The following is a 56998-nucleotide window of genomic DNA, read 5'->3' as shown; positions in this document are numbered from 1 at the left end:
ACCCGTTCGGCGACGCCCAGGTTTCCGGGTGTGGATCGGCGGGTGACCCGCAGGGGGTGCGGGGTTATGGATTCGGTCAAGTCGTCGCCGCTGAAGGGGTTCCGCCGGCCGCACCGCGCCGCTGCCGTGCCTGCGCGGACGTGCGGAACGCCCCGGCCGATGCTCGGCCGGGGCGTTGCGTGGGTCCCTCGGGTCAGGTGCGGGCGCCCGTCACCAGGGGGCGGGGCCCGGGGGCGCGACGACCGGGGGACGGTCGTCGCAGGTGATGGTGTTGGGCAGCTCCCACGCGCCCAGCCAGGGGCCCGTGGTGCCGCCGCCGTCGTTGCCGCCGAGGTCGGTCAGGGAGAACTCGGAGCCGGTGGCGGGGAAGTTGAAGGAGCCGCAGTTGTTGACGCCGACCGCGCCGACGTTGCGGGCGTCGACGTTCTCGAAGGACGCCGAGCCGGCGACCCTGGCGCTGACGACCGAGGTGCCGGTGCCGTCCACCCGGATGTCCTTGAAGTGCACGTTCGTGATCGAGTAGGTGTCCTTCACCGGCCAGTCGGCGACCAGCATGATCGCGTTGTAGGTGCTGTCGAGGAAGTGGTCGCCGGTCACGCGGATGTCGGCGTCGATGTTCCGCTCCAGGGCGTAGAACCAGATCGCGCCGAGGCCGATGTTCCAGTTCAGCTCGTACGTGCCGGCCCGCACCGTGGTGTTGCCGGTGATCCACAGGTGCCCGGTGAACGGCTGGGCGCCGAAGCGGGAGCCCACCTGGAGGGCGCTGCCCTCGCGGATGGGGTCGGCGATCAGGTTGCCGGAGACCGTGGTGTCGGTGCCGCCGTAGATCGCGATGCCGTTGGCGAGCACGGGCGTCTGCACGGTGTTGTGGTCGAAGGTGTTGCGGGCGTTGCCGGTCTTCTCCGACCACATCGCCAGCCCGTCGTCGCCGGAGTTGCGGACGAAGTTGTTGCGGACGATCGAATCCGTCACGCCGGTGTGGAAGTTGAGGCCGTCGGCGATCTGGTCGGTGATCACGTTGCCGGTGATCCGCAGGTTCGACATCGGGCCGTCGAACCACATGCCCACCTTGGTGTGGTGGATGTACAGGCCCTCGATGGTGGAGTCGCTCATCGCCCCGCCGACGCCGTTCACCTGGTCGGTGTCGATGCGTTCGCGGACGTCGCCCTCGATCGCGAAGCCCGACAGGTGGACGTCGCGGCTGCCGCCGTCCGCCGCGTCCTTGCCGTAGAAGCCGACGCCGGTGTGCACGGAGCCTCCCCCAGCCTCCGGCCGGGGGGACCCCCCTGGCGCCGGAGAGCCGAGCGCGACCTCCTTGCCCTTGATGATCGTGTACCAGCTGCCGGCGCCCTCGATCGTCACGTCGTCCACGACGATGTGCCGGTTGACCTGGTAGGTGCCCGGCGGGACGTAGACCTTCAGGTGCGCGCGGCGGGCGAAGGCGATCGCCTCGTCCAGGGCCTTGGCGGAGTCCCGGCGGCCGGTCGGGTCGGCGCCGAAGGCGAGGACGTTCGCCGCGAGGAGCGAGACGCGGGGCGGGGCGACCAGGTGGGAGTCGAGGAGGTCGACGGTCGTCGGGACGGCCCCGGAGCGCGCCGGGACGGTGAGCCGGATCCTGTCGCCCGCCTTGTACGTCCGGCCCAGCAGGAGGCGTTGCTCGTCGTAGAAGTGGTTCGGCCGGAAGGGCTTGGAGATCACCGGCGCCGGGGTGGTCGCGTTCGGCACGCAGCCGCACTCGGTGATCCACCAGTCGTCGTGGAGCAGCCCGGCCTGCGGGTCGTTGGAGAACGGGTACTGGTTGTAGAGCCAGGCGTACTGCGAGGTCAGGGTCATCGTCGTGCGGGCGTGGCCATTGACCGTCACGTCGAGCGGCGCGGTGATGCCGCCCCCGCCGGGCGCGTCCGGGACGCTGTACCGCACGGTGATCGCGTTGGCGGCGCTCGGCAGCGTGAACTCCACGTACTGGCCGCGCCGCAGGGTCACCGCCTTGCGCCCGGACGCCTCCGCGGGGAGCGTGTAGGCGGTCCGGTCCGGGCCGATGACCTCGCCGTCCGTGACGGCGTTCTCGGCCTCCTGCTCCACGAACCCGAGGTCCGCGCCACGGCCCTTGACCAGCGCCGGGTCCAGTGCCGCCCGCGTCACGACCGGCCGGGCCGCGTCCTTCGCCTTCGCGGTACCGGCCTGGGCCGCGGCACCGACCGGGCCGATGCCGACGCCGAGGCCGGCCGCCACCGCGACCACCGCCACGGCTCTTCGCCAGGCACTCCTGCTGCTCCGTGTCATCCCCAGCTCTTCTCTCGTAAGGCGCGACCGCCCGGGACGTTCGAGGCGGAGCGGACGTCGTGAGGTGAGGCGACAGTAAGGACCCGTCAGGCCGCTCCACAAGGCTCATGCGTGATGTTTTCGGCCTGATGATGGTCAAGTGCGTCTGTCTGTTTGTTTTTTGCGCTGCTTGCGCTACTCGTTGCGGAAGCGGACGACGTGGAGCGCCCCCCGGGCCGAGCGGTGCCAGGGGTTGGTGGGGGCGGCTTACCCGCCCGGCCAGGGCCGGGACAGGGGGACCCACTCCGGTCCGCGGTGGTGCAGCCACCACTCGCCGATGGTCCGGAACTTCTCCTCGAAGGCGGCGTCCTGGCTCATGAAGCCGGTGACGGGCGCCCGCAGGCGGGTGAGGCGGCCGTCCGCCTCGCGGATCACCACCCGCCGTACGCCCATGTTCGACTCGACCCAGATGCCCTGGACGTCCGCCCAACGGACCGTCCTGCGCCGCAGGTTGTGCACCACCGCGGCCGACGGGGTGAGCGTGACACCGAACCGCGCGGAACCGAGCAGACCCGCCGGCAGCGCGAGCCACACGCCCGCCGGGAACGCGAACCCGGCGCCGGACGAGTCGGGGAAGAGCAGCGGTTCGGCGATCGCCAGGGCCGTGACGAGGACGGCGGCGGGCACCAGCGGCATCACCCTCTGGTACCAGGTCAGCCGGAAACGGACGCGCTCCATCGAACTCCCCACCCCTTGTCGGCGCATGATCGCCGACGCAGCCTGGCCGAGCGCGGCGCCGCTGTCCACCCCGGCGGGGAGGTCAGTCCGCCGGGGCGGCCGCGGGGGGCGGTCCGGGCGCGTGGCGCAGCCCGTAGGCGATGAGGGGTTCGAGGGCGGCGAGGAGCTCGGTGCCCCGGTCGGAGGGGTGGTAGAGGATCTGCACGGGGGTGCTCGGGATGACCTCGCGGTCGATGAGGCCGAGGTGCTCCATCTCCTTGAGGCGTTGTGAGAGCAGCCGGTCGGAGATGCCCGGCACCATGCGGCGGTAGTCGGTGAAGCGCCGGGCGCCGCGGGCGGCGGCCAGCAGGACGGCGCCGGTCCAGCGGCGGCCGACCTGTTCGAGGACGGCCTGGAAGGCGGTGCAGGCCTCGGCGTCGATGTCGGGCTCGGTGGTCTCGCGGGAAGTCACTTACCCAAGATTAGCGGCTAACCCTCGCCTTTGCCGAAGGTCCCGGCCCCCCGACGCTGAAGCCATGGACACCATCGACCGTGCACAGCGGCTCCGCTTCGGGCTGAGCCTCGACCCGGACGCCGGCCGTCTGCCGGAGACGCTGGAGCTGGCCGCCGCCGCGGACGCCGCGGGGCTGGACCTGCTCGCCCTGCAGGACCACCCGTACCAGCCCGGGCACCTCGACGCGCTCACGCTGTCCGCCCTGGTCGCGGCCCGCACCTCGCGCATCTCCGTCTTCACCGACGTCGCGGACCTGCGGCTGCGGCCCCCGGTCATGCTGGCCAAGACCGCCGCGAGCCTGTCCGCGGCGTCCGGCGGCCGCTTCCAGCTCGGCGTGGGCGGCGGCGGCATACCGGAGGCGATCGGCTCGATGGGGGCGGCGCCGATGCCGCCCCGCGAGGTCGTGGCGTACACGGAGGAGTCGCTGCGGATCATGCGGACCGCGCTGGACGGCGGGCCCGTGCGGCACCGCGGCGACGTGCTGACGGTGCCCGGCTACCAGGCCGGCCCGGTGCCGCCGCGCCGGGTCGAGCTGTGGCTCGGCGGGCAGCGGCCGCGGATGCTGGCGGTCGCGGGCCGGGCGGCGGACGGCTGGATCTCGCCGCTGAACATCTACGTGCCGCCGCAGGAGGTGCCCGAGCGCCAGCACGCCGTCGACGAGGCGGCCCGCGCCGCCGGACGCGATCCCGCGCACGTCCGCCGCATCTACAACGTGATCGGTGTCATCGGCGGCTCCGGTGCCCCCGGCCTCAACGGGGACGTCGGCCGGTGGGCCGACACCCTCGCCGAGTGGGCGACCGTGCTGCGCTTCGACACCTTCGTCTTCTGGCCCGTCACAGCGCACCGGCAGCAACTGGAGGTCTTCGCCGGCGAGGTCGTGCCGGCCGTCCGCGAGCGGGTGGCCCGGTGACGCCCGGCCCCGGCCCCGGCACCGGCACCGACCCGGCCACCGCCTTCGCGGTGCCCGCCGCCCTGGCGGAGCGGACCGTGCTCCCCGGCGACCCCCGCTACCCGCTGCTGCGCTCCACTTACACCACCGTCGCCCGCCCCGCGGCCGTGGTCCTCGTCCGCGGGCCCGGCGACATCGCCGCCGCCCTTGCCGCGGCCCGTGCGCAGGGACTGCCCGTCGCCGTGCGCTCCGGCGGCCACGGGCTGTCCGGCCGGTCGTCCAACGACGGCGGGCTCGTCATCGACCTCTCCGGGCTCGACGAGGTCCGGGTCCTGGACCGGGCGGCCCGCCTGGTGCGGGTCGGTGCGGGCGCCCGCTGGGGCCGGGTGGCGTCCACGCTCGCGGCGCACGGGCTGGCCGTCAGCTCGGGCGACCACGGCAACGTGGCGGCCGGTGGCCTGGCCACCGCGGGCGGCATCGGCTGGCTCGCCCGTACGTACGGGCTGACCGTCGACCGGGTCCGCGCCGTCGAGCTCGTCCTGGCCGACGGGACCGCGCTGCGCGCCGACGCCACCCACCACCCGGACCTGTTCTGGGCGGTGCGGGGAGCGGGCGCGGGCGTGGGGATCGTGACCGCCTTCGAGATCGAGGCGATGGACCTGGGGGACATCGGCGTGGCCCAGCTGGTCTTCGAGGCCGACCGCGCGGGCGGCGCCCTCGCGCAGTGGGCGGCCGCGATGGCCGCCGCGCCGCGCGCGCTCACCTCCGCCGCCCACCTCCTGTCCAACGGTCCGGCCCTGGCGCTCTCCGTCACCGTCGCCGTGGCCGACGACGGCCCCGACCGCGTCCGTGAGGCACTCGGCCCCCTGGTGGCGGGGCGGTACCGCCCGCTCCAGGCGACCGCCCAGCTGGCCCCGTACACCGCGCTGGTCTCCACCGCCCACCAGCACGCCAACACCGGTCAGCAGCCCGTGGTGAGCACCAACTCGCTGCTGCCCGCGATGACCCGGGACGCCGCACGCGCCGTCATGGCGACCGCGGGCGACCGGCGCCGGCCGGCCTTCGTCCAGCTGCGCTCGCTCGGGGGCGCGATCAACGACGTCCCGGCCGACGCCACCGCCTACGCCCACCGCACCCAGCAGGTCCTGGCGCAGGGGAACCTCTTCCCGCCGCACGGGCCGGACGACCTGCACCGCCTGTGGACGCCGGTCCGTGAGCTCGGCAGCGGCAGTTACGTGAACTTCGAGAGCGGCACCGGCCCCGGCGTCTTCGACCGGGCCTACCCGGGCGCCACCGGCGCGCGGGTGCGCGAGCTGTGGCGGCGCCACGACCCGGACGGCGTCCTGCGCCCGCTCACCCCCGGCTGACCGGGCCCGGGCCGGACCGGCGGCGCTCCGCGAACGGCCCGCCCGGCCCGAAGGCCAGCGCCGCGAAGCGCCGGCCCATCCGCCGGTAGCCCGCGGCGTTGGGGTGCAGGTCGTCGGGCAGGTCGGCGACGTCGCCGGGCCCGAAGAGCCGGCGGCCGTCCAGGTAGTGCAGGTTGCGGTCGCCGGAGGCGGCCCGGGCGGCCACGATCCGGGCCAGCTCCGCGCGGATGACGGTGAGCGTGAGCGCGCCGCCGGGGACGTCCGCGGCAGAACCCATGGCCACCACCCGCGGGACGGGGGCCGACAGGTCGGGCGCGGTCGGGCCGGGGGTGGTCTCCACGACCGGGCAGCTGATGGGCGACACGACCAGCAGCGGGGTGTCCGGGTGCCCGTCGCGGACGGTGTCGAGGAAGCCGTGCACCGCCGGGCCGAAGGAGCGCAGCCGGAAAGCGTCCCGGTTCACGATGTTGATGCCCAGCTTGAGGCTGATCAGGTCGGCCGGCAGGTCCCGGATGGTCCGGGCGACGTACGGGTCGAGCATCGCGTTGCCGCCGAGCCCCAGGTTGAGCAGCTCGGCCCCGGCCAGGGCCGCGGCGAGCGCAGGCCAGGTGGCGGTCGGGGACTCCGCCGCGGCGCAGTGGCTGATGGAGCTGCCGTGGTGGACCCAGCGCCGCCGGCCGCTCGGGCGCGGCGGCAGCACCTCGGCGTCCGCCCACAGCCCGACCAGCTCGGTGCGGGTCTGCTGCGGCAGCCACAGCTCGACGTCCTTCTCGCCCCGGGGCAGGTCGTGGAACCGGACCCGCCCCGGCGCCCCCGGCTCGCGCCGGGAGGACTCGGCGAACAGGTCCGGCTTGTGGAGGACGTCCCCGGGCGGCGCGGGGGCGCTGCCGGTGCGCCTGCCGTCGACGACCAGGTCGACGACCCCGGCGGGCAGCGGCTCCGAGGTCCCCGCCAGCTGCCAGACCGAGGTCAGCAGTTCCAGCTCGACCACCCGGGCGGCGGTCCGGAACGCCAGCCGTACGCCGGAGGGCAGGGCGGTCATCTCGTCCATCAGGACGTCCGGGTACTGCGCCCGCGTCCACGCCGGGAGACGCCGCGGCAGCAGCCCGGCCCTCGTCCGTTCCAGGTCGAGCGCGCCGCGGATCTCCACCGGGCCCCCGGTCAGCGGGACCGCGTGCAGGGCGTGCGTCGCTGTTGTCACGTTTTCTCCCTGCCCGGGACCGGGCGTCGGCACACGGCCGCGCCATCGGATCCGGCATCCGGTGCCGCGCCCGTGCCGATGGGCGCGGGACGTCCAGGGGTGGCGCGAGCGGATCCCAGTCCCCGGCGGCCCCTACGGGACCAGGACGACCTTGCCCATCGTGCCGCGGCCTTCCAGGGCCGTGTGCGCCGCGGCGGCCTCGGCGAGCGGGAAGCGCTGCACGGCGGGGGTGAGCCGCCCGGCCGCCCATTCGGCGAGGGCCTCCTCCTCCAGCGTCCGCAGGCCGAACCGCAGCATCGCAGGACCGAGGACGACCTGGGAGGTGATGCCGCGCGCGGCCAGTTCGCCGGGTGCGAACTCCAGCGGGCCGCCGGACGCCCAGCCGTAGACCACGTGCCGTCCGCCCGGGCCCAGCAGGTCCACCGCCCCACGGCCGAGGTCGCCGCCGACCGCGTCGAGCACGACCGTGCCCGGCCGCCCGCCGAGGGCCGCCCGGGCCGCGTCGGTCCAGCCCTCGGCGGAGTAGTCGACGGCGGCGTCCGCGCCCAGCTCCAGGACGCGCGTGGTCTTGGCCGGCCCGCCCGCGAGCCCGACGACGGCGGCGCCCGCGGTGCGCGCGGCCTGTACCAGCAGGCTGCCCAGCCCGCCCGCCGCCGCGGTGACCAGGACCGTGTCGGCGGGGCCGAGCGGTGTCTGGCGCAGGATGCCCAGGGCCGTGCGGCCGGTGCCGATCATGGCGACGGCCTCGGCGGCGTCCTTGCCGTCCGGCAGCACGTGGAGCTTCCCGACGGCGGTGACGGCGAGTTCGGCGTAGCCGCCCGGCGCCATGCCCAGATGGGCCACGACACGCCGGCCGAGCCACTCGGGGCCGACACCCTCCCCGGCGGCCTCCACGGTGCCGGCCACCTCGCGGCCCGGGACCGTGGGCAGCTCGGGCAGCGGGTAGGGGCCCTTGGGGTCGCCGGAGCGGATGGCGGTGTCGATCACGTGGACGCCGGCGGCGGCGACGGCGATGCGCACCTGGCCCGGGCCGGGCTCCGGGTCCGCGGTCCTCTCGTAGCTCAGGTTCCCGGCCGGGCCGAACGCGTGGAGACGGATGGCGTGCACGGTGCTTCCCCCTGGACACGACGACAGTGGGCGGTCGGATGATCCGCACCGCCCACTGTCCGACCTCAACCGCGGTTGAGGTCAAGCGAGGAGCTTCGCCTTCGCCTTGGTGTACTCCTCGTCGGTGATGTGGCCCTGGCTCTTGAGCTCGGCGAGCTTGGACAGCTGGTCGACGTTGCCGCCCGCCGTTCCGCCCTCGCCCGCGGCGGCCTGCCGCACGTACTGCTTGAAGGCCGCGTCCATTTCCTTCGCCTGCTTCTGGTCCCGCTCGGCCATGCCCTTGCCCCGGGCGATGACGTAGATCAGCACGCCGATGAAGGGCAGGAAGATCAGCAGGATGATCCAGCCGGCCTTGGCCCAGCCGCCGACCGTGTGGTCGCGGAAGAGGTCACCGATGATCCTGAAGAGCAGGAAGAACCACAGCACCCAGCAGAAGATCAGGAGCATCGTCCAGAAGAGGTTCAGCAGAGGGTAGTCGTCCATGCCCCAAGTGGACGGCGGCCGAACGGGTCCCGCATCCGGGATTGCGCCGTTCGGGCTACAGGCGGGGGAAACGCGCCGTCAGGTCCCAGATCACGGGGTTGGCGTCCAGACCGTCGTGCATGTCCGTCAGGTCGGCGACCAGGTCGTGCAGGAAGTCGCGGGCCTCGCTGCGCAGCTCGGCGTGGGGGAAGGAGAGCGGCCGGTCGTCCGGCGCCCAGTCGGCGCCGACGTCGACGAAGCCGAAGCGGCGTTGGAAGCGGAGCCGGTCGGTGGACTCGGTGAAGTCCAGCTCGGCGTACTGGGGGCGCGCCGCGCGGCTGCCGAGCGGGTCGCGGTCCAGCTGCTCGACGATGTCGCACAGCGCCCACGCGAAGTCGAGGACCGGCACCCATCCCCAGGCTGTGGACAGTTCGCGGTCGGCCGTCACGTCCGCCAGGTAGACGTCCCCGCAGAACAGGTCGTGGCGTAGCGCCCGTACGTCGGCGGTGCGGTAGTCGGTCTGCGGGGGGTCGGGGAAGCGGCGGGAGAGCGAGTAGCCGAGGTCGATCACCCGCCGATGGTACGCGGCGGCCCCGGCGGCAGGTCCTTGTGGAGGACGGAGCAGGGGCGGCCCATCTGCCGGTCCTCGCGGTGGTCGATCACCCGGTAGCCGAGCGTCCGCCAGAACGCCAGCGCGCCGGGGTTGCCGTCGAGCACCGCCAGGCGCACGCCGTCCCGTCCTCGCGCGCGCAGCCGTTCCTCGACCAGCCCGGCGAGTTCGCGTCCCAGGCCCGAGCGGTGCCGGCCGCCGTGCACCATCAGCAGGCCGATCCAGGGGTAGGGGTCGAGAGGATCCGGGTGTTCGGCAAGGGTGACGGCGAGGCCTGCCAGGCTCCCGTCGGCGGCGTCGTGGGCGAGCAGCACTTCCGTGGCGGGGTGGGTCAGTTCGGCGTTGACACTGCTCGCGACCTGTTCCGCCGTGACGGACCCGGGGTCGGGGAAGTCACCGGTGGCGCGGTGGAAGGCGGGGTTGGAGGCGTACAGCTCCGTCAGCCCGGCGAGGACGCCGGGCGGGAGGGAGCCGTCCACCGGTACGAGGGGTTCGAGGACCAGCATGCCCCGCACGCTAGTCGCGTGCGGGGCACCGGGCGCCGCATTAAGTGAGGCTCGTGGGACCCGACGGGTGTCAGAGGCCGACGCCGAAGTCGGTGGCGATGCCGGCGAGGCCGGAGGCGTAGCCCTGGCCGACCGCGCGGAACTTCCACTCGGCACCGTTGCGGTAGAGCTCGCCGAAGACCATGGCGGTCTCGGTGGCGGCGTCCTCGCTGAGGTCGTAGCGGGCGATCTCGGCGCCGCCGGCCTGGTTGACGATGCGGATGTAGGCGTTGCGGACCTGGCCGAAGTTCTGGCTGCGGGTCTCGGCGTCGTAGATCGAGACGGGGAAGACGATGCGCTCGATGTCGGCGGGCAGCCCCGCCAGGTTGACGTTGATCGCCTCGTCGTCGCCCGCGCCCTCGCCGGTGCGGTTGTCGCCGGTGTGGACGATGCTCTGGTCCGGCGTCTGCTTGTTGTTGAAGAAGACGAAGTAGGCGTCCGCGTAGACCTTGCCGCTCGGGTTGAGCGCGATGGCGCTCGCGTCGAGGTCGAAGTCGGTGCCGGTGGTGGTGCGCACGTCCCAGCCAAGGCCCACCGTGATGGCCGCCAGGCCCGGTGCTTCCTTGGTGAGCGAGACGTTGCCGCCCTTCGACAGGCTTACAGCCATGGGAGTCCCCTCCGTGATGTCGGTCATTCGTGCCGACGACGACGCTACCTTCACAGGGGGGAACGTCGTGAGAGGCCGGCATGGTTCCTTTACGGCGAAAAACGCCTCCCGGGCCATGTCCCGGAAAATCCTGTGACTCCGGCGGCCGTCGGCGGGATCATGGGGGACATGTCCGGGCCGCCCCCTCTCGTCGTCCGCGGCTCGGTCTCCCTTCCGGAGGCCGAGCTGATGTGGCGTTTCTCCCGGTCGTCCGGACCGGGCGGCCAGCACGTGAACACCTCCGACAGCCAGGTCGAGCTGCGATTCGATCTCGCCAATTCCGAGTCGCTGCCCCCGGTGTGGAAGAAGCGTGCCCTGGAGCGGCTCGCCTCCCGCCTGGTGGGCGGCGTCCTGGTCGTACGGGCCTCCGAGCACCGCTCGCAGTGGCGCAACCGGGAGGCGGCGATGACGCGCCTGGCGGCGCTGCTCGCCGAGGCGACGGCGCCGCCGCCGAAGGTGCGCAGGCCCACGAAGATCCCGCGCGGCATCAACGAGCGGCGGCTGCGGGAGAAGAAGCGCCGCGGCGACACCAAGCGCGGCCGGGACCCGCGGGGCTGGTCCTGAGCCCTGGCGGCGTCCTCCGTGCCCGGCCCGGCCGGGCCCCTCAGCCGAGGTGCCGGTAGCGGCCCTTGAAGTACATCAGGGGCGCGCCGTCGGCGCTGGGGGTGCGCGCGGTCAGCACGCGGGCGATCACCAGGGTGTGGTCACCCGCCGGGACGCGCTGCTCGGTCTCGCACTCCAGCACGGCCAGGCCGCCGCCGAGTATCGGAGCCCCCGAGACCTCGCCGCGGTAGTAGGCGACGTCCTCGAAGAGCAGCCGGTCGCTGATGCGGCCGCGCATGGCGAAGCGGCCGGCGATGTGCCGCTGGCTCTCGCTCAGCACGGACACCGCCCAGCGCCGCCGGCGCTCCAGCAGTTCGTCCATGCGGGACCCCTCGCGCAGGCTCACGAGCACCATGGGCGGCTCCAGGGAGACCGAGACGAAGGCGGTCGCGGTCATGCCGACGTCCTCGCCCCGCGGGCCGTCCTCGGGGTCGTGGGCGGTCACCAGGACCACCCCCGCGGCGAGGCGGCTCATGGCGGCGCGGAAGGCATCGCTGTCCACGCCCGTCAGGGGTGGCTCGGAACCGTCGGGCACGGTCCCAGGATGCGGGATGCGGGGCGCGGAGGTGATTGACTGTGACACGCCCCGACGCTAGCCGGACTGCCGCACCACCCGCATCGGACTTCGGATCGAGCCAGGTCCTAGGACCTCCCGGCCACGCCCGCTTCCGGTCGTACGACCCCCGCTCACCTGCTCGATTGTGTTCAATGGGTGAAGGCGGAACACCGGCCTGCTCTACGCTGCGTGATCGGAACACGACAATCGGATGTGACTTGAGTCACAAGGGGCATGAATTGTTGACCCTGTGTACCGGTCGAACTGCTCGCTGTGATTCAGTTGCGGTGGGAATTGGACCACAACGGACCACAAGCAGTCTCAGGAGTTGTCGTCGAGGGCCCGGGGAGAGCGCATGGACACCGAGTCGGAGCCGTATGTCCGTCTCGCGACCCTGCGCCAGGTGCACCAGGTCGTGGCCGACCTCAACTGCGCGCGCAGCCTCGCCGACACCCTGCAGGCCGTGGCCGACGGCGTCGTCAAGGGCCTCGGCTTCGAACTGGCCGTGGTCAACCTCGTCCGCCCGGACGGTGACCTGGTGGTCGCCGCCGTCGCAGGGAGCGCCGCCGCGGAGGCCCTGATGGCCGGCCGGGTCGGCTCGCGCGCCTCCTGGGAGCGCCGGCTCACCATGGGGGAGCGCTGGGGCACCCTGCGCTTCATACCCCACCACGAGGGCTGGGTCCTGGACGGCGACGACGTCCCCAGCTGGCCCGGCGACGGCCCGCCGCCCCGCTTCCCCGACGAGTGGCACCCCGAGGACCGCCTCCTCGCCCCCATGTACGCCAACCCGGCCGGCGGGGGCGAACTGATCGGCGTCATCTCCGTCGACCGTCCCGTGGGCGGCCGCCGGCCCGGCCCCTGGGGCCGCGAGGCGTTGCAGATGTACGCCTTCCAGTCCGCCATCGCCATCAGCAACGCGCGTCTACGTGCAAACATGCAACGCGCCCTGGTCCGTCTGGAGCGCGAGCAGCAGGCGCTGCGGGCCAGCGAGGAGAGCTTCCGGCAGGCCTTCGAGTACGCGCCCAGCGGCATGGCCATCGCCGAGATGGGCGGAGACCAGCACGGCAAGCTGGTCCGCACCAACGACGCGCTGTGCCGGCTGCTCGGCCGTCCGGCCGCGGTGCTGCGCCGCCACTCCTTCTCCGACCTCGTCCACCCCGAGGACGTCGGCGTCCTGCTGCGTACCAGCGCCGAGGGCGGCCGCGCCGAACTGCGGCTGCAGCGCCGCGACGGCAGTTACGTGTGGGTCAACCTGCGCAACTCCGTCGTCGCCGACACCGCCGACGGGCCGCGCTTCCTGCTCACCCACGTCGAGGACATCGAGGAGCGCAAGGGCCGCGAGATCGCCCTCGCCCACCGCGCCAGCCACGACTCGCTCACCGGCCTGCCCAACAGCGCCGAACTGCGCGCCCGGCTGTCCGGCAAGATCTGCGCCCGTCCGCAGGCCCCGGACGCCGACGGACACACCGCCGCCCACGCGGGCACCGACGAGTTCGCCTACACCTACGACTACGACCCGATCGAAAGCGCCGCCCGGCTGTCCGGCTTCGACCACCACACCCACACCGTCGCGCCCTCCGACGACGCGGACGGCGGCAAGGGCCTGGCCGTGCTCTTCTGCGACCTGGACGGCTTCAAGTCGATCAACGACCGCTTCGGCCACCACACCGGCGACGCCGTGCTCATCGAGGTCGCCCGCCGCCTCACCAGCGCGGTACGGGACGGCGACACCGTGGCCCGGCTGGGCGGCGACGAGTTCGTCGTCCTCGCCGACGGCCTCGGCCGGGAGGACGCCGAGGACCTCGCCGTCCGCCTGCGCAACGCGATCATCCCGCCGATCCGCTTCGAGGGCCGCGCGGTCCGGGTCGGGGCGAGCTTCGGCATCGGCTGGGCCGGCTGCGGCATGACCGCGGACGAGGTGCTGCAATCCGCGGACCAGCGCATGTACATCGAGAAGCGCTCCCGCAACGGCACCCGCAGCCACCGCCGCGCCGCGGGCTGACCGCACGGGGGACGCACCCCTGGCGGCCCGGTGGCCTCATCCTCGGCGGAGGGCGCGCGTCCACCCTGGGGAGTACCCCGGATCGCTCCTCCGGTTGACTCCCGCACGCATCCGGGATGCCTACGCTGGGTTACGTGCAGCGTCTCTACGATTTCCTCCGCAGGCACCCGACCTGGGTCGACGGCTTCTGGGCCCTCGTCCTGCTCGGGTTCTCCTCCCTGTGGATCGTCGCCGACGAGCTGCACGCGCACTCCCGGGTCGCCGCCGTGCCGCTGGCGCTCGCGCTGTCCGCCGTGGTCGCGCTGCGCCGCCGCATGCCGGAGAAGATGCTGCTGCTCGCCGTCCTCGTCGGGGCGCTCCAGCTGCTGCTGGACGTCCAGGTCAACCCCGGCGACTTCGCCATGCTGGTGATCATCTACACCGTCGCGGCCAACGGCGCCCGCTGGGCGTCCCGGCTCGCCCTCGCCGGCGGCCTGGTCGCCTCCACCATCTCCACGCTGCGCTGGCCCAACGAGACCGAAGGCCAATGGGCCGACGCCGTCTCCGCCGTCTTCCTCGCCGTCCCCTTCCTGCTCGCCTGGGTGATCGGCGACAGCCTCCGCACCCGCCGCGCCTACTACGCCGAGCTGGAGGAACGCGCCGCCCGCCTGCAGCGCGAACGCGAGGCCCAGTCCAAGGCCGCGGTCGCCGCCGAACGCGCCCGGATCGCGCGCGAACTGCACGACGTCGTCGCCCACAACGTCTCCGTCATGGTCGTCCAGGCCGACGGCGCGGCCTATGTGCTGGACGCCTCCCCGGAGCAGGCCAAGCAGGCCCTGGAGACCATCTCCACGACCGGCCGCCAGGCGCTCACCGAGATGCGCCGCCTGCTCGGGGTGCTGCGCGCCGGCGACGACGGGGGCGGCGAGTACGTGCCGCAGCCCGGCGTCGACCAGCTGACCGACCTCATAGAGCAGGTCCGGGGCGCCGGCCTGCCGGTCGCCTTCGAGGTCGAGGGGGAGTCCCGGCCGCTCGCCAGCGGCGTCGAGCTCACCGCGTACCGCATCGTGCAGGAGGCGCTCACCAACACCCGCAAGCACGGCGGGCCCGAGGCGCGCGCCAAGGTCCGGCTCACCTTCGGCGACGGCGACCTCAGCCTCCTCATCGAGGACGACGGCCGCGGCGCCCAGCAGGAGCTCTACGAAGGCGGCGGCGAGGACGGCCAGGGCCAGGGCCTCATCGGCATGCGCGAACGCGTCGGCATGGTCAGCGGCACCCTGGACGCCGGGCCGCGCCCCGGCGGAGGCTTCCGGATCAGCGCGGTGCTCCCGGTGAAGGCTTCCCGCTAGCGGGAAGCGAAGACGACACAAGAGGGAAAGAGGACCGGACCCATGGCGATCCGCGTGATGCTCGTCGACGACCAGGTGCTGCTGCGCACCGGCTTCCGCATGGTGCTGCAGGCCCAGCCCGACATGGAGGTCGTCGCCGAGGCCGGGGACGGCGCGGAAGCCGTCGCGACCCTGCGCACCACCCCGGTGGACGTGGTCCTCATGGACGTCCGCATGCCCCGCCTGGACGGCGTCGAGGCCACCCGCCAGATCTGCGGCGCCCCCGACCGCACCCCCGACGACGGCGGGCCCCGCGTGCTCATCCTGACCACCTTCGACCTCGACGAGTACGCCTTCTCCGCGCTCAAGGCCGGCGCGAGCGGCTTCATGCTCAAGGACGTGCCCCCGGACGAGCTGCTCACGGCGATCCGCGCCGTTCACAGCGGCGACGCGGTCGTCGCCCCCAGCACCACGCGCCGCCTGCTCGACCGCTTCACGCCGCTGCTGCCGAGCACGAGCCAGCCGACGCACAAGGAGGTGGACCGGCTGACGGACCGCGAGCGGGAGGTGCTGCTGCTGGTCGCCCAGGGGCTGTCGAACGGGGAGATCGCGGCGAAGCTGGTGCTCAGCGAGGCGACGGTGAAGACGCACGTCGGGCGCATCCTCACGAAGCTGGATCTGCGGGACCGGGTGCAGGCGGTCGTCCTCGCGTACGAGACGGGGCTCGTCCGCGCCGGCAGCGGCAGCGGCGGCGCCGCCTGACCCGTGTTTCCGTGTGCGGCGCCGTTGTGGTTGCGGTTGGCGTTTCCGGCGCAGTCACCTGGTTGCGGGTCGGCCGCTCGCCGGAGGCTGGGGGCACCCCCAGCGGTAGCTGGGGGAGGGCTGGCGCAACCCCACAACGGCGCCGCACCTGCCGGTGCCCACGGTCTCGTCGGCGTGTGCACGCCGGTGGGTGGGGGTGTGCCAACCCGTTCCGCCTTGCGGAACGACTTCCCACAACCCCCACCTCGTCCGGCCGTCATGCGCCCATACGACGGGAGGGGGTGTGGCGGGGTGCCCCCATGGGGGTCCCCCCGGCCGAAGGCTGGGGGGAGGGCGGGAGGGCGGGTGGACGCCCGCCGCAGGCGCAGACAGCCCGCACACAAATACCGAGCCGTGCACAACCACCAGGCAGCCCGGCGCAGCCGGTCAGGCGGTGCCGCGAGCGACGTCCACGAGACGGAGGAAGTCCGCGACGGCGTCGCCCACGGCGGCGGGGTCCCACTCGAGCGCGGACGCCCCCACCGTGACCTCCGTCATGGCGACCCCCGGCACTTCCGCCTCCGCCCAGCGGCCGAAGAGCGCCGTCTTGGTCTCCTCGGCCTGCCGCACCGCGGCCTCGTTGAGGAGGTCCGCGGACTCCGCCAGCCACACCTGGAACTGGTGCGTGTGCGGTACGTCCGGGTGCACCCGGACCCAGCCCGCCCCTGCCGCGAGTGCGTCCCGCAGGGCCGCCGCGACGACCTTCGCGTGGGCCACGTACTCCGGCAGGCGCGGCAGTTCGTGGTCGAGCCCGTCGAGCGCCGCCAGCACCGCCGGCCACTGCTGGAAGACCAGCCCGCCGTAGCGGTGCCGCCAGGTGCGCGCCTCGGCGGCGAGGTCGGCGGGGCCGGCCAAGGCGGCGCCGGAGATGCCGCCGAGGGACTTGTAGAAGGAGACGTACACGCTGTCGGCGAGCCCCGCGATCTCTTCCAGGGGCTGCCCGAAGTGCGGCGGGCACTCCCACAGGCGGGCGCCGTCGAGGTGGACGACGGCGTCGCGCTCGCGTGCCGCGGCCACGGTGGCGGTGAGTTCGTCCCAGGTGGGGAGGACGAAGCCGGCGTCCCGGAGCGGCAGCTCCAGCATGAGCGTGCCGAAGGGCTCGTCCATGCCGCGCACCTCGTCCGCGTCCGGTATGCGGCGGGCCGTGGTGGGGTGGACGGTCCGCAGCCCGCTCAGCGCGGACAGCGCGCCGCGCTCGTGCACCTCGGGGTGGGCCAGCGGGTGCAGCGCGACGACCGGGTTGCCGGTGCGTCCCGCCCAGCAGCGCAGGGCGACCTGCTGGGCCATCGTGCCGGTGGGGAACCAGACGGCCTCCTCCGTGCCGAGCAGCCCGGCCACCCGGTGCTCCAGTTCGTCGACGATCCCGTCGCCGTACGTGTCCACGGGGCCGTCCAGGCCGTCCCGTCCGGCCAGTGCGGCCAGCCGTTCGCGCATCGTGGGGGGCTTCCCGTAGGACAGCACGCGGTCGCAGGAGCGTACGGCGGCGATACGCCGCGCCTTCTCGTCGTCGGCAGAGGTCATGGACCGATCCTGCCGCCCCGGAGGGCCCCGGGAAACATTCGCGTAGCATTGACGAGAACGTCCGGTACCCCCGTGAGGACTGGAACGGAAGGCCAGCGCAGCGTGAACGCATCGCACACCCCGGGGCCCCTGCCCCCCGACGTGGAGGCCCGCCCCGCGCGGCTCACGGTCGGCGTCGTCGGCGCGGGGCGGGTCGGTACCGCGCTCGCGGCCGCGCTGAAGCTCGCCGGGCACCACCCGGTCGCGGCGTCGGGTGTGTCCGATGCCTCACGCCGCCGTGCCGCAGCCCTGCTGCCCGACGTGCCGCTCGTGGAGCCGGCCGAGGTGCTGGCCCGCTCCGAGCTCGTCCTGCTGACGGTGCCGGACGACGCGCTGCCGGAGCTGGTGGCCGGCCTCGCCGAGACCGGGGCCGTACGGCCGGGCCAGCTGCTGGTGCACACCTCGGGCCGGTACGGCACGGGCGTGCTGCAGCCGGCCCTGCGCGCGGGCGCGCTGCCGCTGGCCCTGCACCCGGCGATGACCTTCACCGGCACCTCCGTCGACGTGCAGCGGCTGGCCGGCTGCTCCTTCGGCGTCACGGCACCCGCGGAGCTGCGGATGGCGGCCGAGGCCCTGGTGATCGAGATGGGCGGCGAGCCCGAGTGGATCGAGGAGTCGGCGCGCCCGCTCTACCACGCGGGCCTGGCGATCGGCGCGAACCACCTGGTCACCCTGGTCGCCCAGTCCATGGAACTGCTGCGCGCCTCCGGCGTCGCCGAACCCGGCCGCATGCTGGGCCCGCTGCTCGGCGCGGCCCTGGACAACGCCCTGCGCTCCGGTGACGCCGCCCTCACCGGCCCGGTCGCCCGCGGCGACGCGGGCACGGTCGCGGCGCACCTGGCGGAGCTGCGCCGGCAGGCGCCGGAGATGGTCGCCCCGTACGTCGCGATGGCCCGCGCCACGGCGGACCGCGCCCTGGCGGGCGGGATGCTGAAGCCGGAGTTCGCGGAGGCGCTGCTGGGCGTCCTGGCGGACGGCGCCGAGGGGGGAAAGAGATGACCAGGCTGGTGCACACCGCGCGCGAGCTGCGGTCGGCCGTCGAGGGCCGGCCCGGCGAGGTCGGGGTCGTCATGACCATGGGCGCGCTGCACGAGGGGCACGCGACCCTCGTGCGCACCGCCCGCGAGCGGGTGGGGGACGGCACCGTCGTCGTCACCGTCTTCGTCAACCCGCTGCAGTTCGGGCCGGACGAGGACTTCGACCGCTACCCGCGCACCCTCGACGCCGACGTCGAGACCGCCGCGCGGGCCGGCGCCGACCTCGTCTTCGCGCCCGCCGCCGACGAGGTCTACCCCGGCGGGCAGCCGCAGGTGCGGATCAGCGCCGGGCCGATGGGCGAGGGCTACGAGGGCGCCGTGCGCCCCGGCCACTTCGACGGCATGCTGACCGTCGTCGCCAAGCTGCTCCACCTGACCCGGCCGGACGTCGCCTTCTACGGCCAGAAGGACGCCCAGCAACTGGCCCTCATCCGCCGCATGGTGACGGACCTGAACTTCCCGGCCGAGATCGTCGGCGTGCCCACGGTCCGCGAGCCGGACGGCCTGGCCCTGTCCAGCCGCAACCGGTACCTCTCCGACGGCGACCGCGGGACCGCCCTCACGCTCTCCCGCGCCCTGTTCGCCGGGCGCGACGCGCTGGACGACGGGCCGGAGGCCGTACGGGCCGCGGCGCGGACGGTGCTGGAGAAGGGCGACGGCCTGGCGGTGGACTACCTCGCCCTGATCGACCCGCGCGACTTCACCGAGGCCGCCCCCGGCCACACCGGGCCGGCGGTGCTCGCGGTCGCCGCCAGGGTCGGCACGACCCGGCTGATCGACAACATCCCCCTGGAGTTCGGAGCCCGCCGATGAGCGGCACAGGTACAGGCATACGGCTGCACTCCCCCGCGCCCGGCTGGGCGCACGAGGCGGACGTGGTAGTGGTCGGCTCCGGCGTCGCCGGGCTGACGGTGGCGCTGCGCTGCGCCGCGCAGGGCGCCAAGGTCACCGTCGTCACCAAGGCCCGGCTCGACGACGGCTCCACGCGCTGGGCGCAGGGCGGCATCGCCGCCGCGCTCGGCGAGGGCGACACCCCGGAGCAGCACCTGGACGACACCCTTGTGGCGGGCGCAGGCCTGTGCGACGAGGAGGCGGTGCGCACCCTGGTCACCGAGGGCCCCGACGCCGTTCGCCGGCTGATCGCGACGGGCGCGCACTTCGACACCAGTGAGGCCACCGGCGAGATCCTGCTGACCCGGGAGGGCGGTCACCACCGCCGCCGGATCGCCCACGCGGGCGGCGACGCGACGGGCCTGGAGATCTCCCGGGCGCTGATCGAGGCCGTGCGCGAGGCCCGGATCGAGTTCATCGAGAACGCGCTCGTGCTCGACCTGCTGACCGACGCCGAGGGCCGTACCGCGGGCGTCACCCTGCACGTCATGGGCGAGGGGCAGCGTGACGGCGTCGGCGCCGTGCGGGCCCGCGCCGTGGTGCTGGCCACCGGCGGCATGGGGCAGGTCTTCTCGGCCACGACCAACCCGGCGGTGTCCACGGGCGACGGGGTGGCGCTCGCGCTGCGCGCCGGCGCGGAGGTCTCGGACCTGGAGTTCGTGCAGTTCCACCCGACGGTGCTCTTCCTCGGCGCGGACGCGGAGGGACAGCAGCCGCTGGTCTCCGAGGCCGTGCGCGGGGAGGGCGCGTACCTCGTGGACGCCGACGGGGTGCGCTTCATGCAGGGGCAGCACGAGCTGGCCGAGCTGGCGCCGCGCGACATCGTCGCCAAGGGCATCACGCGCCGCATGCAGGAGACCGGCACCGAGCACATGTACCTCGACGGCCGGCACTTCGGCGCGCGGATGTGGGAGCAGCGGTTCCCGACGATCCTGGCCGCCTGCCGCGCCAACGGCATCGACCCGGTCACCACGCCGATCCCGGTGGCGCCCGCCGCGCACTACGCCTCCGGCGGCGTCCGCACCGACCTGCACGGCCGCACCACGGTGCCGGGCCTGTACGCGTGCGGCGAGGTCGCCTGCACGGGCGTGCACGGCGCCAACCGGCTGGCGTCCAACTCCCTCCTGGAGGGGCTGGTCTTCGCCGAGCGCATCGCCGCCGACATCGCCGAGCACCCCGCGGCCCCCGGCGCCCCGGTGGTCCCCGAGCCCGGCCGTTCCCCGCTGCTGCCCTCCGAGGCCCGCTTCGCGATCCAGCGGATCATGACGCGCGGTGCGGGAGTGCTGCGCAGCGCGGACAGCCTGGAGGGCGCGGCGGCGGCACTGAGCCGGATGTACGCCGACGCCGAGGAACTGCTGGAGCGCGACGGCAAGACCGCCGAGCCCTGCGTGGAGACCTGGGAGGCGACCAACCTCTGCCTGGTCGCCCGGGTCCTGGTCGAGGCGGCCCGCCGCCGCGAGGAGACCCGCGGCTGCCACTGGCGCGAGGACCGGCCCGGGCGCGACGACGGGAACTGGCGCCGGCACATCGTCGTCCGGCTCCCCGCCGGTGGTGCGGGGCTGCCCGCGGCACCCACTAGTCTCACCATCCGCACCACCCCCACAGCGGACTTCCCCTCGACCCGTCCTGGAACGGAGCACCTGCGATGAGCACGCCCGACCTCCCCCTCCTGCAGATCGGCGGCGCCGGCGGCGGTGGCTGCGGCGACGGCTGCGGCTGCGGTTCCGGCGACGAGTACGCGCACGACCCGAGCGAGTGCGGTCTCGACCCCGACCTCGCGCAGCTGCTCGTCGACGCCGGGCTGGACCCGGTGCTGGTCGAGGACGTCGCGCACATGGCCATCGAGGAGGACCTGGACGGCGGGGTGGACGTCACCACCGTGGCCACCATCCCCGAGGACGCCCTGGCCACCGGTGACTTCACCGCGCGCGAGGCCGGTGTGGTCGCCGGGCTGCGGGTCGCCGAGGCGGTCCTGTCCATCGTGTGCACCGACGAGTTCGAGGTCGAGCGGCACGTCGAGGACGGCGACCGGGTCGAGGCGGGTCAAGTGCTGCTCTCCGTGCGCACCCGTACGAGGGACCTGCTGACCGCGGAGCGCAGCGCGCTCAACCTGATGTGCCGGCTGTCCGGGATCGCCACCACCACGCGCCGCTGGGCCGACGCGCTGGAGGGCACCAAGGCGCAGGTCCGCGACACCCGGAAGACGACCCCGGGCCTGCGCGCGCTGGAGAAGTACGCGGTCCGCTGCGGCGGCGGCGTCAACCACCGCATGTCGCTGTCGGACGCAGCCCTGGTCAAGGACAACCACGTGGTCGCGGCGGGCGGCGTGGCGGCCGCCTTCAAGGCCGTCCGCGAGGAGTTCCCCGAGCTGGCGATCGAGGTCGAGGTCGACACCCTGCACCAGGTCCGCGAGGTCCTGGAGGCGGGCGCGGACCTGATCCTGCTGGACAACTTCACCCCCTCCGAGACGGAGGAGGCGGTCGCCATCGTCGCGGGCCGCGCCCTGCTGGAGTCCTCCGGCCGGCTCTCCCTGGACAACGCCCGTTCCTATGCCGCGACCGGCGTCGACTACCTCGCCGTGGGCGCCCTGACGCACTCCTCGCCGATCCTCGACATCGGGCTGGACCTGCGGTCCGAGGGGTCGGAGCGGGACTGATGCTTCTCACCATCGACGTCGGCAACACCCACACCGTCCTGGGGCTGTTCGACGGGGACGAGATCGTCGAGCACTGGCGGGTCTCCACCGACGCGCGCCGCACGGCGGACGAGATGGCCGTCCTGATGCAGGGCCTGATGGGCATGCACCCGCTGCTCGGCGAGGAGCTGGGTGACAACATCCACGGGATCGCCATCTGCTCCACCGTCCCCTCGGTGCTGCACGAGCTGCGCGAGGTGACGCGCCGTTACTACGGCGACGTGCCCGCGGTCCTCGTCGAGCCCGGCGTCAAGACCGGCGTCCCGGTGCTCACCGACAACCCCAAGGAAGTCGGCTCCGACCGGATCATCAACTCCCTCGCAGCCGTCCACCTCTACGGCGGGCCGTGCATCGTGGTGGACTTCGGCACGGCCACCACCTTCGACGCGGTCACGACGCGCGGCGAGTACGCCGGCGGCGCCATCGCCCCCGGCATCGAGATCTCCGTGGACGCCCTGGGGGCCCGCGGCGCCCAGTTGCGCAAGGTGGAGCTGACCCGCCCGCGCAGCGTCATCGGCAAGAACACCATCGAGGCCATGCAGTCCGGCATCCTGTACGGCTTCGCCGGCCAGGTGGACGGCGTCGCCGAGCGGATGGCACGGGAGCTCGCGGACGACCCGGACGACGTCACGGTCATCGCCACCGGCGGGCTGGCGCCGCTGGTGCTGGGGGAGTCGGCGGTCATCGACGTCCACGAGCCCTGGCTGACCCTGATAGGCCTCCGGCTGGTCTACGAGCGGAACGTATCAACGACCTGACGACCTGACGGCCCGGCGGCCGACGGCCCGGGCAGGCGCACGGGGGAGGCACGCGGCGCGCCCGGCCATATCTGGTTACGCGTATTTTGTTCGCTTAGTACGTAAAGTCAGACCATGCCCACGCCACACGGGTCCCGAGGCGGAATGGCGTTCAGCGCGGATGAACTGCGCGTGCTCCGGCGCGCCCTCTCAGCGGCCCTCCAGTCCAGCACCATGATCCCCACCCCCGACGAGGTCAGGGACTATCTGCGCCTCGCCGAGGACATCGACGAGGCGGCCCGCGAGGGCGGGCGGCTGCGGACCTTCCAGCTCGCGGAGCTCGCCCGGTACCGGGCGGCGCTGCCGGGCAGCGCCGCCGGCTACCTCGAGCGGCTGACGGGCGCGCTCGACACCGGTTACGTGCCCCTGCCGGACGACCTCGCCGCGCTGCGCCGACTGCACGACGCGCCGTGCACGGACGCCGAGGCGCACCGCAGGCGGGCCGTGCTGCGCCGCTGCGAGCACCTGGCGGAGCTCGACGTGCGCGCCCGCCTGGAGGCGCGCATCCCCGCTCCCTCGCAACCCTGCGGCACGCCCGCCACCGGCAGGGCCCGGCTGCGCGCGCTGCCCGGCGGGCGGGCCGCCTCCGACGATCCCAAGCCGGGCCCCAAGCCCGAGCCGAAGACGCCCCCCGCCGAGCCGGCCGCGCCGGACCCCAGTGAGGAGAAGCGCAAGGTGCCCACGCCGGCCGAGATCTTCCCGCCGCGCCGCCGCACGCCGCCGCCCCCCGAGGAGCGGGCCACGGGTTGACACCGGGTCACCGCACAACCTTCCGGAGACGTCACGGGTCCTTCCTGTGACGTCTCCCGTGCGTTCACGGGTGCGCCACCTGACCGTCGACTTCCTCAGGGGGAACCCGGCATGAGACTCACCCGGCTCGCGGTGTGCACCGCGGCCGTCGTCATGACCGCGACGGCCGGATCCGCCGTCATCGCGGGCGCGGCCTCGGCCGCGCCCCTCAGAGCCGAACTGCACCTGACCGCACCCGGCGACGTCGGGGTGGCGGCGACGAGCACCGCGTACAAGACGTTCGAGATCACCGCCCTGGTCCAGCGCTTCGACGACGGGCAGGTGCCGGAGCCCGCCCACGAGGTCGTCGTCACCATGGACCTCGCCGCCCTGGCCGGCGTCGTGGACGTGGCGCTCCCCGCGCACCTGTGCGCCACCTCGGGCACCACGGCCACCTGCTCCCTGGGCACGGTCGACCACACCGGCACCGCGATATCCGTGAGGATGCGGGCCGCCTCCGGCTCCAGGACCGACGACGCCGCGACGCTGCGCTACTCGGTGAGCGCGAAGGACGCCAGGCCGGATCCCGACAGCATGACCGCCACCCGGATCACGGTCGGCAGCGGCCCGGACCTCGTCGTGCCGAAGTCGTCCACCGTCTCCGACGTACGGCCCGGCGACACCCTCGACCTGCCGGTGGTCATCGCCAACGTCGGTGACCGGCCCACCCGCGGCGGCGTCTCCGTCCTGGTGCGGACCAATCTCACCCGCTCCTTCGGCACGGGCCTGGTGATGGCGGACGACTTCGGCAACTGCCGCCACGCCCCGGTGGGCCAGCCGGAGGACGCCTTCGTCTGCCACTTCGCCACCGACATCGCCCCGGGCGAGGTGTGGGAGCTCGCGAAGCCGCTGAAGATCGAGGTCGAGTCCGGCGCCACCGACGGCAGGGTGGGCTACCAGGCCGACCTGATCGGCGGAAACCTCGACGACGACGCACAGCTCGGCACCCCCGGCACCGGGGCCCCGCTCACCCTCGTCCGCAAGACGTCCGCCCCGGCGGCCAAGGACACGCGCGGCCCCGGGACGGCGGCCCGGAAGTCCGCCGCGCAGGAGGGCTGGGACGTCGACTACACCGACAACCTCGGCGGCCTGAACATCAAGATGTACGACCCCGAGGGGCCGGCCCCCGGCCACCGCGGGGCGGACCTGGTGGCGATCGGGGACACGGTCCGGGCGACGGTCGGCGACCGGACGAAGGCCGTCGTGGGCCTGCGCAACGAGGGCGACGAGGCCGCGCGGGCACGCGGCACCAGCGGGACCGGGCCGGCCACCTGGGTCGCGGTGGAGATCCCCCGCGGGGTGCGGGTCACGGCGCGCGACGGCGCCTGCAAGCTGACCACGAACGCGGACTGGGACGACTACCCGGGCGGCGTCACCTTCGGCGACGACCCGCAGGACGTCGCGCCCGTGCCGACCGGGACGATCTACTACTGCCACACCCGGCACTCGATCGAGCCCGGCACCTCCCAGACCTTCTCCTTCACCCTGGTTGCGGACCGGGCACTGGACGAGGCCACCGGCCTGGTCTTCGCGGCCTCGGACTACGGCGTCGACCGCAAGGGCCAGAAGAACAACGCGGGTGTCCTCACGGTCACGGCCAAGGCGCCGTCCGGCTCCGGCGGGAGCACCTCGGGCGGTTCCGGCGTGGTTCCGGCCGGCGGGACGGGCTCCCTCGCCGCCACCGGCGCGGGGCCCGTACGTCCCCTGGCGGCCGGCTCTGCGGCCTGCGCCGTCCTGGGTGCCCTCCTGGTGGCGGCGGTCCGCCGCAGGGCGCGTACGGGCGCGTAGCCGCCCCTCGGTGACGAAGCCGTGGCCCCGGCCCGCGACGACGCGGGCCGGGGCCACGGCTTCGTCCGACCGGGGGCCACATCCCGCGGTGGTGGTCCGCCGCGGGGCGCGCCAGGGGGCGTGGCTACCCTGGTGCCATGGACTACGTCTCCGCGCTCGTGCCCCCCACCGTGATGGCCATCGCGTTCACCTTCCTCATCCGGACGCTGATCAGGAGCCAGGGCGGGGTCAACAAGGCCAAGGAGGACGCGGTGGTCGACGCCGCGCTGTCCGGCGCGCAGCCCGCGGCCCAGCGGTCGGGCGGCATCGAGAAGCCTCGGGTATGACCTCGGGATTTCCGGCATTCCGGGCATTGCGCCCGTAAGCAACTAGTATTCGGGTGTGCCCCGTCCATTGGGAGACCTCGAAGACGCCGTGATGAGCCGGGTGTGGCGCTGGAACCGCCCGGTGACGGTGCGCGAGGTGCTGGAGGATCTCCGCCGGGAGCGCTCGATCGCGTACACGACGGTCATGACCGTAATGGACAACCTTCATCAGAAGGGCTGGCTCCGGCGGGAAGCCGAAGGACGCGCCTATCGCTATGAGGCGGTTTCCACTCGGGCCGCTTACTCGGCGGCACTCATGCACGAGGCGTGGGCCGCCAGTGACAACCCCGCGGCGGCCCTTGTCGCGTTCTTCGGCATGATGTCGGCGGAACAGCGAGAAGCCCTCCGTGACGCAATGCGGGTGGTGCAATCCGCTGATCCGGGTGACCCCGGGGAGACGGGCGGATCGGACGGGCGATAGCGTCCGCACATGCGCGCCGCATCAAATGACGTCACCATCCGCCGGGCCAGGACGGCCGACGTGCCGGCTGTCCGGCGACTGCTCGACGCCTATGTTCGCGACCGCATCCTGCTCGACAAGCCGACGGTGACGCTTTACGAGGACATCCAGGAGTTCTGGGTGGCCGAACACGACCAGGACGCCGAGGTGGTGGCCTGCGGCGCATTGCACGTGATGTGGGAGGACCTCGCCGAGGTGCGCACCCTCGCGGTCGATCCGGCGCAGCACGGCAAGGGCGTCGGGCATCTCGTGCTGGAGAAGCTGCTGCAGACCGCGCGGTGGCTGGGAGTGCGGCGAATTTTCTGCCTCACCTTCGAAGTGGACTTCTTCGCGAAGCACGGCTTCGTGGAGATCGGCGAGACGCCGGTCGACGGCGATGTCTTCGGTGAGCTGCTGCGGTCAAAGGACGAGGGCGTGGCCGAGTTCCTCGACCTCGAACGAGTGAAACCGAACACCTTGGGCAACAGCCGGATGCTGTTGCATCTGTGAGGCTGCCCACGGCGTCCGTCCGGCACAACAGTATGTCCGAAACGTTCCGGCGGAAGACCGCGGGGATGGTGGCCGGCCGGGAGCAGTTCGGGCAAGGGGTTTGAGTTTTCCGGGAAAAGGCGGTTTGCTTTTACCGGTTATCCGTATTCGATGAAAGGGAAGCCGGTGGCACAGAAGGTTCAGGTCCTTCTTGTTGACGACCTCGACGGCGGCGAGGCGGATGAGACCGTGACGTTCGCACTCGACGGAGTGACGTACGAGATCGACCTCACCACCGACAACGCCGACAAGCTGCGTGGTCTCCTCGGCCCGTACGTGGACAACGGCCGCCGTACCGGTGGCCGCGCCGGCCGGGGCCGCGCCGCGAAGGGCGCCTCCCGCGGGGGCGCCGCGAGCCAGGACACCGCGAAGATCCGCGCGTGGGCCAAGGAAGAGGGTTACGAGGTCAACGACCGCGGCCGTGTCCCCGCGCAGATCCGCGAGGCGTACGAGAAGGCGCACGGCTGATCGGTCCGGGCGACACGCAGCCGGACCCGGTGGCAGGCGGTCGCGAGCGCGGAGACCAGGGCCGTCAGGCCCACGGTCCCTCCGGAGCGTCCGTCCGCCGCGGGGTTGGGTTGCGTGCCGAGCGTCATGGCGGGCAGGGAGAACGGCGCGCCGGCGTGGCGCCCGCCGTCCGGAACGGGCGGCCGGAGCCAGGCCTGCGCGCCGTCGTCGTAGGCGGCCTCCCGCCCGCACAGCGGTACGAGGTCGAGCGGGATGCCGCTCCACTCCAGCCAGTCCAGCAGGCCGGGCAGTTCCTCGGCGCTGCCCGGGGCGACGAAGAAGCGCATCCGGTACCCCGCCAGGGCGACCGGTCCCGTCCGGGGCGCCGGGAAGCGGCCGAGCACCTCGTGCCCCGCCTCCGCGGGGACGTCGAGGGCGTCCGCGTGTTCCAGGGTCGCCGGGACCCGTGAGGCCTGCATGCCCTGCGCAACGCTCCCCGGGGGTCCCGGGTTACGACGCGGGTCACCGGGAGTGCCCGGCCGGCCGGTTCCCGTCACCCTCCGTGAATCCCCAGGACGCAAGCCTGTTCGCCTATAGCAGACAGCAGGCGTGCTCCCGGCATGGACTGTCCGTGCAGGCGGGTAAGAAATACCTAGTGGGAACGGACGACGGCCATGTCGGACAGGCGGGGCGTTCGCCCTCGGCGTACTGGATAAAGGGCTATCCGCCTGGCCTGCGGGAACATCGTCTCGCACCATCGGGTTGAGGCTGTTGTCGACGGCGCGGGGGTTAACGACCTCGCAAGGTGTCGACGGTTGAAGTGAGCTGCCCCGCTGTGCGGGACTAGCATGCGGAAGGACAGGGAGGGGACACGCCCCTAACTGCCCGACCGCTCTGAGGAGCGATTAACGATGTTCGAGAGGTTCACCGACCGCGCGCGGCGGGTTGTCGTCCTGGCTCAGGAAGAAGCCCGGATGCTCAACCACAACTACATCGGCACCGAGCACATCCTCCTGGGCCTTATCCACGAGGGTGAGGGTGTCGCCGCTAAGGCCCTGGAGAGCCTCGGGATTTCGCTCGAGGCGGTCCGCCAGCAGGTTGAGGAGATCATCGGACAGGGGCAGCAGGCCCCGTCCGGCCACATCCCCTTCACCCCCCGGGCCAAGAAGGTCCTGGAGCTGTCGCTCCGCGAGGCCCTCCAGCTCGGCCACAACTACATCGGCACCGAGCACATCCTGCTCGGCCTGATCCGCGAGGGCGAGGGCGTCGCGGCCCAGGTCCTCGTGAAGCTGGGCGCCGATCTCAACCGGGTGCGGCAGCAGGTCATCCAGCTGCTCTCCGGCTACCAGGGCAAGGAGGCCGCCACCGCAGGCGGTCCGGCCGAGGGCACCCCCTCGACCTCGCTCGTCCTGGACCAGTTCGGCCGCAACCTCACGCAGGCCGCTCGTGAGACCAAGCTCGACCCGGTCATCGGGCGCGAGAAGGAGATCGAGCGCGTGATGCAGGTGCTGTCGCGCCGCACCAAGAACAACCCCGTCCTCATCGGCGAGCCCGGCGTCGGCAAGACCGCCGTCGTCGAGGGCCTGGCCCAGGCCATCGTCAAGGGCGAGGTCCCGGAGACGCTGAAGGACAAGCAGCTCTACACCCTGGACCTCGGCGCCCTGGTGGCCGGCTCCCGGTACCGCGGTGACTTCGAGGAGCGCCTGAAGAAGGTGCTCAAGGAGATCCGCACCCGCGGCGACATCATCCTGTTCATCGACGAGCTCCACACCCTGGTGGGTGCGGGCGCCGCCGAGGGCGCGATCGACGCCGCCTCGATCCTCAAGCCGATGCTCGCCCGCGGCGAGCTGCAGACCATCGGCGCCACCACGCTCGACGAGTACCGCAAGCACCTGGAGAAGGATGCGGCCCTGGAGCGCCGCTTCCAGCCCATCCAGGTCGCTGAGCCGTCGCTGCCGCACACCATCGAGATCCTCAAGGGCCTGCGGGACCGCTACGAGGCCCACCACCGCGTGTCCATCACGGACGCCGCCCTGGTGGCCGCGGCGACCCTCGCCGACCGCTACATCTCGGACCGCTTCCTGCCGGACAAGGCGATCGACCTGATCGACGAGGCCGGTTCCCGGATGCGCATCCGCCGGATGACCGCTCCGCCGGACCTGCGCGAGTTCGACGAGAAGATCGCCGACGTGCGCCGGGAGAAGGAGTCCGCGATCGACTCGCAGGACTTCGAGAAGGCCGCTTCCCTCCGCGACAAGGAGAAGCAGCTGCTCTCCGCGAAGACCAAGCGGGAGAAGGAGTGGAAGGCCGGCGACATGGACGTCGTCGCCGAGGTCGACGAGGAGCTGATCGCCGAGGTCCTGGCCACCGCCACGGGCATCCCGGTCTTCAAGCTCACCGAGGAGGAGTCCTCGCGTCTGCTGCGCATGGAGGACGAGCTGCACAAGCGCGTCATCGGCCAGAAGGACGCGATCAAGGCCCTCTCGCAGGCCATCCGCCGTACGCGGGCCGGTCTGAAGGACCCCAAGCGCCCCGGTGGCTCGTTCATCTTCGCCGGCCCGTCCGGTGTCGGTAAGACCGAGCTCTCCAAGACGCTCGCCGAGTTCCTCTTCGGCGACGAGGACGCGCTGATCCAGCTCGACATGTCCGAGTTCAGCGAGAAGCACACCGTCTCGCGGCTGTTCGGCTCCCCGCCCGGATACGTGGGCTACGAGGAGGGCGGCCAGCTCACCGAGAAGGTGCGCCGCAAGCCGTTCTCGGTCGTCCTCTTCGACGAGGTCGAGAAGGCCCACCCGGACATCTTCAACAGCCTGCTGCAGATCCTGGAGGACGGTCGCCTGACCGACTCCCAGGGCCGGGTCGTGGACTTCAAGAACACGGTCATCATCATGACCACCAACCTCGGCACCCGGGACATCTCCAAGGGCTTCAACCTCGGCTTCGCGGCCGCGGGTGACGTCAAGACCGGGTACGAGCGGATGAAGGCCAAGGTCGGCGAGGAGCTCAAGCAGCACTTCCGCCCCGAGTTCCTGAACCGTGTCGACGACATCGTGGTCTTCCACCAGCTCAGCGAGGAAGACATCATCCAGATCGTCGACCTCATGATCGCCCGGGTGGACGAGCGCCTCAGGGACAAGGACATGGGCATCGAGCTCAGCCCCGAGGCCAAGTCGCTGCTCGCCAAGCGGGGCTACGACCCCGTGCTGGGCGCCCGGCCGCTGCGCCGGACGATCCAGCGCGAGATCGAGGACGTGCTCTCCGAGAAGATCCTCTTCGGCGAGCTGCGCACCGGTCACATCGTGGTCGTGGGCACCGAGGGCGAGGGCGAGAACATCAAGTTCACCTTCCGGGGTGAGGAGAAGGTCGCCGTCGCCGACGCGCCTCCGGTCGAGGCGGCCGGCGGGCCGAACCTCAGCAAGGAAGCGTAACCGCAAGTAATCGCACAGCGATCCGACCCCGTCCGCACATTAGTGCGGGCGGGGTCGTCGCGTTTTGTGTTCCCCATGAACCCACCCTTGTTGCGCCGGTTGCATTTGTGGAAAGGTGAGCGATGTTCAGCACGGACTCCTCCTTCTCCGTGCTCCGGCCGGTGTCGTGCCGTCATTCCGGCAGGCATTCGAAAAGATCAGCCGAGAGTGAGGAGAGGCCACCTTGCCCCTTCACCGGCGCCCCGGCCTCACCTCCCCCCACGTAGCTGCGTCCCGCGCCGGCGCATTGGTTCGTACTTTTCCCGGCGGGGCGAACGCGGAAGGAAACTCTCGTTGAAGGAATCCCCGCATCCGAATTCCGCGCACCCCGGCCGGCTGTTCGGCGTACCGGACGAGGCGTTGTCCGGAGAGATCGGAAAGTCCCTGGGAAAGGAAGGCGCGCACCAGCCGTTCGAGGAGTTGCTGGCCCGCCATTGGCGGCCGGTCTCCGAGTACGCGGAGTTGTGCACGGTCTCCGGACACGCCGCCGGCATCCTCGCGGCGGCCGCGTTCACCCGGGTCTTCGTCGACACCCTGCGGCTGACCGGGCCCTCGGCGGCCTGGCGCCCCGAACTCCTGATCACCGTCCACAAGATCGCCGAGGAGTGGGCCGTCGACCGCCGGCGCGCCTGGCTCCACCGGCGGTTGCGGCCCCGCCCCGACCAGACCGACACCCGCCTGGCGGTACCGGAGAACCGCCGGCTGGCGAACCGGGCCTTCATGCGGCTGCCCGAGCCCGCCCGCTGCCTGCTCTGGCACGCCGAGGTCGACGCCGAGCCGCTCGACGTGCCGGCCGGGCTGCTGGGCATCGACCCGGAGCGGGCGGCGGCCCAGCTGGAGCTCGCCCGTACCCGCTTCCGCGAGGCCTGCGTCCAGGCGCACCGGGACCTCGCGCCGTACGAGGCCTGCCTGCAGTTCAGCCGTCTGCTGGACATCTCCATCCACCGCGGGGGCGCCGGTCTCGTCCCCGACCTGCAGCGGCACATAGCCCGGTGCGACCACTGCCGGTACGCGGCCGAGCAGCTCGACCACTCCGGGGACCGGCTGGGCGTGCTGATCGCCGAGGCGGTGCTGGTCTGGGAGGCGCGGGGCTACTTCGACTCCCGCCCCACCCGCCGGGCGGCCCGTGACAACGATGCCGGTAAGGGCTCCGGCGGTTCTCCCGGGCGGCGCCACGGCGGCCGCAGGCGCCGCGCCGCGAGCGGCGGCCGCCGGGGGCTCGCCGCGACCCTGCTGGGCATCGGCGGCTGCGCGCTGGTGACCGCCCTGGTGGTCGGCCTCAGCACCACCGGCGGCGGTAGCGACGACCGTGCCTCCGGTACGGCGCCCACCGCGGCCACGGCGTCCCCCACCGCCTCGGCCTCGGTCACCACCTCGGACACCGCGCCGGGCACGGTCACCGCCGACCCCGTCCCCACCGACGGGCTCCGCGGCCGGCTCCGGAACAACGGCGACGACCTGTGCATCGACCTGTCCGGCCGCCGCACCGTGATCGGCACCGGGGCGGCCACCGCGCGCTGCGACTCCGGTGCCACGCAGTTCTGGTCGTACGAGCCGGACGGGCTCATGCGGAGCGTCGCCCAGCCCGCGTACTGCCTCAACTCCCACCGCGGCCCCGCGCTGGAACTGGGTCTGTGCACGGCGTCCTTCGTCACCGGCGCCGAGGACGTGCGCTACGACCTCACCCTGACCGGGGACCTCATCCCCCGCTGGAATCAGCAGCTCGCGGTCGCCCCCGAGGGCCGCGAGCCGGGTGCGCAGGTCGTCCTGCGGCCCCGCGACGGCCGGCCCGTCCAGCGCTGGACCTTCGACACCTCCGTCGCCCCGCCCCGCTTCCAGTCGGTGGCGTACACCACCGGCTCGCAGTTGCTCGCCGGCTCGACCCGGGTGGCCGCGCTGCCCTCGGCGCCGCCGGGCCCGACGCCCACGGCCACCGGTTCCCCGACCCCCGGCGGGGAGTCCTGCGAGGGGGACTGCGACGGCGACGACGGCGACGGCTGGGGCCACGGCGGCTGGGACGGCTGGGGGGACCGGGATCGCGGCTACCGTCCCTGACCCGGTCCCGGGACGACGGTCACGTGCGCGGGCAGCCGGTCGGCCCCGGCGAGACGGTCGGCCGGCAGCGGGATGCGCACGGTCAGCGGCCCGGGGTGGGCCGCCAGCGGTGACAGGTCGAACCGGCCGTCGGCCGGGGCGGCCAGCTCCAGCTCCCGCAGCGCGGGCAGCCCGCCAATCGACCCCCAGTCGGCGGGCGTGCCCGGACCGAGCAGCGCGAGCCTGCGCAGGCCCCGCTGGCCCGCCAGGAATCGCAGGTCGGGCAGCGCGCAGTCCTTCAGCCTGACCTCGGTGAGGGCGAGCCCGGCCACGTACCCGGTCAGCTCGTCCACGGGCAGCTCGCCCCGCAGGTCGAGGCGGGTGGGCCGCAGAGCGAGCCTGCGCAGTTCGCGCAGCTGGTCGGCGGAGCGGACGGTGAAGTCCAGGCCGTCCGGGTCGAGACGGGCGACGACCTCCTGCGCGTACACGGCGCAGTCGAAGCGGTGCCAGGACCACATCAGCTGGGCGCGGACGCGCACGGACGGGTGCGCGGCGAAGCGGCCCAGATAGCCGGCGGCCCGGTCCGAGGGCAGGTGGCAGGCCGTGACCACGACGTGGAGCGCGTCCTCGTCGCAGAGCCCGTCGGGGCCGGGGAGCAGGTCCAGGACGAGCGGTCCGGCCTCCGCCAGGGCGCGGGCCTCGGCCGCGTCGGCGGGCGGGACGAGCGCGGCGGCGCGCCGTTCCACGGCCCCGCGCACGGCCGGGTCGAGGGCGGTGGCGTGCTCCAGGCAGGCGGCGGCGAGCAGGTGGAGCCGTGCCCGGGTGCGCCGGTCCGCGGCGAGGTCACCGCGGTCGAGGAGGTCCTGGAGGATCGCGGCGCGCTCGCTCGGACGGGCGAGCGCCACGGCCATGCGCAGGACGTCCTCCCACCGGTCGTCGGCGGCGTGGGCGGCGAGCAGCCCGAAGTCGCCCTCCTCGACGGCGGCGCGGGCGCCCAGGTAGTCCTGGAAGGTGCGGTGCACGAAGTCGACCGTGCCGGGTGCGGGCCGGCGCAGCACGCCGCCCCGGTCGAGGAGGTGGGTGAGGACGGCGGCGGCGTCGCCGAGGGCGGCGGCCTCGGGGACGGCGGGCAGCGCCCGCGCGACGACGGCCTCGGCCCGGTCGAGGTCCATCTCGGTGCGGCCGTTGCGGACCAGCCAGTGCGCCAGCCGCTGCAGCAGCTCGATCTGCGCCTCCTCGCGCAGCGGCACGACGGCCGCCTCCCGTTCGCGGTCCCGGCGGACCAGCAGCATCGACAGGGCGGCGGCGTACAGGTCCTTCCTGGCCCGCGGGAGGTAGCCGCGACGGTCGTGGTGCAGGGCGCAGATCAGGCCGCACATCAGGGGGTTGGTGGCGAGCCGGCCGAGGTCCGGCTCGGCCCGCACGGCGCTCAGCAGGCCGTCGGCGTACCCGGCCGCCTCCGGCCCCGCGGCGGCGTGCCAGCGGCGGACGAAGGCGGTGACGTCGGCGGGGCCCATGGGGGTCAGGGCCAGCTCGGTGAAGCCCTCCCCGGCCAGCCAGTCCTGCCGTACGGCGGAGGGGCGGGAGGTGACCAGCCAGCGGTTGCCGGGATGGGCGTCGAGCAGGTCGCGGAGCCAGGCCCGGGCGCGGCGGCGTTCGGCGTCCGGGATCTCGTCGATGCCGTCGACCAGCAGCAGCCCGCGGCCCTCGGTCAGGACCCGGGTCTCCCAGCCGGCGGGCTGGGTACCGGCGAGCGGGCAGCCGGAGGCGGCGAGGAAGCCGGGGGGCGCGGGCAGGCGTTCGCCGTGACGGGTGAGGGTGCGCAGCGGGAGGACGAACGGGATCCGGTCCTCCAGGTACGCCATGCCCTCGTCCGGCTCCTGGCGCGCGCAGGCGATCGCCAGCCACTGCACGAGCGTGGTCTTCCCCGACCCGGCCTCGCCGCGCAGCAGGACCCGCTCGTGCGCGGCGAGCGCGCGGTCGGCGGCGCGGGGTCCCCCGAGCCCCTCCATCCCACCGTGCAGAGGCCCACCGTGCGGAGGCCCACCGTGCGGAGGCCCACCGTCCGGGGGCCCGGCCGACGGTGCCGCCTCCAGGCTGAGGTAGGCGGTGGCCAGAGGCCAGCGGTCCGGGGTGTCCGCCAGATCGAGGCCGTGGATCGTGAGCCGCCCGTGCTTCTTCGCGACGTACGCCAGGTAGCGCCGCTCGAAGGCCGCGTCCTCGCCGCCCGGCAGCGGGGTGCGGGCGATGAGCTCGTCGACGCGGGCGGTCAGGTCGCCCAGCGTCCGGCTCTGCTCGACCAGGGTGGCGGCGACGAAGGTCGAGCGCTGGGTGAAGAAGTGCAGGATGTGCAGGCAGGCCGTGTCGAGCAACCGTGCGTGGAAGTGCGCCCCGTCGGCGCTGAGCTCCCGCTCCGGGGATCCGGCCGCACGGCGCAGGGCGCGGGCGAACGCGGCGTGCCCGAGGCCCACGGCCTGCAGGTCGGTGAGGTCGAGGTCGCCCAGGGCCCGCAGGGAGGTCGCGAGGGCGTCCACGACGGCGGTCTCCTCGTCGGCGCCGACGGGGCGTTCCCCGGTGCGCAGGGCCTGGCGCACCAGCTTGGCGGCCAGGGCGCGCAGGTCCGCGTCGGTGAGGGTGCGCTTCTCGCCCCTGAAGGAGACGCGGGAGGAGATGCGGACCGGCCGGTCCACCAGGCCCGCGCCGGGTCCCTCGGTCACGAAGAGCCTCTTGACCAACGGCCCCGCGACGGCCGACGCCAGCCGTACGCCCACGGCAGAAGGATCCACGTACCCGCCCCCCCGTCGTGCGGTTCGCGCGGTTTTCCCATTCCGCGCTCCGCATGTTCCCGGATTTCCCGTTCCGTGTGACCCGGGCCACGGGACCTAGGTCCCGAAGGGCAATTCCCTTTGGTCCCGAGCCCGGTGACGTGACCCACGTGACTTGGGCCACGTACGAATCACCTTAGGGGACTTGAACCCTTGCCGCAGGCGGGGAAGCGGGCCTCGCGAGGTGACAGATACGAAAGGCGGTAGTAAACATAGGGGCTTGTCCGGCGCCGGAATGTCGGGTTACCAAGGGATCGCGGCGAACGCACCGCAATGTTCTTGTCCGGCTATTTCCGCGAGGTAATTCCGAATGCGCATGCCCAAGATCTCGAGCTCCCTCCTCCGTGGCCGTCGTACCGTCGTCACCGCCGGCGTCTGCGCCTCGCTGGCACTCGGTGCGGCAGGGACGGCCATGGCGGAGACGCAGAGCGGGAGCCTGCTGGGCCTCGGCGCGGCCGGGAAGCTGGCGGACGTCACCCGGGCGCAGGCCGACGTGCAGCAGCGTGCCGCCCAGGCCGTGAAGGCCGACCGCCACGCACGCGCCGAGCTGCACCGCAAGCACCAGAACCACGTGACGCAGTCCCAGAAGGGCGCCCCGCAGGCGCAGGCCCGCAGCAACAGCGGCTGGTCGGTCCCGGTCAAGAAGTACGCGCTGTCCGCCGGTTACATGCAGAACGGCGCCCGCTGGGCGCACAAGCACTCCGGCCAGGACTTCGCCGTGCCGATCGGCACCAACGTCCACGCCGTGAGCGCCGGCACCGTGGTCGAGGCGGGCTGGGGCGGCGCCTACGGCAACAACATCGTGATCCGCCACGCCAACGGCATGTACTCGCAGTACGGCCACCTGTCGAAGATGCAGGTGCGCATCGGCCAGCACGTCGGCCAGGGCCAGCAGATCGCGCTGTCCGGCAACACCGGCAACAGCACCGGACCCCACCTGCACTTCGAGATCCGCAAGACCCCGTACTACGGCTCGTCCGTCAACCCGCTGCCCTACCTGCGGGCTCACGGCGTGTCGGTCTGACCCCGGTAGGTCTGGGCGATCAGCTCCTGGGCGACCTCGAGGACGGCGGCACGCTTGTCCTCGGGGTCGCCCTCGAGGTTCTGCATGGCGAACATCCCCGCGTGCATCGCGAAGACCGCGGTGATCGAGCGCACCTGGTCGGTCAGCGGTGCGTCCGGGTCCTTGAGCAGGGAGTGGACGGCGAGCAGCTTGGTCTTGAAGGTCTCGCCGATGCTCAGGTCGCGGACGGTGGCCTGGTTCTCCTGGATGAAGCGGAACAGCGGTCCGGCGCTCCACAGCGCGTCCGCGTAGCGGCGCAGCACCTCGCACTTGGTCTCCAGGGTGCGCGGCTGCTCCGTGGCCCAGGCGATCAGCTCGTCGACCGGTGAGGCGAGGTCCTCGACGATGCTGTTGAGGATGTCCTCCTTGGTCCTGAAGTGGTAGTACAACGCCGCTTTGGTCACGTCCAGGTGCTCGGCGATCTCGCGCAGGGACGTCTTCTCGTATCCCTGCTCGGCGAAGAGTTGCAGCGCGACGTCCTGGATGCGGCGTCGCGTATCACCTCTGCGTGCGTGGGGCGTTGCCATGGGCGAACTTTAACTTACTTGACGCCCGGCTAGTAAGCCGCATACTGTCAGGGTGCCCCAGGCAACTAGCCGGGCGGCAGGTAAGCAACCGAAGACAAGCAAGAAACAAGTAGGGGAGCTTGTGATGGCGGACACCGCCGACACCCCGCAGCGCAGCGTGCGCGTGGTGTTGTTCGGGCTCATGATCGCGATGTTGCTCGCGATGCTGGACAACATGATCATCGGCACCGCGATGCCCACCATCGTGGGCGAGCTGGGCGGCCTGGAGCACCTGTCGTGGGTTGTCACCGCGTACACGCTGGCCACCGCCGCATCGACGCCCGTCTGGGGCAAGCTCGGCGACCTGTACGGCCGCAAGGGCATCTTCATGTCGTCGATCGTGATCTTCCTGATCGGATCGGCGCTGTCCGGCATGGCGCAGGACATGGGCCAGCTGATCGCCTTCCGCGCCGTGCAGGGCCTGGGCGCCGGCGGTCTGATCGTCGGTGTGATGGCGATCATCGGTGACCTGATCCCGCCGCGGGAGCGCGGCAAGTACCAGGGCATGATGGCCGGCGTCATGGCGGTCGCCATGATCGGCGGACCGCTCGTCGGCGGCAGCATCACCGACAACTGGGGCTGGCGCTGGAGCTTCTACATCAACCTCCCGCTCGGCGTGGTCGCCCTGTTCATGATCTCGGCGGTGCTGCACCTGCCGAAGAAGCAGATCAAGACCAGCATCGACTACCTCGGCACGGTGCTGCTCACCGTCAGCATCACCTCGCTGGTCCTGCTCACCACCTGGGGTGGCAACCAGTACGCGTGGGGCTCGCCGCAGATCCTGGGCCTGCTGGTGCTCGGCCTGGCCGCGCTGGCCGCCTTCCTCTTCGTGGAGAACCGCGTCGCCGAGCCGGTCATCCCGCTGCACATCTTCCACAGCCGCAACTTCTCGCTGATCTCGGTGATCGGCTTCCTGGTCGGCTTCGTGATGTTCGGCGCGATGACCTTCCTGCCGCTGTACCAGCAGACCGTCCAGGGCGCCTCCGCGACCAACTCCGGCCTCCTGCTGCTGCCGCTGCTGCTGGCGATGATGGTCGTCTCGCTGATCGCCGGCCGGATCACCACCCAGACCGGCAAGTACAAGATCTTCCCGATCGTCGGCGGCGGCCTGATGACCGTCGGCCTCTACCTGCTGTCCACGATGGACACCGGCACCACTCGCTTCGTCTCCGGCGTGTGGATGGCCGTGCTCGGCGCGGGCATGGGCTTCCTGATGCAGATCACGATGCTGATAGCGCAGAACAGCGTCGAGATGAAGGACATGGGCGTCGGCTCCTCGTCCTCCACGCTCTTCCGGACGATCGGCGGCTCCTTCGGCGTCGCCCTCTTCGGAGCGATCTTCACCCACCAGGTGCAGAACACCATGACGGACCGCCTCGGCGGCGCCGCCGCGGGCGCCGCGTCCGGCTCCGCCCAGCTGGACCCGGCGGGCCTGGCCAAGCTGCCCCCGGCCGTCAAGGACGCCTACCTGCACGCCGTCGCCGGCGGCACGCACCACGTCTTCCTGTGGGGCGCCGCGGTCAGCGTCATCGGCTTCCTGCTGGCCTTCTTCGTCAAGGAGATCCCGCTGCGCTCGGCGCCGACCACGCCCAGCACCGAGGAAGCGGTCGCCGCGGTCGAGGTCGTCTGAGCCTGCGGCCCACCCCGCCCCACCCGCTGCCGATGCTCGCACGGGGGTCGTCGTCCGACCCGCGTGCGAGCATCGTCCGTTCGGCGGGGAACCTGCGGCCCACGGCGTGGGACGGCCGCGTCGGACCCGCCGTCACTCGCGGGGCAGCAGCAAGCGGGCGACCGCGCCGCCGCCCTCCTCCTCGGGCACGTTGCGGAAGGTGAGACGGGCGCCGAGGACGCGGGTCTGACCGGTGGCGATGGTCAGCCCCAGACCGTGGCCGCTGCCGGCCCGGTCGCTGCTGCCCGTGCGGAAGCGGCTCGGGCCGTCGCGGAGCAGGTCGCGGGGGAAGCCCGGGCCGTGGTCGCGGACCTCCACGTACGGGCCGTCGACGGTGACCTCGACGGGCGGCCGACCGTGCCGCCCGGCGTTCGCCAGCAGGTTGCCCAGGACGCGCTCCAGCCGGCGCGGGTCGGTGCGGACGACGGCGTCGTCGCGGACGGTCACGGTCGCCTCGGGAGCCGCGGCCGCGACCCTGCGCCGTACGAAGTCGCCGAGCGCCACGTCCTGGAGGTCGGCCTGCTCGGCGGCGCCGTCCAGCCGGGCGACCTCCAGGACGTCCTCGACGAGCGTGCGCAGCGCCTGCGAGCGGTCCCTGACCAGCTCGGAGGGGCGGCCCGGCGGCAGCAGCTCGGCCGCGGTGACCAGCCCCGTCACCGGGGTGCGCAGCTCGTGGGCGATGTCCGCGGTGACCCGGCGCTCCGCCTCCAGCCGGCCGGCCAGGACGTCCGCCATGGCGTCCACGGCGCGCGCCAGCTCGTCCGTCTCGTCCCGGACCCGGCCGCCGATCGCGTCGCGCACCCGTACGTTCGTCTCCCCGTCGGCCACCCGGCCGGCCGCCTCGGCCGCCTTGCGCAGCCGCCGGGACAACTGCCCGCCGATGAGCACGCCCAGCGCCGTGCCGCCCACGACGACCGCCGACGAGCCGATGACCAGCGCCTGGTCCAGGTCCTCCAGGACCGAGAAGCGGTCGGTGAACGCCGAATTGAGGGACAGGACCTTGCCGTCCGCCAGCGGGGTCTCCGCCCACACCACGGGCGCGCCGCCGGTGTCGGAGACGTAGGTGGCCCGCTTGCCCTCCCGGGCCAGCCGCTTCAGCGGCGCGGGCAGGTCCGGGTCGTCCAGCCGGGCGTCGAAGGTGAGCCGGCCGGTGGACTCGTAGATCCGCTGGGCGAACTGCACCCGCTCGTTCTGCACGTCACGGGAGTTGTCGATCATGCTGGCCCGGGCCGCGTTGTGCACCACCAGGCTCAGCACCAGCGCGACCAGCGCCGACACCACGGCGATCGCCACGCAGACCTTCCAGCGCAGCCCGATCTTCGGCAGCGGACGGGCCCTCCTCGCGACGGGGCCCCCGGGACGCGCGGTCACCGCGTCAGCCCCTGAGCTTGTAGCCGAAGCCGCGCACCGTCTCGATGCGCTCCTGCCCGATCTTCGCCCGCAGCCGCTGCACATGGACGTCCACCACCCGGGTGTCGCCGCCCCACTCGTAGTCCCAGACCCGCTCCAGCAGCCGGTCCCGGGACAGCACCGTCCCCGGCGCCGCCGAGAACTCCAGCAGCAGCCGCATCTCCGTGGGCGTCAGCGCCAGGCGGTCGCCGGCGCGCCGCACCTCCATGCCCTCCGGGTCCACCTCCAGGTCCCCGAAGGTCAGCGCCCCGGTCCCGGCCGGGGGCTCGTCCGCCGCGGCCACCCGGAAGCGCCGCAGCACCGCCCGCATGCGGGCGGTCAGCACGGCCCCGTCGAAGGGCTTGGTGACGTAGTCGTCGGCACCCGCCTCCAGGCCCAGCACGACGTCGATCGAGTCGGCCCGCGCCGAGAGCATGATCACCGGTACCGTCGACTCGTCCCGGATGCGCCGGCACAGGCTCACCCCGTCCAGGCCCGGCACCATCACGTCCAGCAGCGCCAGGTCAGGCTGCCGGGCGCGGAACGCCTCCAGCCCGGCCAGGCCGTCCGGCACGGCGGTCACGTCGAAGCCGTCGCGCTCCAGCGCCAGGGTCGTCGCCTCGCGGATGACGTCGTCGTCCTCGACGAACAGCACGTGCGTGTCAGCCATGCGGACCGCTCCCGGTGCCGTCGTCCGTCTCGTAGTCGCGGTGGGAGAACGAGACCTCCTCGAAGCGGGAGCCGTTCCACCGGTACGTGGTCACGTCCTCGCCCGAGGGGTTGGAGACCGCGTCCTGCGGCTCGTACACCTGGTGGGTCACCTTCAGGGTGCCGTCGCCGATCTCGGCGAAGACGGGGGGCTGCTCGTCGGCGAAGACGTTGACGTACGCGCCGTCCACCCGGCGGTAGACGTAGCTCCCGATGCCCACGCTGTCCGCGCAGGTCGAGACGTTGACCACCAGGTCCGTGCCGTCCCCGCCGGTCAGCCGGCCCGAGCGACGGTCCACCGGGTACGGCTGCTCCGCGGCCTTCGGGCGGCTCCCCGCACCCGTGGACGGCGCGGCGCAGGCCACCAGGCTGTCCCGGATGTCCCGGGCCACCTTCGGGTCGTGCTTCACCAGGCGCACCACGTCCGCGGCGGCCTTGGCGTCCACCGCCCGCGGGTCCGCCGACCGCCCGCCGTCCAGCGTGCGGGCGTCCGGGACCGGCGCCGACACCGAGGGGGACGGCAGGGCGGGGGAGGCGACCGCGGCGGTGCCCTCCTCGCGCACGCCGCCGGCGTCGCGGCAGCTGGTCACGGCGACGAGTGCCCCGCACACGGCGACAGCGGCGGCAGCGGTGCCCACCGGGACTACGCTGCGGCGCACACGCCCTCCGTCCTGCCCGTGGCGGGCTCCACGGGCCTTCCGTATCCGTTGCTCTGCCGCTCGAGCTCGGCGCGCAGCCGCGCCAGCGCCCGGTGCAGCGTGCTCTTCACGGTACCCACCGACATGCCCAGCGCGTGCGCCGTCTCCTCCGTGCTGAGCTGCCGGTAGTGGCGCAGCAGCACCACCTGGCGCTGCTTGGGGGCCAGCATGCCGAGCGCGTCCAGCAGCATCGCCCGGTCGGCCCGCTGGTCGGCGCCGTCGTCCACGGAACCCTCCGGCAGCTCGGGGGTCGGCACCTCCTCCAGCCGGCGGGCGCGCCACCACTCGGTACGGGTGTTGATCATCACCCGGCGCATGTACGCGTCGGCCAGGTTCTTGTCGGCGATGTCGCCCCAGCGCGGGTAGGTGCGGGCCAGCGCCGTCTGCACGAGGTCCTGGGCGTCGATCGGGTCGGGGACGAGCCGGCGCGCGCTGCGCAGCAGGGCCTCCTGCCGGTTCCGCACGTACTCCTCGAAGTCCATGACCTGGGCTGTCCCCTGGGCGTTCGCCGCCATGGCGTCCCTCCGTCCGGCGCGCTTGATTACGACCAGGTCGACGCTACGGAGCGGATGTACGGCTTTCGCGACCACCGCCGCACAGCGGACCCACAGCCACCCATCGGTTGTGTAACGACAGGGCCGTCCGGAGTGTGCGGCGCTCAGCCGGGCAGCCGGTACAGACCGTCCTCGAGGGGTTCCACCAGGCCGTCGGCGACCAGGCCGTCCAGGGCCCGGGCGCGCTGGACGGGCTCCTGCCACACGGCGTCCAGCTCGGCCTGCGGCACCGGCTCCGTGGCCTCGCGCAGCACGGCCAGCAGCCTGCCCCGGACCTGGCGGTCGGTACCGGCGTACGTCTGGCCGCGGCGGGGCGGTCCCTCGTGCGCGGGGGAGCCGGCCAGCCGCCAGGCGCACTGCCCGGCGATCGGGCAGCGCACGCACTCGGGCCCACGGGCGGTGCAGATCAGGGCGCCCAGTTCCATCGTGGCCGCGGCCCAGCGGGCGGCGGTGGCCTCGTCGGCGGGGAGCATCCGGTGGGCGATCCGGCGCTCGGCGGCGGTCGTCGCGTTCGGCGGGTACTCCACACCGGTCACGGCGCGCGCGAAGACCCGGCGCACATTGGTGTCCAGCACCGCGTGCCGCTGCCCGTACGCGAAGGAGGCCACCGCGGCGGCCGTGTACTCGCCGACCCCCGGGAGGGCCAACAACTCGGCATGCTCCGTGGGCACTTCACCGCCGTGCAGCTGGGCGATCGCGGTCGCCGCGGCATGCAGCCGCAGCGCCCGGCGCGGATAGCCGAGCCGGCCCCAGGCGCGGACCGCCTCCCCGGAGGGCTCCGCCGCGAGGGCGCCCGGCGTGGGCCAGCGCTCCAGCCACGTCCCGTACACCGGCAGGACCCGGCTGACCGGGGTCTGCTGCAGCATGAACTCGCTGACCATGACGCCCCAGGCGCCCGCTTCGGGACGCCGCCACGGAAGGTCCCGGGCGTTGTCGTCGAACCAGTCGATCACGGGGGAGTGCAGTTGCTGGTGGTCGCGGTCGTCGTTCATAGCGCCTCCGATCCTACGTCCCCGGGGCCGCCGCGGCAGGCAGCGCGAAACGGGTGAGGGAGCTCCCCGGAACGGAGGGGAGATCTGCTGATCAATCACACAAGTTGCCAGCGTGCCGCGCGTGCCTTGGTCCGATTCAAGGGAAACCGCATAAGGTTTGCGCGTGGGCTCAATGCGCAATCCCGTGGGACCTCTCCCGTCCTCCATCTACTGGCGGCGACGGGCGGTTGTGCTGCTCCTGGTCGGGCTGCTCACCGTCCTCGTCGTATGGGCCGTCAACTCCCGTGACGGCGGGGGGAACAGCGCCAACGGGCCGGACGGCCGTTCACCCGCGCCGTCCATCACCCCCGGCCCGTCCGCGAGCGGTCCGCTCAACAGCTCCCGCCCGGGCGGCTCGGTCGGCGGTGGTTCCGGCGGCGACGACGGCGGTGACGCCACGGACGGCGGCGCCGGCGACTCCGGCGCCACGGACGGCAGTTCGCAGGGCGCCGACTCCGGTGGCGGCGACGGAGGCACGGACGCCGGTGCCTCGGGTGCCGCGGACGCGGGTGGTTCCGGCGGCGGTGGCGGTGGGAGCGGCAGCGGCGGTGCGCAGTTGCCCGCGGGCTCCTCGCTGCCCAACTGCGGGCCGGGCGTCTCGCTGAGCGTGCGCAGCACCGACAACGCCTACGAGCCCGGTGAGCGGCCCCGGTTCACGCTGACCGCGACCAACCCCTCCGCCACCGCCTGCAAGCTGGACTTCGGCCCGGACTCGGCGGTCTTCTCCATCAGCGACGTCAACGACCACCACGTGTGGGCCAGCGACGACTGCCCCAAGAGCCGTGCCCCGTACCTGCTGCAGGTCCCGGCGGGCGGCTCGACCTCGTACGACGTCGAGTGGGACCGCCGGACGAGCTCCCCGCGGTGCGCCACGCCCAAGGGCGGGGCGGCCCCGTACGGCACCTACCTGCTCGAGGTGAAGCTCCCGGGCCGCTCCGCGAAGCAGACGTCCTTCGTCCTGAAGAACGTCTAGGACGTCCGGGGCGGCCAGGACGCCCGGACGTCCGGCACGGGGCGGGACCCCCGGGACCTCCGGGACCCCCAGGCCTCAGACGTAGCGTTCCAGGATGGAGGACTCCGCGAGGCGCGACAGCCCCTCGCGGACGGAGCGGGCCCGGGCCTCGCCGACGCCGTCGACCGTCTGCAGGTCGTCCACGCTCGCGGCGAGCAGCTTCTGCAGCCCGCCGAAGTGCTCGACCAGCCGCTCCACGATCGTGTTCGGCAGCCGGGGCACCTTCGCCAGCAGCCGGTAACCGCGCGGCGAGACCGCGGAGTCCAGCGCCTCGGGGGAGCCGGCATAGCCCAGCGCCCTTGCCACGGTGGGGAGTTCGAGCAGCTCGCCCTGCGGCAGCGAGTCCAGTTCGGTGAGCGCCTCGGGGACCGTGCGGCTGCGCTTGGCGGTCGGCTCCGGCACGTAGTCGCGGACGACCAGCTCGCGCTCGGGCTCGACGCCCGCGATCAGCTCGTCCAGTTGCAGGGAGAGCAGCCGGCCGTCGGTGCCCAGCTCGACGACGTACTCCGCGATCTCCGTGGCGATCCTGCGCACCATCTCCAGGCGCTGCGCGACCGCCGTGACGTCCCGGACGGTGACCAGGTCCTCGATCTCCAGGGCGGAGAGGGTGCCCGCGACCTCGTCCAGGCGCAGCTTGTAGCGCTCCAGGGTGGCCAGCGCCTGGTTGGCGCGGGAGAGGATGGCCGCGGAGTCCTCCAGGACGCGGCGCTGACCGGCCACGTACAGGGCGATCAGCCGCATCGACTGGCTGACGGAGACGACCGGGAAGCCGGTCTGGATGGAGACCCGCTGCGCGGTGCGGTGCCGGGTGCCGGTCTCCTCGGTGGGGATCGACGCGTCCGGCACCAGCTGGACCCCGGCCCGCACGATCTTGGTGATGTCCCGGTCGAGGATGAGGGCGCCGTCGAGCTTGCACAGCTCGCGCAGCCTGGTGGCGCTGAACTCGACATCCAGCACGAAACCGCCGGTGCACAGTGATTCGACGGTCTTGTCCATGCCCAGCACGATGAGGCCGCCGGTGTTGCCGCGCAGGACCCGCTCGAGGCCGTCCCGAAGGCCCGTGCCGGGGGCCACGGCGCTCAGGGAGGCGCGCATCAGACCCTCACCGCCCGAGCCCTCGCGACTCCAGGCCTTGCCGGGAGCTGACGCCCGGTCGTTGGCTGCCACTGCTCTCCTCCGGTCGTACGGATGCCCGGATGGGCGAGACCAGGGCAAAGTTTACCGTCGGAAGGGTCAGGGACGTGGGGCCCTCTTGGGCAGGACGCGCAAGGCGTCCCCTATGTCCGCCACCTCCGTCACCTTCATCCCCGACGGGATCTTCCCCGGGTCCGGCGGCACGAGGGCGTGGGTGAAGCCCAGCCGGGCCGCCTCGGCGAGCCTGCGCTGCACCCCGGTGACCCTCCTGACCTCGCCCGCCAGGCCCACCTCACCCACCGCGACCAGGTTCTTCGGCAGCGGCGTGTCGATCGCGGCGCTGGCCAGGGCGAGCGCCACCGCCAGGTCGGCGGCCGGCTCCCCGAGCTTCACGCCGCCGACGGTCGCCGTGTAGATGTCCTGCTTGCCGATCGACCGGATCCGGCCGCGCTGCTCCAGCACCGCCAGCATCATCGACACCCGGGAGTTCTCCAGGCCGGAGGTCGTACGGCGCGGGGAGGGGATCTGGGTGTCGACGGTCAGCGCCTGCACCTCGGCGACCAGTGGGCGCTTGCCCTCCAGGGTGACCGTCAGGCACGTGCCGGGGACCGGCTCGTCGCGCCGGGTCAGGAAGAGGCCGGACGGGTCGGCCAGGCCCGTGATGCCCTCGTCGTGCAGCTCGAAGCAGCCGACCTCGTCGGTGGCGCCGTAGCGGTTCTTGATGCCCCGGATCAGCCGCAGGCGGGCGTGGCGGTCGCCCTCGAAGGACAGCACCACGTCCACCAGGTGCTCCAGCAGCCGGGGGCCCGCGATCGCGCCGTCCTTGGTGACGTGGCCGACGAGCAGCGTCGACATGCCGCGCTCCTTCGAGGCGCGGATGAGCGCGCCCGCCACCTCGCGGACCTGGGCCATGCCGCCGGGGGCTCCGTCGATCTCGGGGGAGGCGACCGTCTGCACCGAGTCCAGGATCAGCAGCGAGGGCTTGACGTCGTCCAGATGCCCCAGCACCGCCGACAGGTCGGTCTCGGCGGCGAGGTAGAGGTGGTCGGACAGGGCGCCGATGCGGTCGGCCCGCAGCCGTACCTGCGACGCGGACTCCTCACCGGTCACGTAGAGCGTGCGCGCCTGGGGCCCGGCCGCCTTCGCGGCGACGTCCAGCAGCAGCGTCGACTTGCCGACGCCCGGCTCCCCCGCGAGCAGCACCACGGCCCCGGGCACCAGCCCGCCGCCCAGGACCCGGTCCAGCTCCGGCACGCCCGTGCCGCGCGCGGTGGCCTGGCGGCCGTCCACCTGCCCGATCGGCTTGGCCGGCGTCGTCACCCGGCCGGCCGCGGTCGTGCGCACCGGCGACGCGCCGCCGTACTCCTCGACCGTGCCCCACGCCTGGCACTCACCGCAGCGGCCGAGCCACTTGACGGTCGTCCAGCCGCACTCCGTGCAGCGGTACGACGGACGGTCCTTGGAAGCGGGGCGGGTGCGGGCAGCCATGTGCCGCACGCTATCGGGTGCCACCGACAACGCCGCACCGCCCGGGGCGCGGGTCCCTGCCGTCCCGCTCCGGAAAAGGCTCGCGCACGTGGCCGGAGGGTCACCCGACGGGGTGAGCGGCGTGTGCTCTTTCGGGCGGGATCACCACCCATTTGGATTAAAGCCCGCCGTGATGCCTGAGGGTGTACGGGTCGTGGTCCTACCGTCACGGAGTGATGAGCAGCAGGTCTGACACACCCTCCCAGACAACCGGCGCGCACCGCCGACACCGCGCGCCGGTCCAGCGTGGCCGCACCGCGCCGGGGACCCCGGGGTCCCCGGCGCGGCGGCGGCCACGCCCGCAGGGGACCCTGCCCGCGCAGCCCCCGGCGCACTACGAGCCGTACCTGGACGGGCTGTTCACCTACTGCCTCTCCGTGCTGTGCGAGCACGACTCCGCCGCCGCCGCCCTCGGCGACGTGCTGGCCGTGGCCGAGCGCCAGCGCGCCCGGCTGCGCGACCCCGAGCTGCGCAGGCCCTGGCTGTACGCGCTGGCCCGCTGGGCCTGCCTGCGCACCCTGGCCGAGGGGCGGCCGGTATCGGTGCAGGCCTCGGCGGACGTGGCCGCCCGCAGACGCGGCGAACTGGCGGCGCTGGCCTGGCCCGAGGCGGCCGGCACCACCCCCGAGCAGCGCGAGGCGCTGGAGCTCGCCGTCCGCCACCAGCTGGCGCCGCACGAGGTGGCCCTGGTCGTCGGGCGGGAGCAGGACGCGACGCGCGCACTGCTCGCCCAGGCGGCCTGCGAGGTGGAGCGCACCCGGGCGGCGCTCGCCGTGGTCGAGCTCGGCAACTGCGCGGCGGTCGCCCGCCTCGCCGGTGACGCCCGGGTGCTGCTGGGCTCGGCGCTCCGCCGCGAGCTGGTGACCCACGTCGACGTGTGCGCGCACTGCCGGGTCACGGCCGAGCGCGCCGTGGCGACGGGACCCTGGCCGGGCCTGGCCACCACCGCCGCGACGGCCGTGCTGTCGACGGTCGAGGCGCCCCGCTCCGCCGCGTACGCCGCCTTGCTGCACGCCATGCGGGGCGGCGTCGGGCGCGCCCGCCAGGGCACCCCGCGCTTCGACCGGCACGGCTTCCCGATGGACCTGAAGGAGCGGATGGCGCGGCGGGCCCGGATGCGGCACCGCGCGGTGACCTCCACGGTGGTCGCGGCCGTCGTCGCGGCACCGGTGCTGGCGCTGTGGGCGGCGTACCACGGGGCGCCGCTGGCGCCCGAGCACAAGGGGGAAGGTTCCTTCAGTGCCGGCGAGGGCCTCGACGGCGTGCAGTACGAGAAGGCCGGTGTCGCGGGCGCGGCCGACGCGCGCGGGCGTTCCACGCGCGGCGGCCAGGGCCGTCTGTCGGTCTCCGTCGTGTCCGCCGCCCCCTCGGCGTCCGCCGCCGCCTCCGCCTCGGCCGGTGCCCGGGGCTCCGCCTCACCGCCGGGCGACGCCACGGACGGCGACGACCGCTCGGTGCCCCGCCCGGGCCGGCTGCTCGTCGAGGCCCGCTCGCGCGGTCACGTCACCGTCGTCACCCTCACCGCCGAGGGCGCGGCGCCGGTCCGCTGGCGGGCGGCCACCTCCGAGCCTTGGCTGCGGCTGAGCCGGAGCCACGGCAGGCTGCGGCCCGGGGAGAGCATGACGCTGACGGTCTCCGTGGACCGCTCGCGGGAGCCCGTGGGGCCGTGGACGGCACGGATCTGGTTCGACCCGTCGGGCGCGGTCGTCACGATCGAGGGGAGGGGGAGGCCGTCGCCTTCCCCCGACCCCTCTCCGACCCCGTCCGCCCCCGACCCGTCACCGAGCGACCCGCCGAGCCAGAGCCCCTCGGCCTCCCCGTCCTCCGCCCAGGGCGACGACCAGGGCGACGACTAGGCGTCCTCGTCCCCGTCCGGCCCCTGATCCCCGCCGCGGGAGCCCGGGACCGGGTCGGCGGGGTGCGGCGCCATCGGCAGCAGGGAGGCGAGCCGCTGCTCGCACAGCTCGACGAGCCGGTCGTAGCCCCGCGGCCCCATCAGCTCGGTGAGCTCCGCCCGGTACGAGACGTACACCGGTTCGCCCGCGCCGTGCGCGGACCGCGCGCCCGTGCACCACCAGTGCAGGTCGTGACCGCCGGGGCCCCAGCCGCGCCGGTCGTACTCGCCGATCGAGATCATCAGCACGCGCGTGTCGTCGGGCCGGTCCACCCAGTCGTACGTCCGCCGGATCGGCAGCTGCCAGCACACGTCCGGCTTGGTCTCCAGCGGCTCGCGGCCCTCCTTGAGCGCGAGCGTGTGCAGGGCGCAGCCGGCGCCCGCGGGGAAGCCGGGGCGGTTGAGGAAGATGCAGGCGCCCTGGTGCCGCCGGGTCTGCCGGTCGCCGTCCTCGTTGACCTCGGCCCAGCCGTCCTCCTCGCCGACCCCGTGGAACTGCCACAGCTCCGGGGTGAGCCGCTCCACGTGCCCCGCGACGCGCTTCTCGTCGTCGTCGTCCGAGAAGTGCGCGCCGAGGGTGCAGCAGCCGTCGTCGGCCCGGCCCGCCTGGATGCCCTCGCAGCCGCGGCCGAAGACGCAGTTCCACCGTGAGGTGAGCCACGTCAGGTCGCACCGGAAGACCTGTTCCTCGTCGGCCGGATCGGGGAACTCGACCCACGCGCGGGGGAAATCGAGCCCGACCTCGTCCGACACGTCCGGGTGATGCTGCCGCTTCGTCGCCTTTTTCACCTTCGCCACGATGTCAGGGTAAGCATGTGAAGCTCCTCCAGTGGTCACCCGCGCAGGTGCCCATACCCCGCATGTCCCCGGTCAAGGCGCGGCGCAGTAGCGTTCCGGGCATGAGACTCGGTGTCCTCGACGTGGGTTCGAATACCGTCCACCTTCTGGTCATGGACGCGCACCCCGGCGCGCGTCCGCTCCCCGCCTACTCCCACAAGGCGGAGCTGCGGCTGGCGGAGCTGCTGGACGAGGACGGCGCGATCCGCGAGGACGGCGTGCGGCGGCTGGTCGCCCAGGTCGCCGAGGCCCTGGTCGTCGCCGAGGACAAGGGCGTCGAGGACGTCCTGCCCTTCGCCACCAGCGCGGTGCGCGAGGCCGCCAACGGCGAGCAGGTGCTCGCCCGGGTCGCCGCCGAGACCGGGGTCGCCCTGACCGTGCTGTCCGGGGAGGACGAGGCACGGCTCACCTTCCTCGCCGCCCGCCGCTGGTTCGGCTGGTCCGCCGGCCGGCTGCTCATGCTGGACATCGGCGGCGGCTCCCTGGAGGTCGCCTACGGCATGGACGAGGACCCGGACGCCGCGGTCTCCCTGCCGCTCGGCGCCGGCCGGCTCACCAGCGGCTGGCTCCCCGGCGACCCGCCCACCTCCGAGGACGTGCGCGGCCTGCGCAAGCACGTGCGCGCCGAGATCGCCCGCACCGTGGCGGAGTTCAGCCGGCTCGGCGGGCCCGACCACGTGGTGGGCACCTCCAAGACCTTCAAGCAACTGGCCCGGATCGCGGGCGCGGCCCGCTCCGCCGAGGGCCTGTACGTGCAGCGCACGCTGAGCCGCAAGGCGCTGGCGGAGTGGGTGCCGCGGCTGGCCGCCATGACGGAGGGCGCCCGCCGGGCCCTCCCGGGCGTGTCGGAGGGCCGGGCCCGCCAGCTGCTGGCCGGGGCGCTGGTCGCGGACGCGGCGATGGACCTGTTCGGGGTCGCCGAGCTGGAGGTCTGCCCGTGGGCGCTGCGCGAGGGCGTCATCCTGCGGCGCCTCGACCTGATGACGAGCGACCGGGGCTGAGCGCGGCGCACGGCGTCCGTCGCCGTGCGGGCGCCGCGCCGCTCCGCCCCGCGTGTCGATCGCGTCACGTCGGCCGGGTGCGATGTGCCGTCGGGCCGACCGGCCGCCGTACGCTGTTCCCCGTGGCAGCCCCTGACCCTGTGGACCCGAACGGACACACCGTGCGCGTACCGGACGCGAAGGTCGCGCTGTCCACGGCCTCGGTCTACCCCGAGTCCACGGCGACGGCCTTCGAGATCGCGGCCCGGCTGGGCTACGACGGCGTCGAGGTGATGGTATGGACCGACCCGGTCAGCCAGGACATCGAGGCGCTGCGCCGCCTGTCGGACTACCACGGCATCCCCATCCTGGCGGTGCACGCCCCCTGCCTGCTGATCACCCAGCGGGTGTGGTCGACCGACCCCTGGGTGAAGCTGCAGCGCGCTCAGGCGGCGGCGGAGAAGCTGGGCGCCTCGACCGTGGTCGTCCACCCGCCGTTCCGCTGGCAGCGCAGCTACGCGCGGGAGTTCGTCGCCGGCATCTGGCGGATGGCGAACGAGACCGACGTCCGGTTCGCCGTCGAGAACATGTACCCGTGGCGCTACCGCGACCGGGAGATGCTCGCCTACGCCCCCGACTGGGACCCCACCAAGGACGACTACCGGCACTTCACCATCGACCTCTCGCACACCTCCACGGCCAGGACCGGGACGCTGGAGATGCTCGACCGCATGGGCGACCGGCTCGGTCACGTCCACCTGGCCGACGGCAGCGGCTCCGGCAAGGACGAGCACCTGGTGCCCGGACGCGGCAACCAGCCCTGCGCGGAGGTGCTGGAGGGCCTGGCCTCACGTGGCTTCGACGGCCATGTGGTGATCGAGGTCAACACCCGGCGCGCGATGTCGGCCGCCGAGCGCGAGGCGGACCTCGCCGAGGCGCTGGCCTTCACCCGGCTGCACCTCGCCGCGGCCGCGCGGGTGCGCTGATGGCTCCCGAGGACGGGACCGGCAGGCGCGGCCGCGGCCGCCCCGCCGGGAGCCGCTCGGGCACCGCCGAGACCCGCGAGCTGATCCTCGCCGCGGCCCGGCAGGAGTTCTCCGCCCGCGGCTACGACAAGACCTCGATCCGCTCCATCGCCAAGTCCGCGGGCGTGGACCCGGCGCTGGTGCACCACTACTTCGGGGCGAAGGAGCAGGTCTTCGAAGCCTCCATCGAGTTGAGCTTCGAGGCCGCCTTCGGCGTCCCCGACGTCCTGGCGACCGGCCCCGCGGGCGTCGGCGAGCGCCTGGCGCGCTTCTTCGTCGCCATCTGGGAGAACCCGGTCTCCCGGGCCCCCATGCTGGCGATCGTCCGCTCCGCCGTGACCAACGACACCGCCGCGGGCGTGCTGCGCGGCATCGTCCTGCGGCGGCTGCTGGAGCGCGTCGCGTCGGAGCTGAAGGTCCCCGACCCCCGGCTCCGCGCGGAACTCGCGGGCGCCCAGATGATCGGCATCGTGATGATGCGCTACGTCATCAAGCTCGAGCCGCTGGCGTCGGCGGACATGGAGGACGTCATCGCCCTCATCGCGCCGACCCTCCAGCGCTATCTGACCGATCCCGGGCCCGTCACGGGGTGAGCCGCCCGCATGGCAGATGGGTCGACAATGGGGGAGAGCGCCCTGTCGCCGGCCCGCTGCGGACCTGTCGTGTCCGGTACCGGATCGCCATCCACACGGTGGACTCGCCGTCCGCAATACGGACACACCGCCGCGTACCACGACCGGGGGCGTACGCTCGAAGGCTCCGAGATGGAAACGTAGGGAGTGGTCCCCGTGCCCGAGCTGAGGTCCCGCACAGTCACCCACGGCCGCAACATGGCGGGCGCCCGCGCCCTCATGCGCGCCTCGGGCGTAGCGAGCGAGGACATCGGCAAGCCGATCATCGCGGTGGCCAACAGCTTCACGGAGTTCGTGCCCGGGCACACCCACCTGCAGCCCGTCGGCCGCATCGTCAGCGAGGCGATCAAGGCCGCGGGCGCCGTGCCGCGCGAGTTCAACACGATCGCCGTCGACGACGGCATCGCCATGGGCCACGGCGGCATGCTCTACTCGCTGCCCTCCCGCGACCTGATCGCCGACTCCGTCGAGTACATGGTCGAGGCGCACTGCGCCGACGCGCTGATCTGCATCTCCAACTGCGACAAGATCACCCCGGGCATGCTGATGGCCGCCCTGCGCCTCAACATCCCCACCGTCTTCGTCTCCGGCGGCCCCATGGAGGCCGGCCGTGCCACCCTCGTCGACGGCACCGTCCGCACCCTCGACCTGATCGACGCGATCGCCGACGCCGTCAACGACAAGATCTCCGACGAGGACATCCTCCGCATCGAGGAGAACGCCTGCCCCACCTGCGGCTCGTGTTCCGGCATGTTCACCGCCAACTCGATGAACTGCCTCACCGAGGCGATGGGCCTGTCGCTGCCCGGCAACGGCTCGGTCCTGGCCACCCACACCGCCCGCAAGGCGCTGTACGAGGACGCCGGCCGCACGGTCGTCGACATCACCCGGCGCTATTACGAGCAGGACGACGAGTCCGTGCTGCCGCGCTCGATCGCCACCTTCGAGGCCTTCGAGAACGCCATGGCCCTCGACATCGCCATGGGCGGCTCCACCAACACGATCCTCCACCTGCTGGCCGCGGCCCAGGAGGCGGACGTCCCCTTCGGCCTCACCGACATCGACGCCGTCTCCCGGCGCGTGCCGTGCCTGGCCAAGGTCGCGCCCAACGTCGCGAAGAACCGCACGTACTACATGGAGGACGTGCACCGGGCCGGCGGCATCCCCGCCCTGCTGGGCGAACTCCACCGGGCCGGCCTGCTCAACGAGGACGTCCATTCCGTCCATTCCCCGTCGCTCGCCGACTGGCTCAAGACCTGGGACGTGCGCGGCGGCTCCCCCTCCGCCGAGGCCGAGGAACTCTGGCACGCCGCCCCCGGCTGCGTCCGCTCCGCCGAGGCCTTCTCCCAGTCCGAGCGCTGGGAGGCCCTCGACCTCGACGCCGCCGAGGGCTGCATCCGCTCCGCCGAGCACGCCTACTCCAAGGACGGCGGCCTGGCCGTGCTCCACGGCAACCTCGCCGTCGACGGCAGCGTGGTGAAGACCGCCGGCGTCGACGAGTCCATCTGGACCTTCGAGGGCCCGGCCGTGGTCTGCGAGTCCCAGGAGGAGGCCGTCGACAAGATCCTCCGCAAGGAGGTCAAGGAGGGCGACGTCGTCGTCATCCGCTACGAGGGCCCCAAGGGCGGTCCCGGCATGCAGGAGATGCTCTACCCCACCTCCTTCCTCAAGGGCCGCGGCCTCGGCAAGGCCTGCGCGCTCGTCACCGACGGCCGCTTCTCCGGCGGCACCTCGGGCCTGTCCATCGGCCACGCCTCCCCCGAGGCGGCGTCCGGCGGCACGATCGCGCTGGTCGAGGACGGCGACCGCATCCGCATCGACATCCCCGGCCGCAGCATCGAACTCCTCGTCCCCGAGGAGGAACTGGCCGCGCGCCGCGCCGCCCTCGGCGGCGTCTACGCCCCCAAGAACCGCGACCGCAAGGTCTCCCTGGCCCTCAAGGCGTACGCCGCGATGGCCACCAGCGCCGACAAGGGCGCCGTCCGCGACGTCACGAAGCTGGAGGGCTGACCCCGGGCCCGCCCCCGTCGTCGTCCCCGGGACCCCTTCCGCCGATCCCCACGATCACCAGCGGGAGGGGTCCTTCGCGTCCACGGCGAACACACTGCCGTCCGGTGCGGTCGCGAACACCTTCCCGTCGGCGACGACGGGGGAGGGCGGGGATCCCGGGTAGTTGCCCGGACGCGTTCCCATACGTGGCTTCGTCTGTCCGATGAAGGCCCCCCGTTCGGAGTCCACGGCCAGGAGCCGTCCGTCGAGGGCGGTGAAGTACACCCGGTTCCCGACGACGGTGGGTACGGAGCCACCACTCACCGACGTCTCCAGACTCCATGGTTCGACCGCCGTGCGGCCTTTGGAGCGGCGGGTGTCGAGGCCGATCAGCTCGCCGCCGTGACCCAGGAGGTACACCTTGTCCCCTCGCACGGCGGTCTGCGGCTGGTTGAGGAGCGGGGTGATCGGGATTCGCCGGTGCGAGCCGGTGGCCGTGTTCAGCCGGACGACGGCGTCGGTGCGGTAGAAGCCGTCCACGGAGGTGAGGAAGAGGTCCGTGCCGGACTCACCCACGGGGATCAGCTGCCCGTCGAGCCGAACCTGCCGCTGCACCGTCCCGTCCGTCTCGTTCACCGCGGTCACCATGGTGGTGCGACCGTCCGCGCCGACCTCGACGGCGTAGACACGACCCGAGGTGCCGTACGCGGACAACGCAGGCTGGGTGTGGCCCGGCAGATTCACGCGCCACCTTTCCCGGCCGGTGGCGCCGTCCACGGCGATGACCGTTCCGTCGCGTCCGGCGAGCAGCACCGTGGCGCCGGCGCTGTAGAACGCGCCCTGGTAGGCCGAGATGTCCAGGGCCCATCGCACCTTCCCCGTGGCCGCGGACAGGCCCGTCAGCCGCGATTCGTCGTCGTTCACCACGCGGACGACGCCGCCCGACAGGACGGGCGGATGGGGATGCGCGGCGGTGCCGCCCTTCACGGGCGCCTCGCGGACCGACCATTGGATGAGCCCGCTGTCGGCGTCCAGCTTCGCCGCCTCGACACCCGGTCCGGCGCAGAACAGGGCCTCTGCCCCGGACGCGCAGGCTGCCGTGCCGCCACTACCGTCTCCCCGGAGGGTGGCCGCCCACGGGTGGAAATCCCCACCGCCGGTGACCCGGGATCCGGTCGAGTCCAACGGCGTTACGTCATCGTGTCGTTGGGCCAGCAGGGAGGCGCCCGCGGCGAGGACACCCAATGCCAGGACGGCGGCGAGGGCACTTCGGGTCCGGCGGTTTCGGGACGTGGAAGCCGGAGCTGGACCGGGCGCTTCGGGTCCGGACCCGGATCCCGGCTGGGGCGCTTCCGGGGGGATCGCGCCGTCCGCCGATCGCCGCTGTGACGGGATGAGGGCGTCCGCCGGGACGCTCTCGAGGTCGAAGGAGCCGAAGGTCTGGGTGTCGTACGAGGCCGAGACCTTCCTCAGCTCCGTCATCAACGCGTCCGGAGTGGGCCTGTGGTCCGGGTCCTTGGCGAGGCATCGCTCGATGAGCGGCCGCAGATCTCCAGGGACGCCGTCGAGGTGCGGTTCGTCGTGGACCACTTGGTACGCGACGATGTAGGGGCTGTCCGAGTCGAAAGGACTGCGTCCCGTCGCGGCGTGGACGAGCACGCCGGCCATGGCGAAGACGTCGGCGGCGGGCCCCACCGATCGGGGCCGGCTGAACTGTTCGGGCGCCATGAAGGGAGGCGTGCCGATGAGCTTGCCCGTCTCGGTGCGCACATCGCTGTCCGGTGGTCGCGAGATGCCGAAATCGATGACCTTGGGACCATCGGCAGCCAACAGCACATTGCCCGGCTTGAGATCGCGGTGGACGACGCCCACCCGGTGGATGTCCCGCAAGGCCTCGGCGAGTCCTGCCATGAGGTAGCGGACCTGGGCCGGCGGAACCGGCCCGTTCCGCTTCACGAACTCGGCCAGCGTCGGCCCGGGTATGTAGAGCGTGGCCATCCAGGGGCGTTCGGCATCCGGATCCGCGTCCACGACGGATGCGGTGAAGGCGCCGCTGACCCGCCGGGCGGCGGTGATCTCCTGGCGGAATCGCGCCCTGAACTCCGGGTCCGCCGCGAACTCCTCGTGCACGACCTTGACGGCCAGCCGCATGCCGGATGTCGAGCGTGACAGGTGCACCACGCCCATGCCGCCGGCGCCGAGCCGCCCTTCCAGCCGGTAGGGCCCCGCATATTCCGGATGTTCCGCTTCCGGGTCGGTCCCGGGTCTCCGCACTGGCGGCATGACCCACCCCCGTGTGTTCGTCAGCAGCCGCAACTCGGTGAGCCTAGTGGATCCCCGTTACGAGGACGGCTCGGATTGCTAGCCTGCACTTGACAGAGCGTGAATCCTCACGGGGGTGGGCACATGGCCGAGAACAAGCTTGACGAGCCGGTGGGCGATGCGAGTGACGGGCCCGCAGGGGCGGAGACCGCCGTCGCGGCCGCCGACTTGATCTACTACTCCGTGGCGCCCGGAGCCCGTCTCAACGTGCGATCCGGCCCCGGAACCAGCTACCACATCGTCAAGGTCCTTCCGTACGACGCCAAGGTCCCGATCTTCTGCCAGACGCCTGGGACCACGGTCAGCGGTTACTACGGGACGTCGAACATCTGGGACTGCATCGGCACCAACCAGTACGTCTCCGACGCCTACGTGCACACCGGCAGCGACGGCTACGTCGCGTCACGCTGCAGCTGACGTCGGCGACTCGGCACAGCTCACGCCCATCGCGCCACGCGGCTCCCCGGCCCACCGGGGAGCCGCGGCGCGCATCCGTCAGTGATCCGTCCCTCAGGAGGAACGTGTTGAGCAAGGGCAAGGGCAAGAGCAGGCGCACGGCGCTGGTGACCGGTGCGGCCACGATGGCCGGTGCGGCCTTCCTCGTGCTGGGGGGTGCCGCCGAGGCGACCGCGGCGTCCGCGGATCTCGTGTACTACTCGGTCGCCCCCGACGTACGGCTCAACGTCCGTATCGGCC

The 56998-nt window shown here is 73.0% G+C and carries 51 protein-coding genes; 28 read left to right on the top strand and 23 right to left on the bottom strand.

Annotation, left to right across the window (positions count from 1 at the left end; genetic code table 11):
* Positions 1-210: 210 nt before the first annotated feature.
* From PV410_RS35975 to PV410_RS35965, 3 genes are all read right to left on the bottom strand, one after another.
* Positions 211-2283, bottom strand: a complete 2073-nt coding sequence (locus PV410_RS35975; protein WP_500330216.1) for a glycosyl hydrolase family 28-related protein — start codon at positions 2281-2283, stop codon at positions 211-213.
* 246 nt (positions 2284-2529) lie between these two features.
* On the bottom strand, positions 2530-3000 hold the full coding sequence (locus tag PV410_RS35970; RefSeq protein WP_500330214.1) for a hypothetical protein: 471 nt from the start codon (positions 2998-3000) through the stop codon (positions 2530-2532).
* An 82-nt stretch (positions 3001-3082) separates the two neighbouring features.
* Positions 3083-3451 (bottom strand): winged helix-turn-helix transcriptional regulator, encoded by a 369-nt coding sequence (locus PV410_RS35965; RefSeq protein WP_500330212.1) that lies wholly within the window; start codon positions 3449-3451, stop codon positions 3083-3085.
* 64 nt (positions 3452-3515) lie between these two features.
* Here PV410_RS35965 and PV410_RS35960 point away from each other — a divergent pair, with 64 nt between their 5' ends.
* Together PV410_RS35960 and PV410_RS35955 are read left to right on the top strand one after the other, a co-directional pair.
* A complete protein-coding gene (locus PV410_RS35960) occupies positions 3516-4403 on the top strand; it encodes an LLM class flavin-dependent oxidoreductase (protein WP_500330211.1) in 888 nt (295 codons plus the stop codon).
* Positions 4400-5749 carry an FAD-binding oxidoreductase gene (locus PV410_RS35955; protein WP_500330210.1) on the top strand — a complete coding sequence of 450 codons (1350 nt, stop codon included), beginning with the start codon at positions 4400-4402 and terminating at the stop codon, positions 5747-5749. The genes PV410_RS35960 and PV410_RS35955 overlap by 4 nt, the downstream gene beginning before the upstream one ends.
* Here the strand turns inward: PV410_RS35955 and PV410_RS35950 are convergent.
* The 6 genes from PV410_RS35950 to PV410_RS35925 all read right to left on the bottom strand — a co-directional run bounded on the left by PV410_RS35950 (position 5736) and on the right by PV410_RS35925 (position 10281).
* On the bottom strand, positions 5736-6950 hold the full coding sequence (locus PV410_RS35950; protein WP_500330209.1) for a GDSL-type esterase/lipase family protein: 1215 nt from the start codon (positions 6948-6950) through the stop codon (positions 5736-5738). The genes PV410_RS35955 and PV410_RS35950 overlap by 14 nt on opposite strands.
* A gap of 132 nt (positions 6951-7082) precedes the next feature.
* Positions 7083-8057: a zinc-binding dehydrogenase gene (locus tag PV410_RS35945; protein ID WP_500330207.1), complete on the bottom strand. Its 975-nt coding sequence runs from the start codon at positions 8055-8057 to the stop codon at positions 7083-7085.
* 81 nt (positions 8058-8138) lie between these two features.
* Positions 8139-8540 carry an SHOCT domain-containing protein gene (locus tag PV410_RS35940; protein ID WP_500330205.1) on the bottom strand — a complete coding sequence of 134 codons (402 nt, stop codon included), beginning with the start codon at positions 8538-8540 and terminating at the stop codon, positions 8139-8141.
* Between the two features lie 55 nt (positions 8541-8595).
* On the bottom strand, positions 8596-9090 hold the full coding sequence (locus tag PV410_RS35935; RefSeq protein WP_500330204.1) for a hypothetical protein: 495 nt from the start codon (positions 9088-9090) through the stop codon (positions 8596-8598).
* On the bottom strand, positions 9087-9635 hold the full coding sequence (locus PV410_RS35930; protein ID WP_500330203.1) for a GNAT family N-acetyltransferase: 549 nt from the start codon (positions 9633-9635) through the stop codon (positions 9087-9089). Before PV410_RS35930 ends, PV410_RS35935 begins: the two co-directional genes overlap by 4 nt.
* A 70-nt stretch (positions 9636-9705) precedes the next feature.
* Entirely contained in the window at positions 9706-10281 is a 576-nt protein-coding gene (locus tag PV410_RS35925) for a TerD family protein (protein ID WP_499513210.1), read from the bottom strand.
* Positions 10282-10440: 159 nt separating this feature from the next.
* Here PV410_RS35925 and arfB point away from each other — a divergent pair, with 159 nt between their 5' ends.
* Positions 10441-10884, top strand: a complete 444-nt coding sequence (gene arfB, locus PV410_RS35920) for an alternative ribosome rescue aminoacyl-tRNA hydrolase ArfB (protein WP_500330255.1) — start codon at positions 10441-10443, stop codon at positions 10882-10884.
* 40 nt (positions 10885-10924) lie between these two features.
* Here the strand turns inward: arfB and PV410_RS35915 are convergent, their stop codons facing one another.
* On the bottom strand, positions 10925-11398 hold the full coding sequence (locus PV410_RS35915) for a flavin reductase family protein (RefSeq protein ID WP_500330254.1): 474 nt from the start codon (positions 11396-11398) through the stop codon (positions 10925-10927).
* A gap of 436 nt (positions 11399-11834) precedes the next feature.
* Between PV410_RS35915 and cdgB the strand changes: the two genes are divergently transcribed.
* The 3 genes from cdgB to PV410_RS35900 all read left to right on the top strand — a co-directional run bounded on the left by cdgB (position 11835) and on the right by PV410_RS35900 (position 15550).
* A complete protein-coding gene (gene cdgB, locus PV410_RS35910) occupies positions 11835-13481 on the top strand; it encodes a diguanylate cyclase CdgB (RefSeq protein ID WP_500330202.1) in 1647 nt (548 codons plus the stop codon).
* Between the two features lie 134 nt (positions 13482-13615).
* Positions 13616-14809 (top strand): sensor histidine kinase, encoded by a 1194-nt coding sequence (locus tag PV410_RS35905; protein WP_499513212.1) that lies wholly within the window; start codon positions 13616-13618, stop codon positions 14807-14809.
* 42 nt (positions 14810-14851) lie between these two features.
* The gene (locus PV410_RS35900) at positions 14852-15550 is read left to right on the top strand and encodes a response regulator (protein WP_499513213.1); all 699 of its coding nucleotides are present in this window, start codon (positions 14852-14854) and stop codon (positions 15548-15550) included.
* Between the two features lie 426 nt (positions 15551-15976).
* Here the strand turns inward: PV410_RS35900 and PV410_RS35895 are convergent, their stop codons facing one another.
* Positions 15977-17110, bottom strand: a complete 1134-nt coding sequence (locus tag PV410_RS35895; RefSeq protein ID WP_500330200.1) for a threonine aldolase family protein — start codon at positions 17108-17110, stop codon at positions 15977-15979.
* Between the two features lie 102 nt (positions 17111-17212).
* On the opposite strand from PV410_RS35895, the gene PV410_RS35890 reads away from it, so the two are divergent.
* The 11 genes from PV410_RS35890 to PV410_RS35840 all read left to right on the top strand — a co-directional run bounded on the left by PV410_RS35890 (position 17213) and on the right by PV410_RS35840 (position 26967).
* Positions 17213-18148, top strand: a complete 936-nt coding sequence (locus PV410_RS35890; protein ID WP_500330198.1) for a Rossmann-like and DUF2520 domain-containing protein — start codon at positions 17213-17215, stop codon at positions 18146-18148.
* Positions 18145-18999, top strand: a complete 855-nt coding sequence (gene panC, locus PV410_RS35885; protein ID WP_500330197.1) for a pantoate--beta-alanine ligase — start codon at positions 18145-18147, stop codon at positions 18997-18999. The genes PV410_RS35890 and panC overlap by 4 nt, the downstream gene beginning before the upstream one ends.
* Entirely contained in the window at positions 18996-20726 is a 1731-nt protein-coding gene (locus PV410_RS35880; RefSeq protein ID WP_500330195.1) for an L-aspartate oxidase, read from the top strand. Before panC ends, PV410_RS35880 begins: the two co-directional genes overlap by 4 nt.
* Positions 20723-21733 (top strand): carboxylating nicotinate-nucleotide diphosphorylase, encoded by a 1011-nt coding sequence (nadC, locus tag PV410_RS35875; RefSeq protein ID WP_500330194.1) that lies wholly within the window; start codon positions 20723-20725, stop codon positions 21731-21733. Before PV410_RS35880 ends, nadC begins: the two co-directional genes overlap by 4 nt.
* On the top strand, positions 21733-22530 hold the full coding sequence (locus tag PV410_RS35870; RefSeq protein WP_499513219.1) for a type III pantothenate kinase: 798 nt from the start codon (positions 21733-21735) through the stop codon (positions 22528-22530). Before nadC ends, PV410_RS35870 begins: the two co-directional genes overlap by 1 nt.
* 114 nt (positions 22531-22644) lie before the next feature.
* Positions 22645-23319, top strand: a complete 675-nt coding sequence (locus PV410_RS35865) for a hypothetical protein (RefSeq protein ID WP_500330192.1) — start codon at positions 22645-22647, stop codon at positions 23317-23319.
* Positions 23320-23430: 111 nt separating this feature from the next.
* Positions 23431-25146: a hypothetical protein gene (locus PV410_RS35860; RefSeq protein WP_500330191.1), complete on the top strand. Its 1716-nt coding sequence runs from the start codon at positions 23431-23433 to the stop codon at positions 25144-25146.
* Between the two features lie 137 nt (positions 25147-25283).
* The gene (locus tag PV410_RS35855) at positions 25284-25472 is read left to right on the top strand and encodes a hypothetical protein (RefSeq protein WP_500330190.1); all 189 of its coding nucleotides are present in this window, start codon (positions 25284-25286) and stop codon (positions 25470-25472) included.
* Between the two features lie 55 nt (positions 25473-25527).
* On the top strand, positions 25528-25932 hold the full coding sequence (locus tag PV410_RS35850) for a BlaI/MecI/CopY family transcriptional regulator (RefSeq protein WP_499513223.1): 405 nt from the start codon (positions 25528-25530) through the stop codon (positions 25930-25932).
* A gap of 9 nt (positions 25933-25941) precedes the next feature.
* On the top strand, positions 25942-26460 hold the full coding sequence (locus PV410_RS35845; protein WP_431962047.1) for an amino-acid N-acetyltransferase: 519 nt from the start codon (positions 25942-25944) through the stop codon (positions 26458-26460).
* Positions 26461-26625: 165 nt separating this feature from the next.
* A complete protein-coding gene (locus tag PV410_RS35840) occupies positions 26626-26967 on the top strand; it encodes a histone-like nucleoid-structuring protein Lsr2 (RefSeq protein ID WP_499513224.1) in 342 nt (113 codons plus the stop codon).
* On the opposite strand, the gene PV410_RS35835 is transcribed toward PV410_RS35840, so the two are convergent.
* Complete coding sequence (locus tag PV410_RS35835; RefSeq protein ID WP_499513225.1) at positions 26898-27425, bottom strand: SCO3374 family protein; 528 nt, start codon at positions 27423-27425, stop codon at positions 26898-26900. The two genes, PV410_RS35840 and PV410_RS35835, sit on opposite strands and share 70 nt — an antisense overlap.
* Before the next feature lie 432 nt (positions 27426-27857).
* Between PV410_RS35835 and PV410_RS35830 the strand changes: the two genes are divergently transcribed.
* The gene (locus PV410_RS35830; protein ID WP_499513226.1) at positions 27858-30374 is read left to right on the top strand and encodes an ATP-dependent Clp protease ATP-binding subunit; all 2517 of its coding nucleotides are present in this window, start codon (positions 27858-27860) and stop codon (positions 30372-30374) included.
* Positions 30375-30707: 333 nt separating this feature from the next.
* Positions 30708-32468 carry a ricin-type beta-trefoil lectin domain protein gene (locus PV410_RS35825; protein WP_500330187.1) on the top strand — a complete coding sequence of 587 codons (1761 nt, stop codon included), beginning with the start codon at positions 30708-30710 and terminating at the stop codon, positions 32466-32468.
* Here the strand turns inward: PV410_RS35825 and PV410_RS35820 are convergent.
* Positions 32456-35233 (bottom strand): NACHT domain-containing protein, encoded by a 2778-nt coding sequence (locus tag PV410_RS35820; protein WP_500330186.1) that lies wholly within the window; start codon positions 35231-35233, stop codon positions 32456-32458. The two genes, PV410_RS35825 and PV410_RS35820, sit on opposite strands and share 13 nt — an antisense overlap.
* A gap of 349 nt (positions 35234-35582) precedes the next feature.
* On the opposite strand from PV410_RS35820, the gene PV410_RS35815 reads away from it, so the two are divergent.
* The gene (locus PV410_RS35815) at positions 35583-36296 is read left to right on the top strand and encodes a M23 family metallopeptidase (protein ID WP_500330185.1); all 714 of its coding nucleotides are present in this window, start codon (positions 35583-35585) and stop codon (positions 36294-36296) included.
* Here PV410_RS35815 and PV410_RS35810 read toward each other — a convergent pair.
* A complete protein-coding gene (locus PV410_RS35810) occupies positions 36278-36862 on the bottom strand; it encodes a TetR/AcrR family transcriptional regulator (RefSeq protein ID WP_500330184.1) in 585 nt (194 codons plus the stop codon). The two genes, PV410_RS35815 and PV410_RS35810, sit on opposite strands and share 19 nt — an antisense overlap.
* Before the next feature lie 124 nt (positions 36863-36986).
* On the opposite strand from PV410_RS35810, the gene PV410_RS35805 reads away from it, so the two are divergent.
* On the top strand, positions 36987-38531 hold the full coding sequence (locus tag PV410_RS35805) for an MDR family MFS transporter (RefSeq protein WP_500330182.1): 1545 nt from the start codon (positions 36987-36989) through the stop codon (positions 38529-38531).
* 132 nt (positions 38532-38663) lie between these two features.
* Here PV410_RS35805 and PV410_RS35800 read toward each other — a convergent pair whose 3' ends face one another.
* From PV410_RS35800 to PV410_RS35780, 5 genes are all read right to left on the bottom strand, one after another.
* Complete coding sequence (locus PV410_RS35800; protein WP_500330181.1) at positions 38664-40025, bottom strand: sensor histidine kinase; 1362 nt, start codon at positions 40023-40025, stop codon at positions 38664-38666.
* Positions 39946-40629 (bottom strand): two-component system response regulator CseB, encoded by a 684-nt coding sequence (cseB, locus tag PV410_RS35795; protein ID WP_500330180.1) that lies wholly within the window; start codon positions 40627-40629, stop codon positions 39946-39948. Before cseB ends, PV410_RS35800 begins: the two co-directional genes overlap by 80 nt.
* Positions 40622-41326, bottom strand: a complete 705-nt coding sequence (locus tag PV410_RS35790) for a hypothetical protein (RefSeq protein WP_500330178.1) — start codon at positions 41324-41326, stop codon at positions 40622-40624. The genes cseB and PV410_RS35790 overlap by 8 nt, the downstream gene beginning before the upstream one ends.
* Positions 41311-41880, bottom strand: a complete 570-nt coding sequence (locus tag PV410_RS35785; protein ID WP_499513235.1) for a SigE family RNA polymerase sigma factor — start codon at positions 41878-41880, stop codon at positions 41311-41313. The genes PV410_RS35790 and PV410_RS35785 overlap by 16 nt, the downstream gene beginning before the upstream one ends.
* A gap of 143 nt (positions 41881-42023) precedes the next feature.
* Positions 42024-42911 (bottom strand): HhH-GPD family protein, encoded by an 888-nt coding sequence (locus PV410_RS35780; RefSeq protein WP_500330176.1) that lies wholly within the window; start codon positions 42909-42911, stop codon positions 42024-42026.
* Positions 42912-43095: 184 nt separating this feature from the next.
* Between PV410_RS35780 and PV410_RS35775 the strand changes: the two genes are divergently transcribed.
* Positions 43096-43923, top strand: a complete 828-nt coding sequence (locus tag PV410_RS35775; protein ID WP_500330174.1) for a hypothetical protein — start codon at positions 43096-43098, stop codon at positions 43921-43923.
* 75 nt (positions 43924-43998) lie between these two features.
* On the opposite strand, the gene disA is transcribed toward PV410_RS35775, so the two are convergent.
* Both disA and radA read right to left on the bottom strand, forming a co-directional pair.
* On the bottom strand, positions 43999-45129 hold the full coding sequence (gene disA, locus PV410_RS35770) for a DNA integrity scanning diadenylate cyclase DisA (protein WP_500330173.1): 1131 nt from the start codon (positions 45127-45129) through the stop codon (positions 43999-44001).
* Positions 45130-45195: 66 nt separating this feature from the next.
* On the bottom strand, positions 45196-46584 hold the full coding sequence (radA, locus tag PV410_RS35765) for a DNA repair protein RadA (protein WP_500330171.1): 1389 nt from the start codon (positions 46582-46584) through the stop codon (positions 45196-45198).
* Positions 46585-46799: 215 nt separating this feature from the next.
* Here radA and PV410_RS35760 point away from each other — a divergent pair, with 215 nt between their 5' ends.
* Positions 46800-48479, top strand: a complete 1680-nt coding sequence (locus PV410_RS35760) for a BACON domain-containing protein (RefSeq protein ID WP_500330170.1) — start codon at positions 46800-46802, stop codon at positions 48477-48479.
* Here the strand turns inward: PV410_RS35760 and PV410_RS35755 are convergent.
* Positions 48476-49315 carry a DUF3109 family protein gene (locus PV410_RS35755; RefSeq protein WP_500330168.1) on the bottom strand — a complete coding sequence of 280 codons (840 nt, stop codon included), beginning with the start codon at positions 49313-49315 and terminating at the stop codon, positions 48476-48478. The genes PV410_RS35760 and PV410_RS35755 overlap by 4 nt on opposite strands.
* Positions 49316-49416: 101 nt before the next feature.
* On the opposite strand from PV410_RS35755, the gene PV410_RS35750 reads away from it, so the two are divergent.
* From PV410_RS35750 to ilvD, 4 genes are all read left to right on the top strand, one after another.
* Complete coding sequence (locus PV410_RS35750) at positions 49417-50355, top strand: Ppx/GppA family phosphatase (protein ID WP_500330166.1); 939 nt, start codon at positions 49417-49419, stop codon at positions 50353-50355.
* A gap of 161 nt (positions 50356-50516) precedes the next feature.
* Positions 50517-51320 (top strand): sugar phosphate isomerase/epimerase family protein, encoded by an 804-nt coding sequence (locus PV410_RS35745; RefSeq protein WP_500330252.1) that lies wholly within the window; start codon positions 50517-50519, stop codon positions 51318-51320.
* On the top strand, positions 51320-51952 hold the full coding sequence (locus tag PV410_RS35740; protein WP_500330164.1) for a TetR/AcrR family transcriptional regulator: 633 nt from the start codon (positions 51320-51322) through the stop codon (positions 51950-51952). The genes PV410_RS35745 and PV410_RS35740 overlap by 1 nt, the downstream gene beginning before the upstream one ends.
* Before the next feature lie 195 nt (positions 51953-52147).
* A complete protein-coding gene (ilvD, locus tag PV410_RS35735) occupies positions 52148-54001 on the top strand; it encodes a dihydroxy-acid dehydratase (RefSeq protein WP_500330162.1) in 1854 nt (617 codons plus the stop codon).
* Positions 54002-54055: 54 nt separating this feature from the next.
* Here the strand turns inward: ilvD and PV410_RS35730 are convergent, their stop codons facing one another.
* Positions 54056-56263 carry a serine/threonine-protein kinase gene (locus tag PV410_RS35730; RefSeq protein ID WP_500330160.1) on the bottom strand — a complete coding sequence of 736 codons (2208 nt, stop codon included), beginning with the start codon at positions 56261-56263 and terminating at the stop codon, positions 54056-54058.
* A gap of 123 nt (positions 56264-56386) precedes the next feature.
* On the opposite strand from PV410_RS35730, the gene PV410_RS35725 reads away from it, so the two are divergent.
* Entirely contained in the window at positions 56387-56719 is a 333-nt protein-coding gene (locus PV410_RS35725; RefSeq protein WP_500330159.1) for an SH3 domain-containing protein, read from the top strand.
* Positions 56720-56998: the final 279 nt, after the last annotated feature.

The organism is Streptomyces sp. PA03-5A (assembly GCF_033792725.1).
GTDB lineage: Bacteria > Actinomycetota > Actinomycetes > Streptomycetales > Streptomycetaceae > Actinacidiphila.
The sequence above is the reverse complement of the archived record's forward strand: the minus strand, read 5'-3'. Positions and strand labels throughout refer to the sequence as shown.

What these genes read in the sequence shown, in the direction of transcription:
- PV410_RS35925 (WP_499513210.1), bottom strand. Translation starts at nt 10,281, where the DNA reads ATGGCTGTAAGCCTGTCGAAGGGCGGCAACGTCTCGCTCACCAAGGAA.
- cseB (WP_500330180.1), bottom strand. Translation starts at nt 40,629, where the DNA reads ATGGCTGACACGCACGTGCTGTTCGTCGAGGACGACGACGTCATCCGC.
- PV410_RS35835 (WP_499513225.1), bottom strand. Translation starts at nt 27,425, where the DNA reads ATGCAGGCCTCACGGGTCCCGGCGACCCTGGAACACGCGGACGCCCTC.
- PV410_RS35780 (WP_500330176.1), bottom strand. Translation starts at nt 42,911, where the DNA reads ATGAACGACGACCGCGACCACCAGCAACTGCACTCCCCCGTGATCGAC.
- PV410_RS35930 (WP_500330203.1), bottom strand. Translation starts at nt 9,635, where the DNA reads ATGCTGGTCCTCGAACCCCTCGTACCGGTGGACGGCTCCCTCCCGCCC.
- PV410_RS35740 (WP_500330164.1), top strand. Translation starts at nt 51,320, where the DNA reads ATGGCTCCCGAGGACGGGACCGGCAGGCGCGGCCGCGGCCGCCCCGCC.
- PV410_RS35805 (WP_500330182.1), top strand. Translation starts at nt 36,987, where the DNA reads ATGGCGGACACCGCCGACACCCCGCAGCGCAGCGTGCGCGTGGTGTTG.
- PV410_RS35815 (WP_500330185.1), top strand. Translation starts at nt 35,583, where the DNA reads ATGCGCATGCCCAAGATCTCGAGCTCCCTCCTCCGTGGCCGTCGTACC.
- PV410_RS35915 (WP_500330254.1), bottom strand. Translation starts at nt 11,398, where the DNA reads ATGAGCCGCCTCGCCGCGGGGGTGGTCCTGGTGACCGCCCACGACCCC.
- PV410_RS35895 (WP_500330200.1), bottom strand. Translation starts at nt 17,110, where the DNA reads ATGACCTCTGCCGACGACGAGAAGGCGCGGCGTATCGCCGCCGTACGC.
- PV410_RS35865 (WP_500330192.1), top strand. Translation starts at nt 22,645, where the DNA reads ATGCCCACGCCACACGGGTCCCGAGGCGGAATGGCGTTCAGCGCGGAT.
- PV410_RS35785 (WP_499513235.1), bottom strand. Translation starts at nt 41,880, where the DNA reads ATGGCGGCGAACGCCCAGGGGACAGCCCAGGTCATGGACTTCGAGGAG.
- cdgB (WP_500330202.1), top strand. Translation starts at nt 11,835, where the DNA reads ATGGACACCGAGTCGGAGCCGTATGTCCGTCTCGCGACCCTGCGCCAG.
- arfB (WP_500330255.1), top strand. Translation starts at nt 10,441, where the DNA reads ATGGGGGACATGTCCGGGCCGCCCCCTCTCGTCGTCCGCGGCTCGGTC.
- PV410_RS35975 (WP_500330216.1), bottom strand. Translation starts at nt 2,283, where the DNA reads ATGACACGGAGCAGCAGGAGTGCCTGGCGAAGAGCCGTGGCGGTGGTC.
- PV410_RS35800 (WP_500330181.1), bottom strand. Translation starts at nt 40,025, where the DNA reads ATGTGCAGCGGCTGCGGGCGAAGATCGGGCAGGAGCGCATCGAGACGG.
- PV410_RS35900 (WP_499513213.1), top strand. Translation starts at nt 14,852, where the DNA reads ATGGCGATCCGCGTGATGCTCGTCGACGACCAGGTGCTGCTGCGCACC.
- PV410_RS35760 (WP_500330170.1), top strand. Translation starts at nt 46,800, where the DNA reads ATGAGCAGCAGGTCTGACACACCCTCCCAGACAACCGGCGCGCACCGC.
- PV410_RS35730 (WP_500330160.1), bottom strand. Translation starts at nt 56,263, where the DNA reads ATGCCGCCAGTGCGGAGACCCGGGACCGACCCGGAAGCGGAACATCCG.
- PV410_RS35750 (WP_500330166.1), top strand. Translation starts at nt 49,417, where the DNA reads ATGAGACTCGGTGTCCTCGACGTGGGTTCGAATACCGTCCACCTTCTG.
- PV410_RS35830 (WP_499513226.1), top strand. Translation starts at nt 27,858, where the DNA reads ATGTTCGAGAGGTTCACCGACCGCGCGCGGCGGGTTGTCGTCCTGGCT.
- radA (WP_500330171.1), bottom strand. Translation starts at nt 46,584, where the DNA reads ATGGCTGCCCGCACCCGCCCCGCTTCCAAGGACCGTCCGTCGTACCGC.
- PV410_RS35960 (WP_500330211.1), top strand. Translation starts at nt 3,516, where the DNA reads ATGGACACCATCGACCGTGCACAGCGGCTCCGCTTCGGGCTGAGCCTC.
- PV410_RS35940 (WP_500330205.1), bottom strand. Translation starts at nt 8,540, where the DNA reads ATGGACGACTACCCTCTGCTGAACCTCTTCTGGACGATGCTCCTGATC.
- PV410_RS35880 (WP_500330195.1), top strand. Translation starts at nt 18,996, where the DNA reads ATGAGCGGCACAGGTACAGGCATACGGCTGCACTCCCCCGCGCCCGGC.
- PV410_RS35970 (WP_500330214.1), bottom strand. Translation starts at nt 3,000, where the DNA reads ATGGAGCGCGTCCGTTTCCGGCTGACCTGGTACCAGAGGGTGATGCCG.
- PV410_RS35860 (WP_500330191.1), top strand. Translation starts at nt 23,431, where the DNA reads ATGAGACTCACCCGGCTCGCGGTGTGCACCGCGGCCGTCGTCATGACC.
- PV410_RS35845 (WP_431962047.1), top strand. Translation starts at nt 25,942, where the DNA reads ATGCGCGCCGCATCAAATGACGTCACCATCCGCCGGGCCAGGACGGCC.
- PV410_RS35870 (WP_499513219.1), top strand. Translation starts at nt 21,733, where the DNA reads ATGCTTCTCACCATCGACGTCGGCAACACCCACACCGTCCTGGGGCTG.
- PV410_RS35810 (WP_500330184.1), bottom strand. Translation starts at nt 36,862, where the DNA reads ATGGCAACGCCCCACGCACGCAGAGGTGATACGCGACGCCGCATCCAG.
- PV410_RS35725 (WP_500330159.1), top strand. Translation starts at nt 56,387, where the DNA reads ATGGCCGAGAACAAGCTTGACGAGCCGGTGGGCGATGCGAGTGACGGG.
- nadC (WP_500330194.1), top strand. Translation starts at nt 20,723, where the DNA reads ATGAGCACGCCCGACCTCCCCCTCCTGCAGATCGGCGGCGCCGGCGGC.
- panC (WP_500330197.1), top strand. Translation starts at nt 18,145, where the DNA reads ATGACCAGGCTGGTGCACACCGCGCGCGAGCTGCGGTCGGCCGTCGAG.
- PV410_RS35855 (WP_500330190.1), top strand. Translation starts at nt 25,284, where the DNA reads ATGGACTACGTCTCCGCGCTCGTGCCCCCCACCGTGATGGCCATCGCG.